General features: G+C 42.8%; 39 protein-coding genes and 1 CRISPR repeat array (2 of these 40 cut by a window edge). Of the genes, 22 read left to right on the top strand and 17 right to left on the bottom strand.

What is annotated here, in order from left to right:
- Both zds and V7L01_RS30385 read left to right on the top strand, forming a co-directional pair.
- On the top strand, positions 1–977 hold the 3' portion of the coding sequence (zds, locus tag V7L01_RS30390) for a 9,9'-di-cis-zeta-carotene desaturase (protein ID WP_335041528.1). Its footprint begins 463 nt before the window's first position; 977 of the gene's 1,440 nt are visible here — the last part of the coding sequence; the start codon falls outside the window, past its left edge; the stop codon is at positions 975–977.
- Positions 978–1,064: 87 nt separating this feature from the next.
- Positions 1,065–1,508, top strand: coding sequence for an SRPBCC family protein (locus V7L01_RS30385; RefSeq protein ID WP_335041526.1), 444 nt, complete (start codon positions 1,065–1,067; stop codon positions 1,506–1,508).
- 538 nt (positions 1,509–2,046) lie between these two features.
- On the opposite strand, the gene V7L01_RS30380 is transcribed toward V7L01_RS30385, so the two are convergent.
- Complete coding sequence (locus V7L01_RS30380; protein ID WP_335041582.1) at positions 2,047–2,451, bottom strand: response regulator; 405 nt, start codon at positions 2,449–2,451, stop codon at positions 2,047–2,049.
- Between the two features lie 774 nt (positions 2,452–3,225).
- A complete protein-coding gene (locus tag V7L01_RS30375) occupies positions 3,226–5,469 on the bottom strand; it encodes a glycoside hydrolase family 10 protein (RefSeq protein WP_335041523.1) in 2,244 nt (747 codons plus the stop codon).
- Positions 5,470–6,336: 867 nt separating this feature from the next.
- Here V7L01_RS30375 and V7L01_RS30370 point away from each other — a divergent pair.
- From V7L01_RS30370 to V7L01_RS30350, 5 genes are all read left to right on the top strand, one after another.
- Positions 6,337–7,305, top strand: a complete 969-nt coding sequence (locus V7L01_RS30370) for a phytanoyl-CoA dioxygenase family protein (RefSeq protein ID WP_335041521.1) — start codon at positions 6,337–6,339, stop codon at positions 7,303–7,305.
- A 726-nt stretch (positions 7,306–8,031) separates the two neighbouring features.
- Positions 8,032–9,649: a CRISPR direct-repeat array (repeat unit 37 nt; unit sequence ATTGCAATTAACCAAAATCCCTATTAGGGATTGAAAC).
- Between the two features lie 298 nt (positions 9,650–9,947).
- The gene (locus V7L01_RS30365; RefSeq protein ID WP_335041518.1) at positions 9,948–10,571 is read left to right on the top strand and encodes a (2Fe-2S)-binding protein; all 624 of its coding nucleotides are present in this window, start codon (positions 9,948–9,950) and stop codon (positions 10,569–10,571) included.
- Positions 10,558–11,541 carry an FAD binding domain-containing protein gene (locus tag V7L01_RS30360; protein ID WP_335041516.1) on the top strand — a complete coding sequence of 328 codons (984 nt, stop codon included), beginning with the start codon at positions 10,558–10,560 and terminating at the stop codon, positions 11,539–11,541. The genes V7L01_RS30365 and V7L01_RS30360 overlap by 14 nt, the downstream gene beginning before the upstream one ends.
- A complete protein-coding gene (locus V7L01_RS30355) occupies positions 11,538–13,751 on the top strand; it encodes a xanthine dehydrogenase family protein molybdopterin-binding subunit (RefSeq protein WP_335041514.1) in 2,214 nt (737 codons plus the stop codon). The genes V7L01_RS30360 and V7L01_RS30355 overlap by 4 nt, the downstream gene beginning before the upstream one ends.
- A 68-nt stretch (positions 13,752–13,819) precedes the next feature.
- A complete protein-coding gene (locus V7L01_RS30350) occupies positions 13,820–14,515 on the top strand; it encodes a DUF4142 domain-containing protein (protein WP_335041511.1) in 696 nt (231 codons plus the stop codon).
- A gap of 37 nt (positions 14,516–14,552) precedes the next feature.
- Here the strand turns inward: V7L01_RS30350 and V7L01_RS30345 are convergent, their stop codons facing one another.
- On the bottom strand, positions 14,553–15,608 hold the full coding sequence (locus V7L01_RS30345) for a DUF2278 family protein (RefSeq protein ID WP_335041509.1): 1,056 nt from the start codon (positions 15,606–15,608) through the stop codon (positions 14,553–14,555).
- Positions 15,609–16,445: 837 nt separating this feature from the next.
- On the opposite strand from V7L01_RS30345, the gene V7L01_RS30340 reads away from it, so the two are divergent.
- Both V7L01_RS30340 and V7L01_RS30335 read left to right on the top strand, forming a co-directional pair.
- Positions 16,446–16,982, top strand: a complete 537-nt coding sequence (locus V7L01_RS30340; protein WP_335041506.1) for a hypothetical protein — start codon at positions 16,446–16,448, stop codon at positions 16,980–16,982.
- Between the two features lie 36 nt (positions 16,983–17,018).
- The gene (locus V7L01_RS30335; protein ID WP_335041504.1) at positions 17,019–17,156 is read left to right on the top strand and encodes a hypothetical protein; all 138 of its coding nucleotides are present in this window, start codon (positions 17,019–17,021) and stop codon (positions 17,154–17,156) included.
- Positions 17,157–17,214: 58 nt separating this feature from the next.
- Here V7L01_RS30335 and V7L01_RS30330 read toward each other — a convergent pair whose 3' ends face one another.
- The 7 genes from V7L01_RS30330 to V7L01_RS30300 all read right to left on the bottom strand — a co-directional run bounded on the left by V7L01_RS30330 (position 17,215) and on the right by V7L01_RS30300 (position 24,003).
- Positions 17,215–19,305: a vWA domain-containing protein gene (locus V7L01_RS30330; RefSeq protein ID WP_335041502.1), complete on the bottom strand. Its 2,091-nt coding sequence runs from the start codon at positions 19,303–19,305 to the stop codon at positions 17,215–17,217.
- Between the two features lie 438 nt (positions 19,306–19,743).
- Positions 19,744–20,199 (bottom strand): DUF1392 family protein, encoded by a 456-nt coding sequence (locus tag V7L01_RS30325; protein ID WP_335041501.1) that lies wholly within the window; start codon positions 20,197–20,199, stop codon positions 19,744–19,746.
- Positions 20,200–20,485: 286 nt separating this feature from the next.
- On the bottom strand, positions 20,486–20,626 hold the full coding sequence (locus tag V7L01_RS30320; protein WP_335041498.1) for a hypothetical protein: 141 nt from the start codon (positions 20,624–20,626) through the stop codon (positions 20,486–20,488).
- A 119-nt stretch (positions 20,627–20,745) separates the two neighbouring features.
- Positions 20,746–22,806 carry a ribonuclease catalytic domain-containing protein gene (locus tag V7L01_RS30315; protein ID WP_335041496.1) on the bottom strand — a complete coding sequence of 687 codons (2,061 nt, stop codon included), beginning with the start codon at positions 22,804–22,806 and terminating at the stop codon, positions 20,746–20,748.
- A 183-nt stretch (positions 22,807–22,989) separates the two neighbouring features.
- Positions 22,990–23,205 carry a 30S ribosomal protein S18 gene (gene rpsR / locus V7L01_RS30310; protein ID WP_012411240.1) on the bottom strand — a complete coding sequence of 72 codons (216 nt, stop codon included), beginning with the start codon at positions 23,203–23,205 and terminating at the stop codon, positions 22,990–22,992.
- Between the two features lie 2 nt (positions 23,206–23,207).
- Positions 23,208–23,402 (bottom strand): 50S ribosomal protein L33, encoded by a 195-nt coding sequence (rpmG, locus tag V7L01_RS30305; protein ID WP_012411241.1) that lies wholly within the window; start codon positions 23,400–23,402, stop codon positions 23,208–23,210.
- A 43-nt stretch (positions 23,403–23,445) separates the two neighbouring features.
- Entirely contained in the window at positions 23,446–24,003 is a 558-nt protein-coding gene (locus tag V7L01_RS30300) for an RDD family protein (RefSeq protein ID WP_335041493.1), read from the bottom strand.
- 548 nt (positions 24,004–24,551) lie between these two features.
- Between V7L01_RS30300 and V7L01_RS30295 the strand changes: the two genes are divergently transcribed.
- From V7L01_RS30295 to V7L01_RS30285, 3 genes are all read left to right on the top strand, one after another.
- Positions 24,552–27,011, top strand: a complete 2,460-nt coding sequence (locus V7L01_RS30295; RefSeq protein WP_335041491.1) for a diguanylate cyclase domain-containing protein — start codon at positions 24,552–24,554, stop codon at positions 27,009–27,011.
- A gap of 158 nt (positions 27,012–27,169) precedes the next feature.
- Entirely contained in the window at positions 27,170–27,796 is a 627-nt protein-coding gene (locus V7L01_RS30290; RefSeq protein WP_335041488.1) for a PEP-CTERM sorting domain-containing protein, read from the top strand.
- Positions 27,797–27,845: 49 nt separating this feature from the next.
- The gene (locus V7L01_RS30285; RefSeq protein WP_335041485.1) at positions 27,846–29,129 is read left to right on the top strand and encodes a molybdopterin molybdotransferase MoeA; all 1,284 of its coding nucleotides are present in this window, start codon (positions 27,846–27,848) and stop codon (positions 29,127–29,129) included.
- A 426-nt stretch (positions 29,130–29,555) separates the two neighbouring features.
- On the opposite strand, the gene V7L01_RS30280 is transcribed toward V7L01_RS30285, so the two are convergent.
- Complete coding sequence (locus V7L01_RS30280; RefSeq protein ID WP_335041482.1) at positions 29,556–30,788, bottom strand: cysteine desulfurase-like protein; 1,233 nt, start codon at positions 30,786–30,788, stop codon at positions 29,556–29,558.
- A gap of 275 nt (positions 30,789–31,063) precedes the next feature.
- On the opposite strand from V7L01_RS30280, the gene V7L01_RS30275 reads away from it, so the two are divergent.
- The 8 genes from V7L01_RS30275 to V7L01_RS30240 all read left to right on the top strand — a co-directional run bounded on the left by V7L01_RS30275 (position 31,064) and on the right by V7L01_RS30240 (position 47,744).
- Entirely contained in the window at positions 31,064–31,291 is a 228-nt protein-coding gene (locus V7L01_RS30275) for a DUF4327 family protein (RefSeq protein ID WP_335041480.1), read from the top strand.
- 1,826 nt (positions 31,292–33,117) lie between these two features.
- Positions 33,118–37,026: a PAS domain S-box protein gene (locus V7L01_RS30270; RefSeq protein WP_335041478.1), complete on the top strand. Its 3,909-nt coding sequence runs from the start codon at positions 33,118–33,120 to the stop codon at positions 37,024–37,026.
- 178 nt (positions 37,027–37,204) lie between these two features.
- A complete protein-coding gene (locus V7L01_RS30265; RefSeq protein WP_335041580.1) occupies positions 37,205–37,588 on the top strand; it encodes a beta-lactamase hydrolase domain-containing protein in 384 nt (127 codons plus the stop codon).
- Between the two features lie 236 nt (positions 37,589–37,824).
- Positions 37,825–40,236 carry a sucrose synthase gene (locus V7L01_RS30260; RefSeq protein WP_335041476.1) on the top strand — a complete coding sequence of 804 codons (2,412 nt, stop codon included), beginning with the start codon at positions 37,825–37,827 and terminating at the stop codon, positions 40,234–40,236.
- A 222-nt stretch (positions 40,237–40,458) separates the two neighbouring features.
- Positions 40,459–43,503, top strand: coding sequence for a beta-phosphoglucomutase (gene pgmB / locus V7L01_RS30255; protein WP_335041474.1), 3,045 nt, complete (start codon positions 40,459–40,461; stop codon positions 43,501–43,503).
- 737 nt (positions 43,504–44,240) lie between these two features.
- A complete protein-coding gene (locus V7L01_RS30250; RefSeq protein ID WP_335041473.1) occupies positions 44,241–45,533 on the top strand; it encodes an ATP-binding protein in 1,293 nt (430 codons plus the stop codon).
- Positions 45,523–47,352 carry a tetratricopeptide repeat protein gene (locus tag V7L01_RS30245; RefSeq protein ID WP_335041471.1) on the top strand — a complete coding sequence of 610 codons (1,830 nt, stop codon included), beginning with the start codon at positions 45,523–45,525 and terminating at the stop codon, positions 47,350–47,352. The genes V7L01_RS30250 and V7L01_RS30245 overlap by 11 nt, the downstream gene beginning before the upstream one ends.
- Positions 47,353–47,567: 215 nt before the next feature.
- On the top strand, positions 47,568–47,744 hold the full coding sequence (locus V7L01_RS30240) for an element excision factor XisH family protein (protein ID WP_442937040.1): 177 nt from the start codon (positions 47,568–47,570) through the stop codon (positions 47,742–47,744).
- Positions 47,745–47,960: 216 nt separating this feature from the next.
- On the opposite strand, the gene V7L01_RS30235 is transcribed toward V7L01_RS30240, so the two are convergent.
- From V7L01_RS30235 to V7L01_RS30210, 6 genes are all read right to left on the bottom strand, one after another.
- Entirely contained in the window at positions 47,961–49,034 is a 1,074-nt protein-coding gene (locus V7L01_RS30235; protein ID WP_335041469.1) for a PstS family phosphate ABC transporter substrate-binding protein, read from the bottom strand.
- A gap of 137 nt (positions 49,035–49,171) precedes the next feature.
- Positions 49,172–50,455 carry a serine/threonine-protein kinase gene (locus V7L01_RS30230; protein ID WP_335041467.1) on the bottom strand — a complete coding sequence of 428 codons (1,284 nt, stop codon included), beginning with the start codon at positions 50,453–50,455 and terminating at the stop codon, positions 49,172–49,174.
- A gap of 1,225 nt (positions 50,456–51,680) precedes the next feature.
- On the bottom strand, positions 51,681–52,307 hold the full coding sequence (locus V7L01_RS30225) for a cytochrome c oxidase subunit 3 (protein WP_334924380.1): 627 nt from the start codon (positions 52,305–52,307) through the stop codon (positions 51,681–51,683).
- 166 nt (positions 52,308–52,473) lie between these two features.
- The gene (gene ctaD / locus V7L01_RS30220) at positions 52,474–54,210 is read right to left on the bottom strand and encodes a cytochrome c oxidase subunit I (protein ID WP_335041465.1); all 1,737 of its coding nucleotides are present in this window, start codon (positions 54,208–54,210) and stop codon (positions 52,474–52,476) included.
- 129 nt (positions 54,211–54,339) lie between these two features.
- Positions 54,340–55,446, bottom strand: coding sequence for a cytochrome c oxidase subunit II (locus V7L01_RS30215; protein ID WP_335041464.1), 1,107 nt, complete (start codon positions 55,444–55,446; stop codon positions 54,340–54,342).
- Between the two features lie 111 nt (positions 55,447–55,557).
- Positions 55,558–55,710 (bottom strand): hypothetical protein, encoded by a 153-nt coding sequence (locus tag V7L01_RS30210; protein WP_335041463.1) that lies wholly within the window; start codon positions 55,708–55,710, stop codon positions 55,558–55,560.
- A gap of 262 nt (positions 55,711–55,972) precedes the next feature.
- Here V7L01_RS30210 and V7L01_RS30205 point away from each other — a divergent pair, with 262 nt between their 5' ends.
- Positions 55,973–56,914: a COX15/CtaA family protein gene (locus V7L01_RS30205; protein ID WP_335041461.1), complete on the top strand. Its 942-nt coding sequence runs from the start codon at positions 55,973–55,975 to the stop codon at positions 56,912–56,914.
- Positions 56,915–57,145: 231 nt separating this feature from the next.
- Positions 57,146–57,671 carry the 5' portion of a heme o synthase gene (locus V7L01_RS30200; protein ID WP_335041458.1) on the top strand. 428 nt of this gene lie beyond the right edge of the window, so the window shows 526 of its 954 coding nt (coding positions 1–526); the start codon lies at positions 57,146–57,148; the stop codon falls past the right edge of the window.

Raw genomic sequence — 57,671 nt, 5'->3', positions numbered from 1 at the left:
TAAGCTTTGCCGACTGGTTTCGCAGTCATGGTGGGAGTAATGGCAGCATCAAGCGCATGTGGAACCCCATCGCCTACGCATTGGGATTTATTGATTGCGAAAATATGTCTGCCCGTTGTATGTTGACCATATTCCAGTTATTTGCAGTCAGAACTGAAGCTTCAGTTTTGCGAATGCTGGAAGGTTCTCCATCTGAGTATTTACACAAGCCGATTCTGGAATATCTGGAAGCTAGAGGCACCAAAGTTTACACGCGTCGGCAAGTTCGGGAAATTCAGTTTACTGAGTTAGAGGAACAAACCCGCGTCACTGGTATAGTAGTTGCCCAAGGTGATGCGGTAGAAACGATCGCCGCTGATGCTTACGTTTTTGCCTGTGATGTTCCAGGAATTCAACGCATCCTACCCCACGAGTGGCGTAAGTGGTCAGAATTTGACAATATTTACAAACTGGATGCAGTGCCAGTGGCAACTGTGCAGTTACGCTTCGATGGTTGGGTAACGGAACTGAACGATGGAGAGCAACGTAAACAGCTAAACCATGCCGCTGGAATCGATAATTTACTGTACACAGCCGATGCTGACTTTTCTTGTTTTGCCGATTTAGCGTTGACTAGCCCTGCTGATTATTATCGCCCAGGACAGGGGTCATTGTTACAGCTAGTGCTGACACCAGGAGATCCGTTTATTGCCCAAAGTAATGAAGCGATCGCGCAGCATGTCCTCAAGCAAGTCCACGAACTGTTTCCTTCCTCGCGAGAACTAAATATGACTTGGTACAGTGTGGTAAAACTTGCTCAGTCTCTCTACCGAGAAGCGCCAGGAATGGATGCGTACCGTCCCAACCAAAAAACACCAGTAGATAATTTCTTTCTTGCCGGGAGTTATACTCAGCAAGATTACATCGACAGTATGGAAGGTGCTACTATTTCTGGACGGCGGGCGGCAAAAGTGATTTTGGAGAGTTTGAAGAGATAAGGAACTGCTAAAGCCGCAAAGAATGCGTACTCCTGCAAAGAAGCAAGCTCCGCAAAGCATTTCGTCGTAGAGAAGGAAGAAGAGAGAATGTCAGATTGGTTAGAGCATACTGTACAGGTAGAAGTAGAGGCTCCCATAGATTTAGTATGGAGCCTCTGGTCTGATTTAGAGCAAATGCCCCGGTGGATGAAGTGGATTGATTCGGTGAAAATTCCGCCAGAGAATCCAGACATATCTCTGTGGAAATTAAAGACGGGCAGTCTAGAATTTAATTGGAAATCTCGAATTCTCAAAGTTATTCCCAACCAAATTATCCAATGGGAATCGATTGATGGTTTGCCAAATCAGGGAGCGATTCGCTTTTACGATCGCCACAATAGTAGCATTGTTAAAATGACCATTTCCTACGCCATCCCTGGCATTATTGGCAAAATTATGGATAATTTATTTTTGGGACGAATAGTTGAATCGACAATTCAAGCTGATTTGGAAAGGTTTAAAGAATACGCGTTGAATGTTAAAGCTAATTGATATATATGACTCATATCTAATTTTTGAAAAAGATTGTCAGAACGAACCCCGATCAAACTGTATTCTCAGTCTCAGTATGTTTTCAAAAATCAAATTTGAGTCTTATCGATAGCAAAACAGACAGTAGGAAACAAGGGGTAATTTTTTCAATAACTTATTGCAGGCAATATTTATGGTGGGTTACGCCTACAGGTAATTGCTGAAGTGTTCAGGACTTACGCAAGAACTCTCTGAAACTTTTATTCCTTTGTGTCCTTTGCGTCCTTTGTGCTTCGTTTTATCATGGTTTTGCGTAAGTCTTAGTGTTGTAAAAACCTCTCCAGTAAACTGCTGTTTGATAAATTGCTAAACGCGCTCAATTAAATTAAGTTCTGGACTAGGGAACTCCAAAAAATAAATTATCCAATTTTTGGAATCAAAACCACTTTTCTTCCCCCAGCTAAGTGCCCCCTGCCCCCTGCTCTAAAAACGATGGGATATTTTTTTACTTGGAAGTCCCCTATATGCAGGTTGACAAATCGGAATTAAATTTTCATAATTACCAATTACAAGAAGCAACCAAACAAGCCACTATTTCAACTAGTTCTTCTGGATCGGTCGGTTTAGATACATGAGTATCAAAGCCAGCTTCCAAGGCACGGATACGAGCCTCACTATCAGCATAAGCTGTTAAAGCAATAGCTGGGACTCGTCCACCATTCTTTGGGTTGAGCGCACGAATTTTGTAGATGAAACTGTAGCCATCCTCTCCAGGCAACCCAATATCACAAATTAAAATGTCAGGTTGCAATTCGGACAATGCTTGGTGTGCTGCCGCTGCTGATGGCACTGCGATAACTTTTGCTCCATCCATTTCCAACACAGTAGTAATGAAAAAGCGAGTATCATCATCATCCTCAACTACTAGGATATCTAAACCAGCAAGAGTTCCAGAAGATTGCATAATAAATAAAATTTTATCCTTACTTGCTGTGACTTTTCCCCCATTTAGAGCTTCTTTTAAAGCAGATTTTGGGTTCACAAAAGTAGATCGATGTACTTTGAGCGTTAATCAGATACCGAAGCAGACTCTTGTAACAAAAAATGATTTAACAGCATAATTCCAAAAATGTAGCTTAGTGGTCACTACCGCTTTATCTATTTTCCTACTGCAAGACCACTTTGCACAAATGGAATTCAAGCGCGATCGGGAAGTCCCCAATCATCTCTATTATCCCACTAGTCAACATCAGCACGACTTTTTATGTTGAAAATGAGCGTTGATGGTTTGAGCGATCGCTGATATAAATATTTCTAACAGAGCAAGAAAATCCACCAGTCAATTGTGAAGCTGCTAGTTAGCTATTGTTGACCACTTCGGAGGTTATCAACATAACAAATAACCTCCAATATCTAACTTTATATACAGGGAGAATGCAGAAAAAAATACTAGCCGTCTTCTTAGCTACTCATTGTCTGACGTGGATTTTTTTCAGGACAAGGGTCTACTCACAGACAGGGCTATTTCATTCTCATCTAGCCCGCCTCAGAATGAATTCTGAGTCTAATAGCGAAAGTCATCTAAAGATGACTGAGAAAAGGTTCTAGTCCGTTTTAACGGACTTTAGCTATTAGCCTAGAACTTTAGTTCTGGGCGGTTTATGTATAGAATGAAATAGCCCTAACTCACAGATGGTTAATTGAACGCCATCTGAGTGAGCAAGCCTTTACTTTTCTCTTACCGCCGACTGCGAAAACCCTGTTTTCCATTAACTTGGTCAAACAGTACATCGTATTTATCAAAAAATGCGATTCCAGGGTTTACCAATATAGTCAGTTCTGCCTGTGGGGAGATGCTCAAATTCCAGCGATTAAATCCGTCGCGGGTTCCTGGCCGCAGACTGTAATCAAAAATGCCATTCATTGCTACTTTCACAGCATTTGCTGAACCTAATCCTCCTGGTTTGAGTTTACCTGCTGTAGAAGCTGACTTGAATTCAGTCAAACCATTAATAGTTGCAGTATCAGCAATCATTCTGCTATTACAAGAGTTTTTAGCAGAACTCCCAGCAAGAGTTAAACAAACTTTGTCCAGTCGAGAGTCCCATCTATTACCGGGAACACCATTAATTTCGGGTTGTTGACTCCAAGAAGCCATTTTGAAACCAGCTTGATTTTCAACAGTTAAACCGAGAATTAGGCTGCCATTCTTGTTACTACCACCATTTCCCATCACAATAAATCCGTTACTCAGATTGCCTGGTAATTTTCTCAACGGGTTATAGGGAAGTGATTTTTCAAAATAGTTGACACCGACAATCCCAGAAAATGGCACACCACTATTTGCGGAACATTTCGGTTTTTGGGCAGTACATTGGCGACTAGTAACAATCTGTACGGGAACAGGTTCTGCGGTGGGAATCAAACCAAACCGGACATTCGTATAAACTAATTCTCCTTCCAGGATAGTACCATCGCTTAAAACTTCCTTGATATTTTGACCTGTTCTTTGGATCGGAGAATTACCTAAAAACTCTTTGGGAACTCTTAGCCCTGCTGACCCTGTATCTAATAAAATACGTTTTGGTTGACCATTTGCGATCGCTACTTCCAAAAAATAGCCGCGAACGCGTTGTCCGAGGGAAGGTTTTGGATATAAAGGTAAAGATACGGTATTAAAAGTTGCCTTGCGGGGTGTATTTTGAGAGATGTCGCGCAACATGGGGTTTGGAAAAAGAGCCGCAAATGCTGACTGGCGTTGCGCTGCTGGTTCGGGTGCAATATCCCAAAGGCTTTCGTAGTAGAAAAAGCCGATACCTAAACCGCGTTGTTGCACTGCTTCTACCTGGGATTTGATTTGTGGTATGGAAACTGGGCGATTTCGTAACCCCGCTATAATACCGATACCAGTTGGGATAATTTGTTGGGTTTCTAAAATTTCTGGGCGGGTAATTTGAGCAATAAAACTTGCTAAATCATTACGGTATACCTGCATGACCAACTCATCGACAATACCCAACCGTACCCAGTTTAGCCAGTCTTGCAGTTGCAGCTTGTAAGCGAAATCATAGTAATTGGGAGCAACTGAGAAGATGGCATTCGGTTTTTTGGCTTTCACAGTTTGGTAGAGGTCTACCATGAATGCAGTAATTTTATCTGCTCGCCATTTTATCCATGCTTGGGCTTGGGGATTGGGTGGAGGAGGATTGCCAGTTTCTTGAGTATATAGACTAATTGTGTACTTATCGTAACCAAAATCCACAGGTAAACTCATGTGGTCGTCAAATTGAACGCCATCAGCATTGTATTGCCCGATAACTTCCATGACGAGTTCGCGGATAAAGTTTTGCACTTCGGGGTGAAAGGGATTTAACCACGCCACTTCACCCGCAGCACTAATTGAAGTTTGAGTCCCATCCCGCTGTTGTGTTAGCCAATCTGGATGCTGTGATGCGAGTTCCGAAGTTAGAGGAACCATGAAACCAAATTCAAACCAGGGTATTGCTAGTAGCCCTTCTCTGCGGGCTTGAGTGATAATGTCTGCAATTACATCTTGTCCATCTGTTCCCTTGAAGAAAAAGGGTATCCCCATTTTTTGCATTATGGCGCTGGGGTATTGCGTATAACCATCATTCCAGACTACGGGATAAACAGTATTAAAGTTTAACTGCCGCAGTTGGCTCATACCTGCAAGCACCTGCGAGCGATTTCTAAAAACGCTAAAATCGTTCCCACTTAGCCACACTCCCCGAATTTCCTGACGAGGTTGAGGAGGTAGTTGGGCAACGGCTGGGGCAAAGCTGTTGAGTAGCAATACTGCAAAGAATGATATCAGACATAATAATGGCAGCAGACGCTTTCTTAAAAACCACCAACCTTGATGAATCACTTGAGTCACCGCTTCTCTATGAAACCCTACGCGTAGCTTGCTTATCCATGTACGCACAAACTTAAATATTTTTTCCCAAAACTGAGTTGTCATTACTTCTGCTTACTAAATGAGGTTAATTAGTTATATTTCATTCAATATAGTTAAATTGCTACACCAGAAAAACTGATACAGTAATTTAGCTGCTAGATAGTTGACGCAGTTATAAGGTTAGTAGTGCCAAATTGAAATATTACAAATGTTAGATCGCGATTATAAAGTAGAAGGCTACACTACGTAGATTATCGTGCGATCGCTATCTCATTCAAGCAGTTAGCAGAGAATCACCCAGATGCTGACTTGCGAATTATCGGGAAGGATAAATGTGGGCATTGGTTTCAACTGCAATAGTTTTCAGTAATATCTGCGGTTGAAAACTTACATTACTATCGGCAGCAGATATTCTCAAACTGTCTGGAATTCAGCTTTTCCAGCTTCTCTATCCATTTTATAACTGCGATCGCAATACTCTGAGGTTAATTTGAGCAACAGTGCGCTCTGATTCTTTATACGCATTATCTTCATCCCACTTTGGCTACAATCGCTAACTGTTGGCGATTGAGATAAACTAATGAGCTATGCGGCTGTAGCCCTGCTCTCCTTTGGCTATAGTTTTACAACACGCTATAGAATGATTCGTTTTATACCTAAAGATTGTTTTTGCTAATCATAAAAACATTTAGGCTAAAGCCTATCTGATGAACTTGACGATGGTAATTTTGAAAACCAAAAATAGCAACTAAACAACAAAAAAGGAGAACGAACATTTAGTACAACAACTAAAGTTTAGCTATCTAGACAAATTGACTCCACAGGTGATAGTTGCATCCCTCAAACGAAATATAAATGTCGGTTGATTTAAAGATATTTGGTTTAGTCAATTATTCATCGCAGATAAAAATTAATTAGGAGTTCTTCAAAATGACAGATACAACTACTGTTCAAAGAAGAGATATTGATACTATTCCCAAAAAGTCTCTTTCTTTAGAGAAAAATTTGATTCCAAAAGCAGAAGATATTGAGTTTTGGCGTAATCTCAATCCCAATTTGACAATTTCTGACAAAGCCCTTCAATGGGAATCAAAGGATTCTACAATAGAGCCTAGCTATTTAGATGAATACGCGCTTCAACTTCAGGAAGAAGGTTATTTTCAAACCCCTCCAGTCATTCCTCCTGCTACCATTCAACAAATGCTTCAATGTATAGAAAATGTCAAAAAAGCAGGGTTTCCCCCAATATTTGCTTTAGTTTACGATATTTTCTATGAAGGGTTTGCTTATTTTGATTCAGTTTTGACAAGGATTTTAGGATCGGGTTACAAATTAATCCCCAATTTTTGGATCTACTACATAGAGGCGCTCGATACTGGGAAAGGATTTGAACCTCATCGCGATACAGAGTATTCAAATACCATAGGTTCAGATGGTATGCCTAACGTCCTTACTCTCTGGATAAGCATCACAGATGCTACACCTGTTAACTCATGTATGTATTTAGTTCCTGCTAATCGCGATCCTCAGTATACTAATGCCATTCACGATTTAAACACAGGAGGAACTCAATTTGCTTTAGAGGATATTCGGGCTTTACCGACTCCACCAGGCGCACTTTTATCTTGGAATCAATATATTTTTCACTGGGGAAGTCGTAGTAGCAAACGTGCTAAGTTTCCACGAGTCAGCTATGCTGTTTACTGTCAACGAGGTGATATCGCACCAGTGGATGATGTACTCATTGACATTCCATCTGTACTCGACTTTGAGACTAGACTAGCTATAGCTTGCAGAGCTATTTACCATTATTCTCCTGTGAGCCTTCAACAATCATCAAAAGAAGATGAGTTGTTGGAGTTTGTGAAAAGGAACAAAGCAAAGTTGCAAAGATTTTAGTAAAATCTACTTTTCGATCTCAAGGTTAAGAGGATGTTTGAAAAGTCATGATTGATGTATCAAATATTTTTACCCCACCCTAACCCTCCCCTTATAAAGGGGAGCCACTGCGTTGGGCGGGCAACGCCCGACTTGAAGCATGTGGCGTGAGGGAACCGGATTTTCTTATTTCCCCCCAATATATCGAGGGGATTAAGGGGGGTAAGAATTCGATTAAAATCACAACATACCACTTTTCAAACAACCTCTAAAAAAGTTTTACTTACTTTGAAACGCAGCGATCGCAAAATGAAGTAATCGCAGAGTCAGAAGTGATTGCTACGTTCCACTCTATTTCACTCGTAATGATATATCGTCAGTAATTTAGTGCAGTTATAGCGGGGGTATAAGAATTGTTTGACCGAGTTTAGTGAAGAGTGACTGTGAACGAGAGGGAGTCCGGGTGTGAGCTAAACTTATTTAAATAAACTACTTGCAATCAGACTAGTTTTTTACCAAATGCGCGGATGGGTAGGTGTACAAAATAACAATCAGAAAAAAATGCCTGTATTGCCTTATATGTAAGCACTTCAAAGCAAATGCATTTCTCAACCATCCGCGCACCTTATGGATACTAGTTTTCAGCGATTTACATCTAGCCAAGTTACAAACCGTTGTGTTATAATTTCTGCATTCGCGCTATTGAACCTTGAAAACCAAATAATACAAAGCTTCCAGACGCTTGCCATTGCAATTAACCAAAATCCCTATTAGGGATTGAAACGCCAGACGTTTCCCTCATCAATGCGTACCATGCTATTGCAATTAACCAAAATCCCTATTAGGGATTGAAACGTATTCCTCTGTCCACCCTGATACTGGATTTATTAATTGCAATTAACCAAAATCCCTATTAGGGATTGAAACGCAAAGTCTGACTTACCTTTGTTCATCAGGCGAAAATTGCAATTAACCAAAATCCCTATTAGGGATTGAAACCTTGCAGTAAACAAAGGTGTACTTGCTCTCGTGGATTGCAATTAACCAAAATCCCTATTAGGGATTGAAACACCTTCTACTACTGCGATGATGTACCAGCAGTAAGATTGCAATTAACCAAAATCCCTATTAGGGATTGAAACGCAGAACTGCTTGGCAGTACCCCAATTTACGACATTGCAATTAACCAAAATCCCTATTAGGGATTGAAACAGGCTATTACAGTGAATCCAGTATTGAGTAAGAATTGCAATTAACCAAAATCCCTATTAGGGATTGAAACCCAAAACTTCTGGGGAAAAAGTGAGAATGGTTTGATTGCAATTAACCAAAATCCCTATTAGGGATTGAAACGAATCAGGAAATTGACTTGGAAGCTTGGGGAGGAATTGCAATTAACCAAAATCCCTATTAGGGATTGAAACAAAACCCCACCTTTATTAGCCATATTACGATAGCATTGCAATTAACCAAAATCCCTATTAGGGATTGAAACTCTTCATGCACCTACATACAGTTTTGTGATAACATTGCAATTAACCAAAATCCCTATTAGGGATTGAAACAGAGCAATTGCCTTTAGTAAGAAGCTATGGAAGATTGAATTGCAATTAACCAAAATCCCTATTAGGGATTGAAACAGATGCTTCTATATCTAGTTCCCCTTCTGGGGATAATATTGCAATTAACCAAAATCCCTATTAGGGATTGAAACTCAGATAATTGATGCTGAATATCAAATAGCTGCTTATTGCAATTAACCAAAATCCCTATTAGGGATTGAAACCCACTATTACTTTACGATAATTCAGCAGTAGCTGGGTATGATTGCAATTAACCAAAATCCCTATTAGGGATTGAAACCAAACAGAAGCGCTACTTCCTCGCTAAATGCAAATTGCAATTAACCAAAATCCCTATTAGGGATTGAAACAGTACTTTAGCAATATCTACTTTTGCTTTTAAAATATTGCAATTAACCAAAATCCCTATTAGGGATTGAAACGCTGTGATTGGTAATGCCCTGCGTCAATGGGGTGAGATTGCAATTAACCAAAATCCCTATTAGGGATTGAAACGCCGATAACGTAGATGCCGATGGTAACGTAGACATATTGCAATTAACCAAAATCCCTATTAGGGATTGAAACCACAATGACACTTCAGGAAACATATATACATGTAATTGCAATTAACCAAAATCCCTATTAGGGATTGAAACAGCGATCGCAATTACTCCCCGATAAAGACCGTAACATTGCAATTAACCAAAATCCCTATTAGGGATTGAAACGGCTAACCAATTCCCCTTCTATGAAAAAATCGTGGATTGCAATTAACCAAAATCCCTATTAGGTATTAAAACTCTTGCTTATTGCTCCATTATCTGAATGTAAAATTTGCAATTGACACCCCCAAGAACTAGACCGGAAACAAAGCTGATTAAGGGTTGAAGAAATCCAATAATGCTTAATCTGCGATCGCAGATGATACTTATGGCATAAATCTTCTGATAGAGAGACGAGAGCAAGATGAAATTGTATTCTATTAGCAATGTCATTTTTAGGAACAGGCTTGTAAGAAAGAGTCGTTTTATTTAAAGAATTGAAGTCAAGAAAATTACTCAATATTATTACTTAACAAAAACAGAACGGAGTAAACAGATGAAGTTTGGCCTAAGACGCCGCAGGTTGGGTCAATTGATGATTGTCAGCACAGTAGCGGCTACAATCGGTAATTTTGGAAAGAAAACTGTAGCAGAAACTAAAGTTAAAAAAAGTACTTCAATGCAGGAAACTTCGACACCTGAGACTATGAAGGTGACGCTGCAAGTGAACGGAACAGCACATAATTTGCAGATTGACCCCCGTGTTACCTTACTTGATGCACTTCGAGAATATATAGGGCTAATTGGTACTAAAAAAGGTTGCGATCATGGTCAGTGCGGTGCTTGCACAGTGCTGGTTGATGGGCAGCGAATTAATTCCTGCCTGACATTTGCTGTTATGCACACCGATGCAAAAATCACAACTATTGAAGGGCTGGAACAAGGAAACAAACTGCACCCGATGCAAGCTGCATTTGTTGCCCACGATGCTTTTCAGTGCGGCTACTGCACACCGGGACAGATTTGTTCGGCAGTGGGTTTGGTAAACGAGGGACACGCCAAGTCAGATGCTGACATTCGCGAACTGATGAGTGGGAATATCTGCCGTTGTGGTGCTTATCCAAATATCGTGGCTGCCGTCCGCGATGTCTTAGAGGGAAAAAAAGATGCAGCCGTTTAGCTATAAGAAAGTTGGACAAGCGGATAATGCCGTGGCGTTGGTTACTCCAGATGCCCAAGCCTCGTACTTGGCTGGCGGTACTAGTCTCATCGATTTGATGAAGCTGAATGTCCAAACGCCAAAACAGTTAGTTGATATCAACCCACTACCGCTAACTCAAGTGGAAGTGCAGGGCAACAGCGTGCGGATTGGGGCAATGGCACGCAATAGCGATGTTGCATATAATCCGATAATTCAGGAGCGTTACCCTGTACTGTCGGAGGCGTTGCTGTCTGGGGCATCGCCGCAACTGCGAAACATGGCAACAGTAGGCGGAAATTTGCTGCAACGTACCCGGTGTTACTACTTCCGCGACACTTCGATGCCTTGTAACAAGCGGGTTCCCGGTTCAGGTTGTGCGGCAATGGAGGGTTATAACCGCATTCACGCGATTCTTGGCGGAAGCGATCGCTGTATTGCCACCCATCCCTCTGATATGGCGGTGGCAATGGTGGCACTCGATGCAGTTGTGCAAACACGCGGGCCGAGGGGAGAGCGCAGTATTCCCCTTGTAGATTTTCATCTTCTACCTGGTGAAACGCCAGAAAAGGAGACGGTTTTACAACACGGAGAGTTAATTGTTGCCGTTGATTTACCTGCTTTAAACTTTGGGAAGCGATCGCATTATTTAAAAGTCCGCGATCGCGCCTCTTATGCCTTTGCTGTGGTATCGGTTGCGGCGGCATTAGATATTCAAAATGGCATCATTCGCTCGGCACGCATTGGCCTGGGTGGGGTGGGAACAAAGCCCTGGCGTGCCTCCGAAGCTGAACAAGCACTTTTGAACAAGCCCGCAAACGAGGCAACATTTCAAGCAGCAGCCTCCGCAGCTGTGGCCGGAGCTAAACCTCAAAAATACAACGGCTTTAAGGTCGAACTGGCTAAACGCACAATTGTTAAGGCGCTGACAACGGTGGGAGGGATAGCATGAATACAGGGGATACAAATACAGTTGTCGGCAAACCGCTAAATCGAGTCGATGGATACCTGAAGGTGACTGGTGGCGCACGCTACGCGGCTGAGTTTCCGATCGCCAAAATGACTTATGGCGTGACAATTCAAAGTGCGATCGCTAAAGGTAAGATAGCCCAAATCGATACAAAGGCGGCGGAGCAAGTACCGGGTGTATTAGCAGTTATTACCCACCTCAACGCGCCCAAAGCCTCTGGAGAAAAGGGCGGCGGTCATAAGGTGCAAATGTTACAAGATAACATTGTGCTGTATAGCGGTCAGCATATTGGTGTCGTCGTTGCCGATACCTTGGAACGAGCGATGTATGCTGCCTCCCTCGTGCAAGTTCGCTATGACGAAGAGAAGCCAACCATTAATATGCGGGACAATCTCGCTAAGGCATACTTGCCTAAAGGTAAAATCCCTGGAGACGAACCGCCCGATTTAACGCATGGCAATATCAACCAGGGACTAGCGGCGGCGGCTGTCCGCGTCGAGCAAACCTATACCACCCCAGTAGAAAATCACAATCCGATGGAGCCTCATGCCACAACAGCAGTTTGGCAGGGCGATGAACTGCTGCTGTATGACGCAACTCAGGGAATTTTTTCGACTCAACAAAAAGTTGCGGAGGTATTGGGAATTGAGCCTGAGAAAGTCCGCATTATGTCTTACTTTGTGGGCGGTGGCTTCGGTTGCAAAGGGTCGGCTTGGTCGCACGTACCGCTAGCAGCGATCGCAGCCCGGCAGGTTAATCGCCCAGTAAAATTAGTTCTGGGACGGACACAAATGTATGGGCCTGTCGGCTTTCGACCAGAGACAATTCAACAGGTTTCTCTTGGTGCAACCCGCGATGGCAAATTGACTGCTTTGCGACACACCGGCACTTCTCAAACTTCAACTTTCGATGAATTTATCGAACCTGTTGGTAAAAGCGCTCGGATGCTTTACGCTAGCCCGAATATCGAAACTAGCCACCGTCTGGTTGAACTCGATCAAGGAACACCAACCTATATGCGGGCCCCAGGCGAAGCTTCTGGGTCGTTTGCCCTAGAATCGGCAATGGACGAACTGGCTTATGCGCTCAACATCGATCCGGTGGAACTGCGTCTGCGTAACTATGCTGAAGTCGATCCTAGTAAAAAACTCCCTTGGTCGAGCAAGTCACTGAGAGAGTGTTACAAATTGGGGGCAGAAAAGTTTGGCTGGCAAAAGCGCAATCCCAAGCCCCGTTCGATGCGAGACGGTAATTATTTGATTGGTTGGGGTATGGCGACAGCTACTTATCCTACCTACCGTTCTCCAGCATCAGCGATCGCTCAAATTATGGCAGACGGTACAGCTGTTGTACTGAGCGGTTCCCAAGATATTGGCACGGGAACTTATACTGTCATGACTCAAGTTGCGGCTGAAGCACTCGGTTTACCAGTTAACAAAGTCCGCTTTGAACTAGGCGATACCAAGATGCCAAAAACCCCCATTTCCGGTGGTTCGCAAACCGCCGCCAGTGTGAGTTCAGCCGTGCATTTAGCGGGAAATCAAGCACGCAGTCAGCTTTTGCAACTAGCACTTGCCGATCGAGAATCGCCCCTTTATAGTTCAAAGGCTGAGGATGTAATTGCCGAAAATGGCAGCTTTTTCTTAAAAAATAAATCGTCCGCAACCGAAACATATCAGGCAATTTTGGCACGGCACGGAATGAAAATGCTCGAAGCGCGTGCAGATGCCAAGCCTGGAGAGGAACAAAAGAAGTTTTCAATGCACTCATTTGGAGCGCAGTTTGCGGAAGTGCGCGTTGAGCCTGATTTGGGTGAAGTGCGAGTATCGCGTTGGGTGGGAACTTTTGGGGTTGGACGTATCCTCAATGCTAAAACAGCCAACAGTCAACTGATTGGTGGGATTATTTATGGCATCGGCATGGCGTTAATGGAAGAAACGTTAATAGACCCGAATCTAGGACGCGTTGTCAACCATGATTTAGCTGAATATCACGTACCAGTGAATGCAGACGTTCCCGATATTCAGGTGTTGTTTGTCGATGAACGCGATCCACATATCAACCCGCTTGGCGTCAAAGGAATTGGCGAAATTGGCATTACCGGCACTGCTGCTGCGATCGCTAACGCTGTCTATCATGCCACAGGTAAACGCATCCGCGATTTGCCAATTACCCTAGACAAACTTTTGTAGAGATAGCGTTGGCGCTTGTTTTCATTCAACGTTTCAAGATATAGCTTTATCCAAGGAGAACATTAATTATGTCCAACTTCAAAATCTTCTCTACTGGTATAGTAGCGATCGCCTTATCTCTGGCGACTGGTTGCACACCAACTACTCCCCATGACCAAACTACATCTGAAGCTCCATCTGCTGTTCCTGTACAAGGAACTGAGAGTCCATCCCCAACCGACTCACCAACTCCATCCCCAACCGACTCACCAACGCCATCCCCAACTCCATCAGCAACTCCATCAGGGCGAAATAACCTCAGTTCTTCAGACAGACAGTTCATAACTCAAGCCGCTCAAGATGGTTTAGCAGAAGTCCAACTAGGACAACTGGCATCGCAACGTGGAGTTAGCGATGCGGTAAAACAGTTTGGACAGCATATGGTTGAAGATCATACCCAGGTAAACAATCAACTCAAATCGCTGGCAGTTCAAAAAGGTGTGACGCTGCCAACTAGTATTGGCAACAAAAATCAGCAAGCAAAGCAAAGCTTATCCAAACTTTCTGGTGCTAAGTTCGATCGCCAATATCTGAATCAGATGCTTCAAGCTCATGAAAAGGATGTCTCCGCATTCCAAACTGAAGCTCAACAGGGACAAGATGCAGATGTGAAAGCATTTGCGGCTCAATCGCTGCCAACCCTCGAAGAACACCTGCAACAGGTTCGTGCCATTGTTAATCCTGGAACTTCAACTAGCACCCCAGCTCCAACCACCACCCCGTAAGGGACTTTAAACGAAGCTAGGGTTGCCAGTCGTTAACTCACGAGAAGGCGATCGGCTTACCCTCAGTTTTCGCGGCAGCCTTGGTGTATGCAACACCATCAACCTTCAGTCCTTGGGAGTCTATAAGTGTTATTGTCCCCCCCTTATTCGACAGTTGTGCTCCGCTTCCACTGAGTCGGAAGAGGGTTGCTTCTCCTGGCTTAATCGAGCCAGAAATCGTATCAGCCTTGTCCTGTTGGTCGAGAATCTTCCAGTTAGTTAGGTCTAAAGTCTGGTCAGAAGTGTTAAGAATCGTCACGAATTCGCGGCCGGGGTCATCGTCACGAGGATTTACCATCGCGGCAATGATGCGTGCGAGGTGATACGGCGAATCCGACGCGACTACGGGCCAAGGATCGATAGTTCCGGTGTCTGGGATTGGGACTACAGGAACCGTTGGAGCATCATCGATTGGTTTAGCGTCTTGCTCATCAGTGTGCCAGACTTGATTCTGGAACTTCAGAAACAGCGCTGATGCTGTGCCCGATTTAGGAAAATCGATAATGAGAGCGCCATCACGGTAAGTGCCATTCCCATCACCAGCACCACCCTGGTTCATATGAATCAAGTGGACTCCGTTACCAGGCAGAAAGTCAAAGTATTCGTCTTTCTTGTCTTCTTCAGGGCCCCACCGTTCGCCAAATGCGTACACGACAGCACCATTCTCGTTAATCGCACGCTGGAGAAGATCCTCTACCTGCTCGAATAGGTCGTTGTTTGGGCCTGGTGCAAAATGTGCGATCGGTTTCATGTCCGTCGCACGGAAGATGTTACTGCGGATATAGTCGATTGCGGCACCATCGTTTACACCATCTTTCAGGTTATTCCAACCTTCGGGCAGTTCACGCGCCCGGTCAACAATCGGATGCTTAATGTCATGTATAATCAAGTATTCGATCAGCCTCTTCTGAACAGGGCCGCGACTCGATCGCACGTTGATTGCAATCCGAAAACTAACTCCTTGGATGTTCATTAGGAGTTCCGAGTGAGGATCGTCGTCGTTATCTCGCTTGTACTGGACGGCTGTTCCTTTCAAGACACCATAATTCTTCATAGGTTACTCCTTATAAAGGTTGGCTTATTATGGCTGGTTCTTTTATATGGCTGATTATGGTTTGTTAGACTCTCACGAGTTAGGATATCTTTGTTTTTAAATTGTTTTTCTATAAATATGCTTAAACCTATAGAGCTGACTGCTCAATACAACATAGAGATTTAAATTTAAAAGAAATGTCTGTAAATACTAAAAACTAAAGATGCTCACCAAATTAACTCTCGTTTTCTAGGATGACATAATTACTAATTTTCTGCATTTATTAATGTCATATTAGGTAGTTTTGCCTAATTACGTTTAATCCATAATCGCATGTGTCAATTACACGTTTTAGCCTTCATGTGTAGCGCGACTATATATATTATATATTGATGATGTCACTTGGGCTAAATTGAGGCGATCGCATAGATTTTAACCAATACCGATCAAGTAATAATGATGAGATTAACTATAGAATTGGGCGCTTTTGCGTAGGCGTAGCCAGCCGTAGGCATCGCTATAACCAAAATGCTGCAATCTTGAGAAAATAAGCATTAAAAGCAGATTATGCTCGTCACACTAAACCACAACCAATTCCCAGAATATTCAGCGTTTAATTAAATCTTAATCTCCTCTTTACTTAGATTTATTCGGAAAATTTTCCACCATTACTCTCAGCTGTATTTTTCTTTCATTAAATAAAAATATCTGCTTACAAATGGCTTAAATTAGCATTTGCGAGCATTAAATAACAGATGCTTATTCTCATCACATAGATATTACACTTTGTCACTACAATCGGATAATTTCTTGGGATAATTGTATAGAAAGAATTTTACTTTCTGGCATTTCGCAATTATGAAGCCTAACCTTCAAGATATCTCTCAAAATTCGCCCCGCCGTCAAATTCTCAAAACTGCTCTCACCTTTGTGGCTGGCTTAACTACGACATCACTGGTATCATTTTTGATTCCCAAATCAACAAAGCCAGCACAAGCAATTGTTGTGCAACGACCAAATGAGTTTGAACTTAAGGGCGGAGGTGCTGACATCAAGTATTCAATTCTTAATGGAGTTTCACAGCTTGATTACAAAACTCAAAATATTTCCCGTCATTTCAGTGGTGATGAAATTCAGACATTAGCTACTGATATTGGTACATTAGTCACGGTAATTATTAGCAGACCACCAAACCCCGATTTGGGAGGAAAGATGGTCAAACTGAGCTTACTCTTACCAATTATCAACTTAGCGATCGGTAATCGCGAATCTCCTGTCCAAACTCAAGCCATTTTAACTACTGAAAGAAGAGCAGGATTTATCCGTACTCCCCTGTTTGGACAATTACAGTCATATCAGAGTCTAGCACTCAAAGGAACTGCTAGATACCTCTAGATACGGCAAGTCAAAAGATATCGCTCCTTAAAAAAGGTGTTGTTGCCTTTAATAGCAACCGACTCAATCATCAGTATTTTCAACTTAGTTACAGTCAGCAGTCGCGGCTCTTTTATCAATATAGTGGAGAGCGAGCGATCGCCTGCGGTAGACTGTTCGCGATCGCTCTTTTGATATGGGTTGTAAATATCTCTAAGTTAAAATCCCTTTTCGTACCCTATTGCAATCCAAATTATTTCTTTGTAATCAATCCTCTAGAACTCTCCACCAGGCGGATAAACTCACCCCGATAGCCTTCCCGATCTTCCCCCATCGCCTGGGTTGCCAATTTCATCACCAAATCATAATTAGCATTCCCCTTATACTCTGAGTCACGCAGCACCATCCCAAAGGTAGCTACCGCAGCAGCAAATCTCAGGTTAGTGGAGGGTATCTGGTCGGCTCTCAAATCATCATCTTGGATGGTTTGAGTAATTAGTTGACTGGTGCTGTCCTGGGGCAATTTATAGCGCAGTTTCACCTGCATCAACTCATTACCAGCAGTATCGGGGGCAGTTTTACCAGAACGCTGATACCGTAAGGGGTCTATCTCCGGCAGTTTCACATCACTCTTTGTGCCAGTGGGAATTATTTCATAAAGCGCAGTGACAGAATGACCAGCGCCAATATCCCCTGCATCTTTCTTATCATCATTGAAATCCTGATTTTGCAGCAGGCGGTTTTCGTAGCCAATCAAACGGTATGCCTGAACTTTCGCCGGATTAAACTCCACCTGAATTTTCACATCCTTGGCAATGGTAAACAGAGTTCCCCTGAGATCGTTAACTAAAACCTTTTTGGCTTCCAATAGGGTATCGATGTAAGCGTAGTTGCCATTACCCTTATCAGCCAATTGCTCCATTTTTCCGTCCTTATAATTGCCGGTGCCAAATCCCAACACCGTCAGAAAAATTCCCTCATCTCGCTTCTGTTCAATTAATCGCGTCAGGTCGCCATCACTAGAAACCCCGACGTTAAAATCTCCATCGGTAGCTAAAATTACTCTGTTATTACCAGACTTGAGGAAGCTTTGTTTGGCTATCTTGTAGGCGAGTTCAATGCCCTGACCGCCAGCAGTGGAGCCTCCAGCCTCTAAGCGGTCAATCGCCGCCAGAATTGTCGATTTCTGACTACCAGGAGTAGCAGGTAACACCAATCCAGCATTCCCAGCATAGACTACCAAACTTACCCGGTCTTCAGGACGCAGTTTATTCACCAGCAATTTCAGGGACTGTTGCACCAAGGGTAATTTGTTGGGGTCATCCATAGAACCGGAGACATCAATCAAAAACACTAGGTTGCTGGGTGGTAAGGTTTCGCTCTCTAGGCGTTTACCTTGCAAACCCACCAGTACCAACTTGTGTTGAGGATTCCAGGGAGCGGCAGCAACTTCAGTGGTGACAGAAAAAGGGCGTTGGCTTTGCCCGCCGTAGGCATCGCCTTTTGGTTGGGGATAATTGTAGGTAAAATAGTTGATCATTTCCTCAATTCGCACTGCATCCTTGGGTGGTAATTCCCCTTGAGTAATAAACCGTCGCACGTTGCTGTAGGATGCTGTATCGACATCAATGGAAAAGGTGGAAAGGGGGTCATTACCGACGCGATGAAAGGGATTATCTTCAATCCGGTTATAGTTTTCTGTATTGAATCTGCTATCTGTTTGTGGTTCCGGGGCAACCCTTCCAATACTGCCACGAGTTTGCAGTTTAGGCATATTCGCACGGTTAACAACCCGATCCTGCACAGATGAGCCAGACGGAACACTAAGGGGTGGGAGTGCGGGTATAGGTTGAGTCTTTCGGGCAGACTCGGCTTGAGTACGTTCTCTGAGAGTCTGAGTCGGAGTGACGGCACTAGGAGCTTCCAATTCATCTATCGGACTTTTTAGGGTTACTAACTCCGGTGCGAATTCGGACTGCAACCGTTGCAGGGTTATCATATCCGCTTGGGTAACTATTTTGGGGTCAGTCGCTATTAGCTCATTGCTCCGATTCAGACAGGCATTCAAGACTGTGGCAAACTCAGTCCTGGTTATCGCAAGAGTGCCAAAGTTTTGAACGGAGACGACACAACTATACTTTTGTACCAATGCCTGGAGTGCTTGATAGTCGGGGTGATTGGGTAGAATCGAGGTTGTTGGGCTAGATATGGGAGGAGTCTGATTGGCTGGAACTGCAACCGTAGCAGACTGACGTAGAATTGCAATTCCTACTGACGGTATTAATAAGAATAATGTTAAAATCCCAACACGCCGCCACATTTTGGACTGAATCGGGTAAGACATGACTAAATCCTCACACTAAATTTTTTTGTCACATTTAAAGTTTCTGCTTACCTAGAATAGTCCTGAGCAGCGTGGGATTTCATCACCGTTGCAGTTTTGGTAACTGTAACTTATACAACATTAACTATTCCGGTTTAGTATCAGGGAATATAACAGTGTTTGTTGGTATCGAGTTAATAATTTAGGTTAAGCAATTACTCAGCCGCTCAACTCCAGAACCCTCAACAGTTTTTCTGACAAAGCAGTTAAAATTTAGGCGAGTTAGCTTTTCCAAGGTTTGACTGTCTCCAAAGAGTTAAGGAAACTCCAAAAAATAAATTATCTAATTTTTGGAATCAAAACGACTTTTCCTCCCCCTGCCCCTAAAAGCGATGGGAATTTTTTACTTGGAAGTCCCTAATCAGAATATACTTTAATCCATCTCTTAGGGACTGCAAGTCATACACTGACATTGATTAAATCAACATCAGCAAGCCATATTGTTCTGCTTTGGGCAAACCCAACTTCACCTAAAATTGGGGAGCGCCACTCTACCCCATAAAGCCAATTACCTTTGAGACTAAAAATTCCTTGAATAATACGGTGTGTCGGCTGCTCGCCGAAATCAACCTGAACTATATCCCCCAATTTAAAAGCCGGAGTCGAAACAGTGTCCTTTTCTAGTACATATGTTGGATGAAATTCTTGCTCAGGTAAGTAGAGAATTTCACTCTGGCAAACAATTGCATAAACCCATTCCTGTTTTTCCCACTGAACACCACAGCAGTAGCCTGACAAGCCTGACATTGGCAACAAAACTTTTTCTAACATTTGAACTGCTAGCACAGGCATAGTCTCACCCCACCCAGGAGAAATATGCCAACAGGATTCTAGGGCGGTAATTTGGTTAATCATCTTGGAATATAGTTCTCTTTTTTATACATACACTGCCTTGCATCAGTGCAATCCGGAATAATAATTTAAATACTTCAGATCACTAAAGTTAATACCCAATAAATACAGGTTTTAGAGGCATTAGATCCGAACGCTTCGGGAGATTTAACCTCTACTGTTTTAGGTGCAAACCTATCTCAGCAAGTCGAGTCTATGAACGAAGAATCTCCGCACTTATAGGGCGGAGACTGTCAAACCAGGCATCAATTCTCCATCACGCATGGTGGTGTCGAAAATAATTACTTTGTTATGATTTGTTGACATATTGGTTAGAGAAAGCGATCGCTTTTGTCAAATCCAGTTTTAAGAAAACTGTCTCTAAATCCCGATAACCGCTGACAAAACGTACAACTTCCACACCGCCATCAATGAGACGATAAAATATCAAGTAATTTTATAACGGCAAACTCTGTAAACTGCCGTCAAAATTATCACAACTTTGCCCCATCTTAGGAAAATCAGCATTCCTTTTACTCTATATCCCAACCGGAAGGGGTTGGAGTAAGGTTAATTCGCCGCTGTTTGAGCTTCTTGATAAATTATTTCTTGAAACTGGATTATATCTTTTTGTGGATCGGCGTGGCTAACTTTCACTAATATCTGTTCGCCCAAGTTCACAGAACGTTTGAAAGCCATTGGCAACTGCAAGCCTAAGTCTTCTAACAAAATTAGTGCCAAGTTGCTGTCTTCCCGCAGCCACATCAACACTGTCACATCCCAGGTTTCCTCTGGATGACGGCGTAAATACTCTAGAGCATAATATCTATTAGTTTGCCGTTCCACCATCGTCACCTCTTGGGTGGTGCTGGTGACAGTCATCATCACTTCTTTAAGTTGTTCTGCGGTAAATGGCAAAACTTCACCCCGTAAATGGGCTTTTAGCTGGAAGTGAGTAAGCAAGTCACTGTAGCGGCGGATGGGAGAGGTTGCTTGAGTGTAAGTATCCAAGCCCAAACCAGCATGACGCAAAGGCGTAATGCTCATTTCGCTCTTGGGCATACAACGACGCATAGCGCAAGCGCGAACGAATCCGGCAGGAAGCAGGAGCAATTCCTCTTCTGGGGGTAATTCTGGTTGGGGCTGACCGCGAAAGGGCAAAGGTATGTTATGAGCTTTACCATAACGAGCGGCAACTTCACCGGCAAGAATCATCATTTCTGCTACTACTTGCCGTGATGGGGAATCGTCCAAAATGTCAATGTCGATCTCGTCACCTTTGACTTTGATCGTCGCTTCCGGCATGGTGATGCTAATTGCCCCTTGAGCGTAACGCCAAGCTTTACGCCGTTGCGCCCAAGTAGCGATCGCGGCAATTTCTGGTTCTGCCTGTACTCCTAATTGCAGCATTTCATCTACATCTTCGTAGGTGAGGCGATAAGTCGGCTTAATTAAGCTGGTATGAATGCTGTAATCTTCTACCGCCCCAGTTGTACCTAGAACAATCCCGAAACTGAGGGCGCAACAAATCCTTCCCTGTATCAGACTCATTGGCCCAGTTGCCAATACTTCTGGGAACATGGGAATCATCCCCGTGGGTAAATAGACTGTACTACCCCGCTTTCTGGCTTCTAAATCTAATTCATCTTCGGGCACTAACCATCTAGTGGGATCGGCAATATGCACCCACAGGCGTTCCCGTCCATCGGGGAGTACTTCCCAACTTAGACCATCGTCGATCTCTGTGGTAGTTTCATCATCAATGGTATACACCTTCAGGTGAGTCAGATCCAGGCGGTTTGTATCTGAGTCAATCGGCGGGAAATCCAAACGCTGTTGCGCCACTTCTAATACCTTATTAGGAAACTGAATCGGAATTGAAGAACGACGCAGGAACAAGTTTTCATAAGGAGTCCAGCAACCCAAATCCACCAACAGTTGAAAGGCTCCTTGGGGTGTTGTGGGTCGTCCCAGCATGGTCATAGTTTCTAATACTGGAGCACTTGGCGGATAAGCGCGAGCTAAGGAGTCATAATTTACTCCCGTCCGCACGGTGTCAGCAAGCAGTGCTGCGTATTTTTCTAGTCCTTCTAAGCGCTGGCGATCGTGGCGCTGCCACTCTACTGCCTCACCTTTAAGCGCCTGCTCTACACGAGTTAAAAATTCCTGCTGTCCCTTAGCTTTTAGTGCCTCTACTTCTAGTTGGTGCTTGCGTTCTGCCACCTGAGCAGCAGTTCGCGGCTCGTAAGCGTCTCCTTTTTGCTTGAAATAAAGTTTGTCGTCTGATAACAAGCAATGGGCGGCGTAACAAGGAGGGGCAGTTGATTCAGAAAATAGCAAATTTGCCATTTGATCTGGAGTGACTGTTTCTCCATCTTCAACCAGTAATTCCCAAGCTACTTCCAAGCTAGATGGATCTAAATAAGGCCTGACTTGCTCCAAAAAGCTGGCAATCTCAGAGGGCTTGTACGTCTGTCCGGTAACTGTATAACTTATTTGTCTAGGCGCGAGGCTGTGGGATTGACCACGTTCGTCTACCACAAACCAGCGGGTTTTACCGTCTGGACGTTCTACGATGCCCAGACGGCGATCGCCTTGAACCCTAAATTCAACTAGCGTCCCCTTCTCCACAACTCTCGCACTTTAATTTGGTGAACAGTTTAAATAGTTTTAAGTTAGGAGTTAGGAGTTTTGATTCTTAACTCCTGTATAGACGCGATTAATCGCGTCTCTCCTGTACAGACGCGATTAATGAGCCAGCGCGTTGCGGGGGTTCCCCCCGTTGTAGCGACTGGCGTCGCGTCTCTCCTCTTTTTAGCCTTCCGCATTGATGAATGGCAACAAAGCCACAATCCGCGAACGTTTAATTGCTAATGTCAACTCTCGCTGTTGCTGAGATGTCAGACCAGTAATCCGACGTGGCAGTATTTTACCCCGTTCGGTGACAAACTTACGCAATAAATCAACATCTTTATAATCGATTGGTTCTCCTGGCTTGATCGGAGAAAGGCGACGACGGAAATAACTCATCTCTACTTAATTTCCTTGTGAACGGTATGTTTGTTGCAGTGGGTGCAGAACTTTTTCAGTTCTAGCCGGTTAGTGGTGTTGCGGCGATTCTTGGTGCTGGTATAACGTGAAACACCAGCAGAACGCTTATCTGAATTTGTCCGGCACTCAGTACACTCTAGTGTGATAATAATGCGGGCACCTTTACTCTTAGCCATAATCTTACAAACAGTGAAGCCTGAAGAGAATTAACACAAATGACTATCTTCTCACATTCCGCCGCATATTTTCAACTAATCTTTTGACTTTTATATCGAGCGAGTAGCCACGACGCGACGAGACTATGAAAGTTCCGCAATAGCGATCGTGTAAAGCCTGCCGCATCTGGGCATCAGAGAAGGCAGTCCCACAATCAATTGCTAGCGGAATTACTAGCAGTATAGCAGTGGGATTGGCTCTAATATTGCTCAGGGCAATTGAGACTAAAAGGGCACCCAAACCAACGATCGCCTCTCGCTTCACTAGTGAGAGTAAATCTGGAATTCTGCCCACTACTTCCCCATCTTCGACTTCCAACACCTTTAAATCGAAAGCCCAACGCCCTAAACTTTGGCCTTGATTGTTGTATACCACCACTACTCGCAAAAATAACCAAAGTATTACAAAAACTAAGATTTCAACAAATTGAATCCCGATATCGCTGCCTCCCAGTAGGGAACTGACTAACCAGACACCAAGAAAATCAAGTCCCAATGCCATACCTCGCCGCCCAATCTCAGCCTTGGGATAGTGTTTTTGCGGAAGTCGTTCGATAGTCATACAAAATATGTATTTTTATTTAGGGGTTGGGAAATAACGATCGCTCCTGTTTTTTAATATATTAGGACTTACGCACTATACAAATTTATTATCTTGTGAATCATCGAAAATACGTATTTTCAGCCTTTGAGCGATTATCTTTTGATAAATAGCCCTGCCTAAAAAGTGTAGAAATGCAAAAAACTACGGTATTCATCCAAGCTTTGGCTGTATTATGCTCCGCTAAGATACCTTGTAAAACTACTTAGAATTCTCAAAAATAATTTACAAATTATATAGTAATATTGGTGAGATTCTGAGAGATTTTCTAAATATAAAGTCTTGTTTTAATCCTTCAAAAAAAGACTTTATATATATTTTATAGACTATTTAAATCGATTTTCAAACGCCATATTTTGAAGTTACTGCAAACCTTAAAATATTTGCTCATATTTTATTTATTATTTGAGTATATTAAAATTAGATAATCAGTTACATAAAGAATTTTAAATATTTTTTTATAATTAAAAACGTATTTAACTATTATATGTTAATACTTTCATACTGCCATGTCCTTCAATCGTCTATCGGGTCATGAAATTAGTTTAGAGCAGATTATTCATCAAATTAGAAAACTGACTGTGCGAATACATCAGTCATTTGAATTGACTGAAATTCTCAAGGTAGTCGTCACGGAAGTTAGAAAAACTTTAGATAGCGATCGCACTCTTATCTATCGCTTCTTACCTAATGGAGATGGAGTAGTCGCTGAAGAATCTGTCAACCCAGAATGGATGCCAATTCAGGGACAATTAATTTACGATCCTTGCTTTAATGCCCAATGGGTAAAGCAATATCAACAGGGACGAGTAGGTGTGATTGAAGATATTGATAGTAAACCACTCGATCCTTGTTACAAACAGCTATTAACCAAGTTACAGATTCGAGCGAATTTAGTAGTACCAATTTTAGTAAATAATCAGGATCTGTATGGAATTTCTGCCTCATCTCCGCAATTGTGGGGTTTACTAATTACTCATCAGTGCAGTAGTCCCCGCCAATGGAGTTGTTTAGAAATTGAATTTCTCCAACTGGTAGCAACACAACTGGGAATCGCCCTCCAGCAATCTGCTATCAAAGAACGCCTGCGTGGGGAAGACGAGTTGCGCTGGCAGCAAGCTTTGCTGCGCTCCATGACAGACACTTCTTTGTTGGGATTCTATGTTGTTGACAATCGTACAGATAAAATTCTTTATTTTAACGATCGCTTCTGTGAAATTTGGGGTATTGAGCATTTGAAAACCCAGATGCAAATTGGCGAGTTGAAAAACAATGACATAATTCCCGATTGTCTACCGTTAATTGCAGATTTAACAGCATTTGCTGAATCCTGCAAACCGTTACAGTCTGAGGATAATCGTTCCACAGTTGAGGATGAAATTTTATTTGTAGATGGGCGCACGATTCGGCGTTTCTCCAGCCAGATTCGGGATATTCGAGATCGGTACTTTGGCAGGTTATATATTTTTGAAGACATCAGCGAGCGCTTACGTACAGAAATCGCACTCAGAGAAAGCGAAGAACGTTATCGTTCTGTCATTACAGCAATGGCAGAAGGTATTGTACTGCAACAAGTTGATGGACGCATTACTGCTTGTAACGAAAGAGCAGAAAAAATTTTGGGGCTAAATACTGAGCAAATGATGGGGCTAACTTCTATCGATCCGCGATGGAGAGCCATTCATGAAGATGGTACTCCTTTTCCAGGAGAAACCCATCCCGCCATCGTTACGTTACACACCGGACAACCACAATCTAGTGTTGTCATGGGGGTTTACAAACCTGATGGCAGCTTAACTTGGATTTCCATTAATTCTCAACCATTGTTTCGACTCAATGAATTAAAACCCTATGCAGTGGTTGCCTCATTTACAGATATCACAGCACGGAAACAGATTGAACTTGCACTGCAAAACCAGGCAGAACGAGAACGTATGGTTTTTGCGATCGCTCAACACATCCGCCAGTCGTTAGATTTAGATGAAATTTTGAATACAACCGTTGCCGATGTGCGACATTTTCTGCAAACCGATCGCGTGATTATTTACCGCCTAAATGCCAATTGGAGTGGTACCGTCGTCATGGAGTCTGTGGCAGAAGGCTGGAAGCCAATCCTGAATATGGAAATTACAGACACCTATTTTATCGAGACACAGGGACAGTCCTATCAACAGGGTACGATCAAGGTGACTCCAGACATCTACATCGGCGGATTAACTGCTTGTCATCTAGAGTTATTGGAACAGTTGCAAGTAAGAGCCAAGCTGGTTGTACCAATTTTACAAGGCGATGGTCTTTGGGGTTTGTTAATTGCACATCATTGCCGCGCTCCTCGTGAGTGGCAACTTTGGGAAAGTGAACTACTTAAGCAATTAGCAACACAAGTAGCAATTGCCATCCAGCAATCACAACTTTGTCAACAGTTACAACTTGCCAATCAGCAGTTAGAAAATCTCGCTATGGTCGATCAATTAACTCAGATTGCCAATCGACGAGTTTTTGATATCAAGCTGAATCACATCTGGCACGATCTCCTACAAAAGAAATCTTTTCTCTCATTACTCCTATGTGACATTGATTATTTCAAGCAATATAACGATACCTATGGTCATGCTGCTGGAGACACTTGTTTAACCCTCGTTGCCCAAACTCTCAAACGAACTGTTAAACGTTCTACAGATTTGGTTGCTCGTTATGGAGGAGAAGAATTTGCTGTCATCTTACCAGACTCTGACAGCGATGGGGCTATCCATGTTGCCAAACAAATTCATGAAGCTATCCAACAAATGAATATTTCGCATACTGCATCGCCTGTAAAGCAATGTATCACTCTGAGTATAGGAATTGCGACAGTAATACCTGTTACTGATTTGGTTACTCTCGATCTAATCAATGCAGCCGATCGATCTCTCTACCAAGCAAAAGCACAAGGGCGCAATCGTTCATTTATAAATAGGCTTTCCTTTTAGTATAACTCACCATAAATAAGGTAGAGAATTCACTTTTTGAATGAAACTTGTCTAGTAGGATTGCAGTTTTTATTTCCGATCCCTTTTCGCGGTAATGTGTACTAAGAAAAGGTAAAATATTTGCTTGGACTATTTTAATTAATTTGGAAGTTGTATCTATGACACATCTGTTTACTAAAACAGCTATTAGTCTGGTGACGACTACTACTTTAGCGTTAGCGATCGCCATAAACACCAACAACTTAGCTGATGCTGCTGAGTTCAACTTTAACTGGAAAGGAGACACTGGTTATTTAGCTACAGGTTCATTTAACTACGATACAACAACTGCTCCAAGTGTCATTTCGGAAGCAGGTTTGGGAGCTACGAAGAACTTGCAGTCCCTCTCAATTTCCTTCTTCGATCCATTGAGTACTCTAATAAATAGTTTCACTCCAGTGGTAAGTGGGGTATCTAATTACAGCTTTTTGAGATTCAACTTTGATAGCACTAAAGAGCAAATCTTTGGCCCCTTTGATGTTGGCAAGGATGATAACTTTCCTGGTGACTCATGGCTCAATAATAATCTCGCACTCATCGACGAAGGTTTTAGTGATGAGGTTCTAGCTAAAGAATTTGGTTTCAACAATAGAGATGCAGCAGGCACAAAGCAAATACTAGATTTAAGTAACAATTCAGTTAAGGTATCCAAAGTCCCCGAAGGGAGCATAATTATAGGTTTACTCGCAGTATGTAGTTTGGGATTTACCGCTCATAGAAATCTGGACAAAGCTACCCAAAAGTAGACTCAGTGTTACTTTACAGGGATAAAGAAAAAAGTCGGAGGCGATCGCTATGTTATCAGTCAGCGATGCAGAAGCAATTATTTTAAATTTGGTACAACCGTTGGATCGTCAACGGGATACAGAAGTTGTAGATTTATTGACAGCCGATAGTCGGATTTTAGCAACGCCTGTCACCAGTCCGCTAGATTTTCCCCATTGGGATAATTCGGCAATGGATGGTTACGCAGTTCGCTACGAAGATGTACAGCACTCTAGCACCGAACAACCAACCGTTTTAGAAATTGTTGAAGATATTCCGGCTGGGTATCAGCCCAAGTCTACGATTCAACCAGGGCAAGCCGCACGAATTTTCACGGGTGCGGTAATCCCAGCAGGTGCGGATACTGTAGTCATGCAAGAGAAGACACGCCGCGAGGAAAACTGCGTATTTATCCTAGATGCGCCAAAACCGCAAGAATTTGTCAGACACAAAGCATCTTTTTATCAAGCTGGAACACAACTACTACCAGCAGGAATTAAGTTAAATGCCTCAGAAATTGCCGTATTGGCAGCAGCACAATGTCCGCAATTAAGTGTTTATCGTCGTCCACGTGTGGCTATTTTTTCTACTGGTGATGAGTTAGTACCACTCGATAAACCGCTACAACCGGGGCAGATTGTGGATTCTAATCAGTATGCGCTGGCTGCTTTGGTGAGAGAAAGCGGGGCAGAACCATTAATTTTAGGTATTGTTAAGGACGATCCAGTTGCTTTGGAGAAAGTCATTGCCCACGCCGTTGCGATCGCTGATATAGTTCTCTCTTCTGGTGGTGTCTCAGTGGGAGATTATGACTATGTTGACAAAATTATCGAGTCGCTAGGAGCTAAAATCCATATTCGTGCTGTGGAAATGAGGCCTGGAAAACCCCTCACTGTCGCTACTTTCCCCAGTAGAGACGCGATTAATCCTACAGACGCGATTAATCGCGTCTCTACAAACTCCCCACTCTATTTTGGTTTACCAGGGAACCCTGGTGCTGTGTTGGTGACATTTTGGCGGTTTGTGTTACCAGCAATCAAGAAACTTTCGGGAATTACTGAAGGTTGGGAACCAGTATTTTTGAAAGTGCGATCGCATGATGAGTTGCGATCGGATGGCAAGCGTGAAACTTACTTTTGGGGTAAATTGCATTTAATTGATGGAATTTATGAATTCCACAAAGCTGGTGGTAGTCACAGTTCCGGCAATTTAATTAATTTAGCTCAAACCAATGCCTTAGCTGTTTTACCGATGGGTAAAACATTTATTTCCCCACAAGAAGAGGTGCAAGTTTTGCAGCTTAGTAATGAGTAATGGAGGGTAGGAAGTGGGCAGGGCTATTTCATTCTCATCTAGCCCGCCTCAGAATTTATTCTGAGGCTAATAGCAAAAGTCGTCTCAAGACGACTAATAAAGGCTCTTATACCAATTTAATGTGAAGTTGCACATATCTTGATCCCCCTAAATCCCCCGATAAATTGGGGGACTTTGAATTCCCCCCTTTTTAAGGGGAGCCAGCGCGGTCTTGGGGTCTCCCCAAGTGGAGCGACTGGCGTGGGCTAGGGGGGATCGAATTCTATGCAGCTTCAGAAAAAATTGGTATTAGTCCACTAAGCGTGGAGTTGGGCTATTAGCCCGGAACTTTAGTTCTGGGCGGTTTATGTCTAGAACGAAATAGCCCTGGGAAGTAGGAGATATAGGGAAGATGGGGGAGAAATAACCAATCCCCAATCCCCAGTTTTAAAATACCTGTTCAAAAGCCTCAATCAAACTGTTAACTTCCTCAAGAGTGTTGTAATGTACCATACTCACCCGAACTATTCCACCTTGTGATGCTAACCCCAGGTATTCAATAAGCCGTTTAGCATAAAAGTCTCCGTAGCGAATCCCAATCTTATATTGGTCAATTTTTGCCGGAATGGTTGAGCTATTCATTCCATCTACCACAAAAGATATAGTTGGTACACGGGATTGGCGGTCAGCCTTTGATTGACCAATCACTCGCACATTCGGCTTACTGTTGAGGTAATTTAGGAGGCGATCGCTAATCTTTTCTTCATGTATGCTAATTAAATCAAACGCTTGTACCATTTGATTTCTCAAATCAGGTGCAGTTTCATTGCCGTAGTGCAGTTGTGCTAGTTCACTTAAATAATCACATAAACCTAACATTCCATAACTTAATTCAAAATTGACATTCCCTAACTGGAATTTATAAGGTATATCTGTCTGCTCAATAAAATAATGGTTCAGACCAGGCAATCTTAATAAATGTTCTTCTTTGCCATAAAGTAAAGCATGATGTGACCCATAGACTTTATAAAAACTTAAAGCATAAAAATCCACATCCAAATCTTGGACATCAACTAGTCTGTGTGGTGCATAAGCTACACCATCTACACAAATCATCGCGTTGCGATCGTGTACAAATGCAGCAATTTCTTTGATTGGGTTGATAGTTCCCAGAACATTAGAAGCATGAGTCAACGCTACTAGTTTTGTCCGCTGACTCATCAATGGTTCTAAATCGGCTAAATGGAGTTCCAAGGTATCTGGGCGAATTTGCCATACTTTTACCTTAATTCCTTGTTTTTCAAGAGCAACCCAAGCACCAATATTGGCCTCATGGTCGCAATTAGTAACAATAACTTCATCACCAGGCGTGAAAGTTTGACCCAGACAAATTGAGAGAACTTTCAACATCATTGTAGTAGATGGCCCCATGACCACTTCTTTAGAAGAATTCGCATTAATGAAAGTTGCTATTCCCCTAGTTGCTAGAGCCAATCGTTCTCCTGCAAGTTGAGAAACCGCATAAGAAGCTCCCAACTGGACATCAGAACTCAGGAGAAATTCGCTAATTCTATCTGCTACTTTTTTCAGGGTTTGTGACCCGCCAGCGTTATCAAAAAAAGTCCACTCACCAGCTAGAGCAGGAAAATATTGGCGAACTTTATCAAGATTCAGGAGCATAGGATAAGTTTTTTAGAGAATTGGCAAGTCGCCCACAGAGCATCTTTTAGTGTTTACAGCTTGTTGTGCCAGCCTTCTTGCTCTGCAAGAATATTTCTAAAGGGGGTATATGTGGCGACCCAAAGAGTATCTTACTGACATATATAACTTCCAGCAAGGGTTAATGTCTTGATTCTTCACAATTTTCGCCAATTTTATTTGATAAGTTTAAGGAAGAGTCAAAGCAACTATTCTTTTGATTCTTAATTCCTTGATTGAAAATAAAGGAACTACCTATGAACACTACGGTTAAAGTTAAATACGATATTGAGGCTATCAAGCAAGAAGCACTTCAACTTGTTAAAAAAAGACTTGCTAACCGTCAGCAGCCAATTTATACCCTCTGTAAATATATTCCTCATCGTGACTGGATAAATTTTGAACTTGAGTTAGAAAAAAACGAATTTCTACTCAGAGATAGAATTATCGACTTACTGAATCATGAATCGTGGGAAGACGATTGAGGCTGCATTTAGAAGCTGAACCCCATTAGCAGCATTCCAATAAAATCAAAATTACAAATTAATTTTTCAGCATTGAAAACCCTCCAATTAAGTTGGGGGTTATAAACAAGAGATTATTAAAGTAAGCAATAAATCTTAATGAATAGGTTAGGTGCTTGAGAAGAGGAAAGAAGCACGGCTAGCATAGCAATGCAAGCAAATTCACCAAAATCCTTAAAAGGCAATTGCGAATGAAGCCAACCAGAATAAAGCAATCGCAAAGTACAGATGTTGCGATTGCTTTGCTTCACTGCGTTCCGCTCGCAATGACAAATTAGTACAGAACCTAAATTTGAGGACTTTGAGAAGTTTTTGCCCTACTTTTTTAAGGGCAGGGCTATTTCGTTCTAGACATAAACCGCCCAGAACTAAAGTTCCGCGGCTCATAGCCCAAGTCCACGCTTAGTGGACTAAAAGCCTTTCTAGTCGTCTAGAGACGAATGAGTGCTATTAGCCTCAGAATTTATTCTGAGGTGGGCTAGATGAGAATGAAATAGCCCTGTTTTAAGGGGGGTTGGAAGGATCAAAAGCCTGTGGGGTAACCTAGAAGACTTGTGTGTACGCTGTACTCTAAGCTCACAGGAAACCTCACCTCTTTGCTGTGGGTTTTAGGAAATTCGCTGTTTTATCTTTCTAGCTGCCTCAGATAATACTTCATGGGTGGGCTACAGCCTCGCATCTTATGACAATTAATTACTGAGATAAATCAAAAATAAATTATACAAAACTACCTTCAGCAACTTAGTATTATTAGGCAGACAATTCTTGTTCCCCTATCCATTCCGTGATAGGTTGCCATTGGCTTGCGTAAACAGTACTATTTCTACGTTTTTCTTTTTGAGGTTTTCTAGGTAGTTTTACTATGACAGCCTCGGTAAATGAACTGGATTGGTTCAAATTATAAACAGGCATTTCTTGCCAGCAGCGGCGACAAAACCAGTAACTCTCTGCATGGCGTATATGTTCTAAAAGTAAACTCGAACAGCAAGGACAGTAATTCATATTTTTCTCAAATCCGGTTAATAAAAGTGTTATTGCAAATCAGGGTAGCCAGTTGACAAGCCCGTAGATATTTAAAAGTAGGTGTCTATATTTTGACTATATTGTGAAAATATGAGGAACTTGTGAGGAAATTTAAAACACTTAATAATTTAGTATGATTTATACATATTCCTTAAGTAATGCCATCAGGATTATTTAACTATTTCTTAACAAGTTTCTCAATTCAACAATGTATAAATTTATACAACTATATTAGGAGCGACTATCGATCGTTCGATTCTTCCTCCCCTGCAATGCCAGCTCGCTAAAGCGATGGGATATTTTTTAGTTGGAAGTCCCTTACCTCCTGCCTTGTTTCTTGAAAATCTTGCTGGAGGTTTATCAAGAAAGCCCAAATCACAACCTTTTTAGCAACGTTCGGGAGCGAAGGTTTAATGTTTGCACTCATCATCAATTCATTCTAAATATTTCACACTAACAACACTACCAAGACCATCAATTAAGTTAATCTCTTGAGATATCAGATCATCTGTCTTTAATTTGACAATAGAATGAGTTTGACGGCTCAAAAATTCTATCTACTTCGTGGTTTAGTTGCTAACTTGCATCGTGTCCCCTGTATTAAGTCTTCTAATATTTACAAGGTGTATATATCAATATAGTTGATTAATCCTCAATTAACCAGAATAATTCCCGATTATCAACAGTTTTCTTCCTCTAGCTTTCGCTAGCTGTTGCTAGTTCGTTTTAATAACAAAAAGATCATTAGAATTGACAAATTAACCATGCGATTCAACGATCGACTGATTGACTTACCTAGCTTAAATCATGTTATTAATCGCTCTCCCTTAACGATTAACCCCGATAGTTTTGTAGTTGAAGCTATTGTCTTGATGAGTCAGGAAAGATGTAGTAATTATCTACCTACCAGTTTCAATTCGTCATTAGATTTAGGCTCCATAAGTCAACCATTAACTAGTTGTGTCTTGGTTTTGGAGGGATCGGATTTATTAGGCATTTTTACCGAAAAAGATGTAGTTAGGCTTATAGCTTCTGGAATAGACTTATCGACGGTGACAATGGCTGAAGTCATGAGGCAGCCAGTAGTTACCCTTAGACAATCAGATTCTCAGGATATTTTTATCGCCTTATCGTTATTGCGTCAGCATCAAATTTGCCATCTGCCCGTTTTGGACGATCGCGGGCAATTGCAAGGAATCATCACTGAGAGTAGCTTACTACAAGCTTTTGACCTAATCAAAATGGCCGGAGTCGTTGAAGGTTTACAGCAATATTTACAAAAACCCACAGATGAATTCAGGCAGGTTAATCAGTCAATTGAGGTAGAGCAAGTCCGCTGCCAAACTCAAAATAACTTAAAACTATGGGTTAAGGCACAATCGGCTGAAATCATGCAAGTGAATCGGGAACTTCAGGTAGCCCTCGAAGAACTCCAGGTTGTGGAAGAAGAACTGCGCGAACAAAATGAAGAGTTGGCCATTGCCCGCGAGCTAGTAGAATTGGAGCGCCAACGTTACCAGGATTTGTTTGAGTTTGCTCCAGATGGCTACTTAGTAACGAATGCAGCAGGTATTATCCAAGAGGCTAACCGAGCAGCAGCAATCTTGCTGGCTGTAAGCCAAAAACATTTAGTTAACAAACCATTAGTTTTATTTATTGCTCACCAAGATCGCCAGACTTTTAACACCCGACTAAATAATCCGCAGCAGGAACAGGAGTGGGAAGTTTATCTAAAACCACGGGGAGGTAAAGCTTTTCCGGCTAGCATCAGAGCGGCTGCCATGTACGATTCAGAGGGTAAGCAAGTTGGTTGGCGCTGGTTACTCTGCGATATTAGCGAACGCCAACAGGCAAAAGAATCACTGCGCCAAGCTAACGAAGAGTTAGAACAACGAGTGGCGGAACGGACAGCAGAACTTGTCATGTCCAACGTCCTGTTGCAACAAGAAATTACCGAACGCCAACGCACCGAGGCAGCATTACGACAGAGCGAAAACCTCTATCGCCAACTTGTGGAAAGCCAAACTGACATAATTATCCGCATTGATTTGCAAGGGCAGATTACCTTTGCCAATGCCAATGCGGTTGCTTGTCAAACCTTCGGTTGGAAAGAAGATGAGTTTCGCGATCGCTCATTTTTCCAGTTTCTTCATCCAGATGATTTGCCCGAAGTGATGGAAGATATGACAGCTTTAGGATCTTCATTACATCCCTTGACTAATCGCGAACGACGTGCATTTACAGTCAATGGTATCCGCTGGTTTCAATGGAATGCGATCGCAATTCGTAATGACAAAGGAGAGGTTGTTGAACTCCAAGGGGTAGGCAGAGATATTACCGAACAGCAAGCAGCGCAGCGCGATGTCTACAACGAGCTTCGCTTACGCCAACTTGCAGAAGTTGCACTGCACCAAAGCGAGGAGAAATTTCGCACTTTTGCCGAAAATACCCACGCAGTCATCTGGATTGCCAGCCCAGATTCATTCCGAACCTTGTACGTTAGTCCTGCTTATGAAAAAATTTGGGGTCGCTCTTGCCAAAGTTTATTGGAGCAACCTGAGTCCTGGATAAGTAACGTTCATCCAGACGATCGCGATCGAACAATCATTGCAGCAAAGCAACAGCTTAGTGGTGAGTCTGCTTCAGCAGAATATCGAATTTTGCGACCTGATGGATCGGTGCGCTGGATTTGGGATCGGAGTTTTACTGTCTATGACGATCGAGGAAAAGTTCAGTTCTATGGTGGCATCGCCGAAGATATCACCGAACGTAAACTGGCCGAAGAGTCACTCCAAGAAAGTGAAGCGCGATTGAGTTTAGCTCTGGAAGCCGGCCAAATGGGTATATGGGATCGTAACCTGACCGCCAATACTAGTATGTGGTCTGCCAATATGGGGCCACTTTATGGTCTACCGAGCGCTACCTTGTGTCCAACCATAGAAGATTATCTTAATTTAATCCATCCAGAAGACCGCGAATTGGTGGCGGCGAGTATACCTCGCATGATTGAGGAAGGAAGGGCAACTACAGATTATCGAGTTGTCTGGCCCGACGGCAGCCTCCACTGGTTAAACTGCAAAGCTCAGGTCTACCATAACGAAATCGGTCAGCCGATTCGGATGATCGGCACAAATAAAGATGTGACTGAGCGCAAGTTGGCAGAACAAAAAATCTCCGAACAAGCCGCTCTACTTGATATTGCCACCGACGCCATATTAGTTCGAGATTTTCAGTCTCAAATTTTATTCTGGAATAAAGGTGCAGAGCGGATTTACGGTTGGCTTTCTCCAGAAGTTATCGGAAAAGACACCCAGGAGATTTTGTACCCAGCAGGAACTCAGCAGCAGCTGGAAGTACCGCTAAAAAGCGTAATTGAAAGTGGCTCGTGGCAAGGTGAGTTATCTAAAGTTACGAAATCCGGTAAGAAAATAGTTGTGGAAAGCCGCTGGACATTGATGCGCGATCCTAAAGAAGAACCCAAATCTATCCTGACTGTTGACACTGACATCACCGAAAAGAAACAACTCGAAGAGCAGTTTTTTCGCACCCAGCGATTGGAAAGTCTTGGGACTCTTGCAGGTGGTATTGCCCACGACTTAAACAATATATTGACACCAATTTTGGCAGCGGCTCAATTAATGCAGGGAACATTTTTCCAAGACGAAGAGCGTTCTAAACAAATGCTGGCACTTGTAGAAAGCAACGCCAAACGCGGAGCAGCTTTAGTGAAGCAAGTCTTATCCTTTGCAAGAGGATTTAAAGGAGAGCGGACAATTATTCAAGTCCAGGACTTGATTTCAGAAATTACCCAAATTGCTAAACAGACATTTCCCAAATCTATTGAATTTTCCACAGTCATCCCAGAAGACATTTGGCCTATTACTGGAGACGCCACACAACTGCATCAAGTGCTGATGAATCTGGTAGTAAACGCCCGCGATGCTTTGCCAAATGGCGGCAATATCAAAATTTTTGCGGAAAATAAGTTGATTGATGAAGCTTATACCAGAATGAATATCGATGCCAAAGTTGGGCATTATATTGTGATTACCGTTACGGATAACGGAATTGGGATACCGCCAGAAATATTAGATAGAATTTTTGAGCCATTTTTTACCACAAAAGAGATCAATGCAGGTACAGGACTCGGACTTTCAACAGTGCTGGGCATCATTAGAAGCCACGACGGTTTTATCAAAGTGTCTAGTAATGTTGGTAAAGGCAGCCAATTTGACCTGTTTTTACCAGCTGTGGAAGCAACTCAACTATTCAAGATAGAAGAAGTGGATGTGCTCCCAGGACAGGGAGAATTGATTTTAGTTGTAGATGATGAAGCCCAAATTAGGGAGATTACCACAATCATTCTAGAAAACCATAACTATAAGATACTTGCTGCCAGTAATGGCATAGAGGCGATCGCACTCTACGCCCAATACAAGCATCAAATCAACGCCGTATTCATGGATATAATGATGCCGGAAATGGATGGAATCACTGCTATTCGCACCTTGCAAAAAATGAACGCGCAGGTTCAAATTATTGCCTGTAGCGGATTGAACTCAATGGAAGTCTTTGCTCAAGCTACTGATGCTAATGTGCAAGCAGTTTTATCAAAACCCTATACGGCCAGAGAATTATTGAAAAGTTTACACCACCTATTTAGAGGTCGGTAAAGACAAGGGGGCAGGGGGCAATGGGAGCAGAGGAGGCAGGGGGAGCAGAGGAGGCAGGGGAAGAATAACTAATGACTAATGACTAATGACTAATTGACTAGTCCCTCACAAGTTCCTCAAATTGTTTTCCTAAACTTAGAGTTTGGGTAAGGTCGGCAAAATGGGGTTAATTCGGTTGATGAATATTGTTAGAAAAATTAATGATGAGTTAGCGATCGCTGGACAAATTACACTAGATCAGCTAAAACAAATAGCTGATGAGGGTTATAAATCTGTACTTAACCTACGTTTTCTCGACGAAACAGGCTTGCTGGCTAACGAACAGGAGAAGACTGAGTTTTTGGGATTATACTACCTTAACTTCCCAACCAAAATTGAAGACATTAATTATCAAGGTACGCTCCATATATGTCAGACCATCACTACATTACCAAAACCGACTCTGATACATTGTGATAATTCAATTCGTTCAGCCGCAATAGTATTGTTGTATATCGCCATCAAGCAGGGCATAACATTTGAAAACGCTCTACAAAAAATTATTAGCTTAGGCTTGATATAGCCATATAACTCTTATTCCTCCCCTGCTTCCCCTGCTTCCCCTGCCTCCCGTGCTGCCTGCCCCTTGCCCCCTCCATCATCCCCTAGATTTGAAGTCATCCCAGCGTTTCATCCCAGAGCTAGACGCAAAGGTTTTTATAGTTATTTACCATTGTGGGGGAAACGTACCTCACAGAACCGGAGATTGGAAAGAAAAATGAGGTCGTGACCTAGCTAATAGTTCTGGGATTCGTCATCATGTATGAACTAGTTCAAGCTGTCTTCAACGGTGATGAAAAAACTGCTCTACACCAGTTGATTTATGCGTTGAGTGCTTCAGGTAAGCATTACTTTCTGAGAAATGAGATTTTGCAAGCTTTTGCCGATTACTGCGATCGCTCCCAAAAGCCAGCCTATTTTTATCACTCTTCTTCTGTTGGCAAACTAATACAATATACCCACGAAATAATTCTTGAAGAGGAAAGTACTTGGTTCGTGGTTCGACCGAGGATTGCTAACCAAGAAGTTTGGAAACTGACAGCCGATTTTAGTAGGTTCGAGCAGATGACGCCTCAAGCGCTGCTAGATGTGAGAGATCGGCTAGTCAACCGCTACCAACCCCACATCCTCGAAATCGACCTCCACCCCTTCTATGAGAGTTCGCCAAGAATCGACGACCCCAGAAATATTGGTCAAGGTTTAGCTTTCCTCAACCGTTATCTGTGCAGTCAATTGTTGACTGACCCCCAATATTGGGTAGAAATGTTATTTCAAGCATTACATGGGCTGCAATACGATGGTATTCGCCTGTTGTTGAGCGATCGCATTACTTCAGGGATTCACCTAGCCCAACAAATTAAGCTAGCGCTGAAATTGCTGAATGAGCTTGAGCCTGATGAACCTTATGAAAAATTCCGCTTCGCTCTCCAAGAACTCGGCTTTGAACCGGGTTGGGGTAACACTGCGGCGCGAGTCTGTGAAACACTTGAACTCCTCGACCGACTCATTTACTCTCCAGAACCGGGCATCTTAGAAACATTTGTGGCCCGCGTCCCCGCCATTTTTCGCGTCGTCCTCATTTCCATCCACGGTTGGGTGGGACAAGAAGATGTTTTGGGAAGAAATGAAACACTCGGTCAAGTGATATACGTCCTTGAACAAGCCCGCAGCTTAGAAAACGAACTGCGTGAACAAATCAAACTTGCTGGACTCGACGTGCTGGGTATGAAGCCACATGTGATTATTCTCACTCGGCTAATCCCTAACTGTGAAGGGACATTTTGCAACCTGCGCTTAGAAAAAATTCAAGATACTGAAAATGCTTGGATATTGCGCGTTCCTTTTGGTGAATTCAATCCTGAAATTACTAACAATTGGATTTCTAAATTTGAGATTTGGCCTTATTTAGAACAATTTGCTCTAGATGCAGAAAGAGAATTACTAGCTCAGTTCAAAGATAAACCTAATCTTTTTATTGGCAACTACAGCGACGGTAACTTAGTAGCTTTTCTCTTATCCCGCAGGATGAAAGTTACCCAGTGTAACATTGCCCATTCCCTGGAAAAACCTAAATATCTATTTAGTAATTTATATTGGCAAGATTTAGAAGATGAATATCATTTCTCGGTACAATTCACCGCCGATTTGATTAGCATGAATGCAGCCGAGTTTATCATCACATCATCCTATCAAGAAATTGTCGGCACACCTGACACCATAGGTCAATACGAATCGTACAAATGCTTTACAATGCCGCAGCTTTATCATGTGGTTGATGGCATTGATTTGTTTAGTCCTAAATTCAACTTAGTACCGCCGGGAGTAAATGAAAATATCTTCTTTCACTATAGCCAAAAACAAGATCGAGATTCTAACCTTAGTACACAAGTCCACGACCTACTTTTTACCCGCGAAGACCCCCAAATATTTGGTCATTTAGATCACCCTAATAAGCGACCAATCTTTGTTCTTGATACCATCACTTCAATCAACAATCTCACTGGTTTAGCTGAATGCTTTGGTCAAAGTCAGGCGTTGCAAGAGCGTTGTAACCTAATCCTCTTAAGTAGTAAACGCCATCTACATGAAGCTATAAACCGAGACGAAACAGAAGAAATTCAAAAACTCTACGACATTATTGATCAATATCATCTCAATGGCAAGATTCGCTGGGTGGGGATGCGTATCCCCAGCAATGAACTCGGCGAAGCCTACCGAGTAGTTGCAGATTCTGAGGGAATTTATGTCCATTTTGCCCGCTTTGAATCCTTCGCACGGAGTATTTTGGAAGCCATGATTTCCGGCTTGCCTACTTTTGCTACTCAATTTGGCGGTTCTTTAGAAATTATCGATAACCAAGAAAAAGAGTTTAATGTTAATCCTACCGAGTTAGAAGGCACGGCAAATAAAATTTTAGACTTCCTTGACAAATGCGATACTCATCCTGAACATTGGCACGAAGTCTCAGAATGGATGAGTCAGCGAATTCATAATAGATACAATTGGCATTTACATAGTAATCAATTATTACAGCTTGCTAAAATGTTTAGTTTTTGGAACTTTGTTGCTCCAGAAAATAACGAAGCCAGAGATCGCTATATGGAAACCTTATTTCATCTCATTTATAAACCTAGAGCTGAAAAGATGTTGGAGAAACATAAGGGGGGATGAGGGAGTGGGGAGTGGGGAGTGGGGAGTGGGGGAGCAGGGGAAGCAGGGGGAGTTTAGAAGTTAAAGCATTAAAGACTCATTCATCCACCTTAGATACTCATTCATCCACCTCAGAGACTCATTCATCCACCTCAGAGACTCATTCATCCACCTTAGATACTCATTCATCCACCTCAGAGACTCATTCATCCACCAAATTTCCCAATTCCCCACTCCCCACTCATGCAAACAAAAGGTCATTCTCGCAATTTTATCTACACAGACTGGATCTTAATCGAAACCCAGTTTGACCCCGATCAATTACACTCTAAAGAAACCGTCTTTACAATCGGCAATGGATATCTAGGAACAAAAGGCTGTTTTGAGGAAGGTTATCCTCATGCATTGCCAGCTACTTTCATCAATGGTGTCTACGACGATGTGCCGGTGGTGTACACTGAACTGGCAAATTGCCCTGACTGGTTACCTTTGGTAGTGATTGTAAATGGCGATCGCTTCCGTCTCGATCGAGGTGAGATATTGCGCTACGATCGGCAGCTTGATTTACGCTACGGGTTTCTGTGCCGTTACATGCGTTGGCGCTCTCCCAGTGGAAACACCATAGACATCAGCTTTGAACGCTTCGCTAGTTTTGCAGATCAGCATGTGTTGGCGCAACGCTGCCATTTAACGCCGATAGATTTTGACGGGTCAATTGAAGTTCAGGGAAGTATCAACGGCTATCCAGAAAATCAGGGTTTTAATCACTGGGAAGGACTAGACCAAGGCAAGACTGACCAAGGAATCTGGTTGCAACGCCGCACCCGCCAATCCCGAATTGAACTCGGTATGGGCGCAACTATGAAAATATCCGGCGCGGAAGCATCTTTGCAAGTCAGTACCGCACCTGGTTATCCAACCTTGAGCATGACCTACCAGGCTAAATCACAACAGACCGTAACGGTAGAAAAGCTCGTTACAATTTTTACCTCGCGGGAGACTGATACACCAGTTTCCGCAGCTACAGAAAAACTCGCGCAACTGCCAGACTACGCAACACTATTAAAAGCCAATCAGCAGGCATGGGATGAGGTGTGGCAGCAAAGTGACATCCTCATTGAAGGGGATAGCACAGCTGCTTTTGCTGTTCGCTACAATCTATTCCAGCTGCTGATTGCTGGGCCACGCCATGATGACAGGGTGAGCATTCCTGCTAAAACCCTTTCGGGGTTTGGGTATCGCGGTCATGTCTTTTGGGATACAGAAATTTTTATGCTGCCCTTTTTTCTGTTTACCCAACCAGCGATCGCTCGTAACTTACTCAGTTATCGCTGGCACACTTTGAATGGAGCGCGACGCAAGGCAGCCCATTACGGATATAAAGGGGCAATGTTTGCCTGGGAAAGTGCTGATACCGGAGATGAAGTGACACCGCGTTGGGGACTCAATAGTGATTATTATGGTGAAGATGTGCGGATTTGGTGCCGCGATCGCGAAATTCATATCAATGCAGATATTCCCTACGCCATTTGGAACTACTGGCAAACCACTGGTGACGATGAGTGGATGCAAAAGTGCGGCGCAGAGATTATCTTGGATGCCGCTATCTTTTGGAGTAGCCGAGTTGAATTCAATCCTGAGCGCGAAAAATATGAAATTCGGGGAGTAATCGGAGCGGATGAATATCATGAATTCGTCCACAACAACGCCTTTACAAACCGCATGGCGCAATGGCATCTAGAGAAAGCGATCGCAGTCTATGATTGGTTGGTTGATAAATTCCCCGAACGAGCTACCGAACTAGAACAGAAACTAAAACTCACCTCCCAAGAGCGAACGCACTGGCAAGATATCATCGCCAAATTATTGTTTCTCCACGATCCATCAACAGAATTAATTGAGCAGATCGAGGGATTTTTTCAATTAGAAGATATCAATTTAGCAGACTATGAAGGGCGCGATCGCTCCATGCAAGCCATCTTAGGTATTGAGAAAACTAATAAATATCAAGTACTCAAGCAGCCAGATGTCTTAATGCTCCTTTATTTAATGCGGGAATCAGCAGATTTTCCTTACAACGAAAAAGCATTGCAGACCAATTGGGACTATTATGCACCCCGCACTGACATTACCTATGGTTCGTCCCTTGGCCCAGCAGTTCACGCCATCTTAGCTTCCGATTTGGGCAAATCAACGGAAGCTAACCAAGTGTTTATGCAGGCGTTAATGGTGGATCTTGAAGATAACCGAGGTAACACCAGCGATGGAATTCACGGCGCTACTGCTGGTGGGGTTTGGCAAGCTGTAATTTTTGGATTCGGCGGCATTCAATTAACCGAAAATGGCCCCGTAGCCAACTCCCATCTGCCTGATGGCTGGACGCGCCTAAAGTTTAAACTGCAATGGCGCGATAAATGGCACGAGTTCGATCTACACAAAGCAGAAGTCGCCCAAGATATAATTCCTCAACTAGAATATCTCCAGCTTTCCCTCTCCTCAAACCCCCCAAATTTCGACTTACAAGCTTCTAAACAGCAGACTTCTCCCCCTGCCTCCCCTGCCTCCCCTGCTCCCGCTCCCTCACCCCCAGTCCCCAACCCCCAATTTCCCATGCCCAACCCCAACATCCAAGGATTCATCTTCGATTTAGATGGTGTGCTAACAGATACAGCAGAACTTCACTATCAAGCTTGGCAAAAGCTAGCAGATGAAGAGGGTATACCCTTTGATCGGCAAGCTAACGAAGCGCTACGGGGTGTATCCCGTCGTGCTTCCCTGATGCTGATTATTGGAGATAGACCGTATTCAGAAGCACAAATCGAGGAGATGATGGAGCGTAAGAATCGCTACTATATCGAATCGATCCAACACATGTCACCCAAGGATTTGCTACCAGGTGCAAGTGCCTTCTTGGATGAACTGCGGCAAGCTGGGATTAAAATCGGTATTGGTTCAGGTAGCAAAAATGCCGACACAGTAATCGAGCGATTGGGCATTGCTGACAAAATAGATGCGATCGCTGATGGTTATAGTGTAGAGAAACCCAAGCCAGCACCCGACTTATTTCTGTATGCAGCCAAGCAGCTAGGACTTGAACCAGAGCAATCTGTGGTTGTAGAAGATGCCGCAGCCGGCGTTGAAGCCGCTCTAGCCGGTGGTATGTGGGCAATAGGACTCGGCCCAGTTGAACGAGTTGGAGCCGCTCATATTGTTTTGCCCAGTCTAGCAGGCATCAAATGGGCAGATTTAAAAGCCAAATTAAGCAATATTGCTAAACAAAAACATTAAAGGACTTCCAACAATATTTGGAAGTCCCTAACTCAGTTAGCAAAGAGGTGGGAGGCAGGGCAGTAGTTCTCGGTTATATCATGTCTGCTTGATTACTTATTAAACTCGAAGAACCCCACCCCGCCAAAGCTACGCTTTGTCTCCCCTCCCGAAGAGCGGGGAGGGGTGCAATGACTGTGGGTAATCATAACTATTTATCCGGACATGATATTAAGGGGAAAAGAGGAGAGGGAAAGGGGAAAGAAAAAACCTTTAACCCTCACCCTTTACCCAAAACCCGATTCCGAGTTAATAATGCACAAAGCCAGAAATATTAGGGCCACGAAGAAAAAATTTTAACAAAAAAATAACTTTTTTGAACTGGATTGAGAAAAATCTGCTCTCTCAAGAGTATGAACAGGAGGCAGAAGCAAAGCAGGCTAAAAATAAAATTTTCAATTATAAAATTTTATTTTATTTATTTGTTAGGTAGCTTTCACTATCTTAAATGTATAATCTATCATTTGTTTTTATTTTTCAAATGTATAATCTATCATTCATGATGATTTATATTGACCTCTATTACTTGTTTCTTGGTTAGGCTTATCGAACGTAGAGTATCTTCTTTGAAACAATAAGACAGTATCCACTTAGTAGTCATTTATTGACAGAGCTAGGGAAGTTGCGATTGCCTGAAGTTTTACTTCAAAAATGATGAGCCATTATATGGATAGTTAGCACCTTTATCGCACTATCCAATGTCTCAAGACTTATTAAACTCCTTTCAAGAAGCATACAGTAATCTCGAACTGTTTCCGTTGATGGAACAGAACGAAATGGAAAAATTTAGAGTCGAGTATGGTGATGATTTGATTGCAGACCTGAACCAATTAGTGGAAGATAGTCCTAATGGAGATGGCAAAATTGTCTTTACAGGACATCGGGGATGTGGTAAGTCTACCTTGTTAGCTGAGTTTAGCAGACAAATTCAAGATAAATATTTTGTAGTTCTCTTTTCTATTGCTGACAAAATTGAAATGTCGGCCGTTAATCATATTAATATACTGTTTGCGATCGCAGTTAATTTAATGACAGAGGCAGAAGCACGCAAAGTTGATATTCCTCACTCTACAAAAGAAGCTCTTTATAAGTGGTTTGCCACGCGCACCCGCACTGAAGAATTAAATTTGCAAGCAGAAGCTAGTATAGGTTTTGACCTTTTAAAATTGATTAGTTCTAAATTAAAAGCTGATGCTAGCGTTCGGGATGAAATTAAGCAAGAATTTGAACGCAAGTTATCAGATTTAGTTGCCAGAATTAATGAAATTGCTGCTCTAATTCAAGCTGCAACTAAACAAAACGTTTTAGTAATTATTGATGATTTAGATAAACTTGACTTAGGCAGAGTTAACGAAATTTATCGAGATAATATTAAAGCTCTTTGTCAACCTAACTTTCAAATTATCTACACTATCCCGATCGCAGTCCTTCGGGAAACATTTATCAGCACAATAATTACTACTGAAACCAACGATCAAGTTGTGGCAATGCCTGTCTTAAAAATTTTCGATAAAGGTAAAAATCGCTTCCCTAATGCTCAACCTCGCCCGGAAGCAACAAAGATTCTTGGTGAAGTTTTACAAAAGCGAATTTCCAGTGAATTAATCGCAGCAGAGACGGCTGAGAAAATTGTGATTTACAGCGGTGGAGTATTGCGAGAGTTAATTCGTATTTCTAAGGAATGCTGCCGCATTTGTTTGCGATCGATCCGCCGAAATCCCTCAGCCAAAGTTATCATTGATGATAAAATTCTTCTTCAAGCAATTAATAAAATCCGCAATGATTTTTCCATCCGTTTGGGAAAAGCCGATACAGATATTTTGCAGAGTGTTTATGAACAATTTATGCCCAATGACCCCAAACAAGCAGAGTTTTTGGATTTGCTACATGGGCTATATGTTCTAGAATATCGCACCGATGAAACTTGGTATGATGTTCATCCAATTATTATCGAAAGCTTGAGAAGACAGGGAGCTATTAATGTTAAGTGAAGACTTCTTAGATGATGAGGGAGAAAATCAAGATGCGTATGATGATTTAATTGTTTCTATTGAAGCTCAAAAGCGGGGATTGAATTTACTGATTGCGGTTTGCGATGATGCTAATTTTCGCGATCAGATTATTGCCCAATATGAAGCTGAACTACAATCTACCTTCCGTACATATCGAGTAACTTTAGCACGTCAGGAACCGAGCCTAAAAGCTGCTCTTAACCAACTAGTACAACAAGAAGAATATCTTCGTCAGCAGAACCCAGCGGCGATAACTGTGATGGGTGCCGAACAACTTTATTTTCTCAGATTGGGAAATGAGCAATCGGAACAGGAGAAATTTTTTGGTTACTTACAGTGGACAAGGGAAGGATTGCGCGAGTTTCCGTTTGCGATCGTGCTGTGGGTAACTAACCAAATTTTAGTCAACCTGATTAAAAAAGCTCCTGATTTTTGGAGTTGGCGCAACGGTGTATTTCGGTTTGAATCTAAAAAGACGAATGCTATTGCTGGTAAAGAACTAGAACATATACGTTTTGTTTTTAGAGACACAGAATTAGCCAGCACAGATACTAATGAAGATAACTCCTTTTTCTTACCCATCCAAGATTTACAAGGGTTAATCGAGAAAGTAGAACAGGAACAGGGAAATAAAGACCGCAGTTTGGCTACTTTATACTCAAGATTAGGTGATATTTACCGCAGCAGATTAGAGCGGGGTGAGTCTCAGAATTATCAAGAAGAACAAGAACTAGCAATAAAGTACTGGCGTAAGGCGATTGAGCTACAAAATGAATCAGGTTCGCAGATAGACTTAGCTACTAGCCTCGACAATTTAGCAGGAATATATCGTGCAACAGGACACTACAGCGAAGCCGAACCATTATATAAACAAGCCTTAGAACTGAGGAAACGCCTGCTAGGAGAGAACCATTCTTCTTTTGCTAATAGCCTGAATAATTTGGCGGGACTCTACAAATCTACTGGACAATATACTAAAGCGGAACTTTTGTATCAAGAAGCTTTAGAACTGAGGAAACGCCTGTTAGGAGAAAACCATGCCGATGTTGTCGCCAGTCTCAACAATTTGGCATTACTATACGATGAACAAGGACGTTATGAAGAAGCAGAACCTCTGTATCTGCAATCATTAGAACTCGAAAAACATTTGGTTGGCGAAAATCATCTTTCTTTCACTTTTATACTGAATAATTTAGCGCTACTTTATTATCATCAAGGACGATATACTGAAGCTGAACCGTTGTCGCTACAAGCAATAGAACTAGATAAACGATTTTTGGGAGAAGATAATCCTGATGTTGCAACAGATTTGCACAATTTGGGATTGATATACCGCGCTCAAGGACGCTACGATCGAGCGGAATCTTTGTTTTTGGAATCATTGGAACTCAAGCAACGTCTATTACAAAAGGCGCATCCGCTTTTAGCAGATACTATCTATGCTCTTGGTTATATGTACAGGGAGCAGGGGCGTTACAATGAAGCGGAACCCTTATGTATAAAAGCCTTAGAACTTGATAAGCACCTATTGGGAGAAAATCATCCCAATGTTGCCGAAAGTCTCAATAATCTGGCAGAAATTTATCGTGAAACTGGACGTTACGCTGAAGCAGAACCGCTTTATTTGCAAGCTTTAGATATTTGTGAACGAGTCTGGGGTGTAAATCATTTGCGTAGTGTCACTGTTCGTCAAAATCTAGAAAAACTTGCCGCAGCAATGCAGAATAATGGAGAGCGCGATGTCTTGTCTACGACACGCTGCGCGAACGACAACCCCTTTGGGGAAAGCATTACATAGAGCAAAAATCTAATTAATATCATGTCCGCTTGATTACTTATTAAACCCGAAGAACCCCACCCCTAACCCCTCCCCTCCCGAAGAGCGGGGAGGGGTTAGGGGTGGGGTGCAATGACTGTGGGAATCATAACTATTTATCCGGACATGATATAACGCTAAAATATCATATAAAATGGGATATTTTCATTTTGAGACTCTAATCTAGAGATAGCAAAATGGCTAAAGATGTTTTCCATCAACAAGTAAAAAAAGCGTTAATAAAAGATGAGTGGATAATTACTCACGATCCTTTTACAATTCGGATTAGTGAAGCAATTAAACTCCAAATAGATTTAGCTGCTGAAAATGCCATTGCCGCAGAACGGAATACAGAGAAAATAGCTGTTGAATGAGAGTGTGTTGCAAAAACCTTGCAGAGTGACAAACTTTTAAAGCTTTACTAAAAAATCATTTTGCCGTAACTATATGTATCGCGCGATCGCACTCAACAATAACTAACAACTTGAGCTACTAGTTCAGTATGGCGAAAGTTACCTACCTTTAACCAGTTGCTCAAGCCCCTTAAGTCTTGTTAATTGAGACGGTAGCTAGATTAACACCGTGGTATACTAGCGAACCCCGACGAAACCAGCTTGCTCAATTGCCCTTTGCCCTTGGTCAGTTAACAAAAGTTTGGCATAGGCATCCCCAATCTGCTGTTCCCGACCTTTATTCTGCTTAATAATCACAAACAAATTAGCGATCGCGGGATAACTCCCATTTTTGATCGCCTGAGTATTTAGCTGGTTGCGCTGACGCGGACATTGCTCAGACGACACCATAGGTTCGCGATAAGGGGGAATTAGCTGACCAGAAGTGCTACCCAATGGCAAAGCCTTCACACTACATTGAGGTACTACTGAACGGGCAGAAGCGTAATATACACCGCCAGGTGTTTTGCTGAGTTGGCGCACTGCCTCTGTAGTAGAGTAGACATATTGCACATTAGAGCTAAGTACTTGCTCTTTCAAGTCGCTGTTGCTAGGAAATATTACTGTATCTGCATCCTCTGGTCGTTGAGACAAAGGTGTGATGGGTAAGTTTGGCCCACCTACTTGATTCCAGTTAGTGATTTGCCCTAAATAAATTTTCTGCAATTGATCGACAGTTAAACCTGACACATTCAGTGATGGGTTGACTACCACTGCTATCCCATCCATACCCACCTGACGTTGCTCAAGGGTGAAGCCTCGCTTTCTTGCAATAGCTTGTTCTTCATCTGTAAGGGGACGGGAGGACTGAGCAAAGTCCAGTTTCCCATCAAGCAACATCCGAATGCCTGAGCTAGAACCAGGGCTACCATTAACAGGGTCTACGTAATGTAGTTGTAGTTCAGGGCGAGCGCTCTGGATCTGAGAATCTACAAATTGCCGGATAGATGCCCAAGCTGTACTGCCTCCGTAGTTAAATGAAGCAGTGGGGACATCAGCAACTGTCTGAAAAGTTGATGCAGTACTAGAGACAGTATTGGAACTTTGATTAGAGGAATTAACGCTGTTACGAGACAATAAATTCGGCTTCAGTAACCACCAAAGCAATCCGCCAATAACCATCAGTGTCAGCACTTTCCCAATAATCAAACCTCTAAGGAAGAGGGCAATTTCACCGTTAATTAAAGCTTTTTTTTGATTTGTATTGTCCATATCTTTAAATGTTGTTAATTGTGTTTATCTTACAGGAATTTATAGGTATTTATCTTACAAGAATATCGAGATATTTAAATTAAAATAAATCTGGAATGAGCCAGTTAATAAGCTGTTTTATGAATACTGGTAGATGATTAAATTTTTCTAATGTAGTGAAATTCAATTTGCTCTTCGCTAGCCTTTGCAATGGTGGAATTGCTTTTATAGACTCTTTTGTTAGCTGCTAATTTGGCTAATAGGCTATTCACATTAACACTAGCAACCCGTGGCTCATCCAATTTTTCTCTAAAATTATTTAATTGAGTTGGTTGGTTTGGAGGCGATGTACCTGTATTAATGAATGTATAGATTAAAACTATTACTATCAAACTAGTGGTAGCACCAAGTCCTATTCCCAGCAGCAAAAGAAAGTTTTTATAAGTTAGCGAATAGCTATCATCAGTATTTTGGTTTATGCCAGCAGATTGTGAGGGCTGTGATAATGACAGATCGGAATTAAGGGCTTGCAAAGCTTCTGCGGCAGATTGGTAACGCTGGCTGGCGCGATCGCAAACCATTGTGTCTAAAATATCTGCAACAGCGTCGCTTACCTCTGCGCGATCGCGCCAGAGAATTTCTCCAGTATTGGGATTTTCTGGTAGTTGCTCAGGTATTAAACCTGTCAAAGCTTGAATGCCAATCATCCCTACTGCATAGATATCGCTGCAAAGTTTTGGCTTTCCCTTTGCCTGTTCGCTTGGCATATAGCCAGGAGTCCCAACAGCTATTGTTAAGCCTGCTCCCAAAGCACCAATTTTCTTAATACTCCCAAAGTCAATTAGTACAATCTTCCCATCGGAATGCCGCCGCATTAAGTTTTGAGGCTTAATATCTCGGTGAATAATATTGTGTTGGTGGACAAAAGACAGCACTTCTAGGATGTCTTTTAATAAATTTAAGACTGCATTTTCGCTAAGAGGCTTACCTGGTATAATTTCTTGAGTCAAGGCATGACCGTCAATAAATTCCTGGACTAAATAGAAATCTCCATCTTCATCAAAATGGGCAAACAGTCTAGGAATTTGATCGTGCTCGTTGCCTAGCTGGTATAAAACTTCTGCTTCCCGATCGAATAGGCTTTTAGCTATGGGTAGAACAGCAGGATTCGGATCTTTTGGGTGGAAATGTTTGACGACACAATGGGGTTGCCCTGGTAAATCTAGGTCTATAGCTAAGTAGGTATCACCAGATCCTCCGCTTCCTAAGTGTTTGACAATCTCAAAGCGATTCCGAAGTGTCTTTCTAGCGAGAGAGTATTGATATCTTTTACGTATAGCAGTTGTTAACAAGTAAGTATTACCCGATCCTCCGCTTTCCAGTAGTTTGACAGTCTCAAAGCGACTTCGGAGTGTTTTTCTGACTAGAGGGTTCTGGCTCATGTGGCGTATACTACTTGTTAATTTGTTAACCATTCAGAGCTTGGGTGAGATTATGAATACCTGCCGCTTGATTTGTTGGTATTTGAGGCAGCCAGTTTCTCAGGAGACCTATATTTTTGAGCAGTTTTATGATTAACCGCTTGATTGCTTCATTTAATACCTTTATAGATATCTTAATATAAAATTTATTTCTGGAATAGTTCAATAATTTTATCACTTAAGTAAATTCAACACTAGTCCACAGTATTTATAACTTTGGACAGAAGGCGATATTCAGCAGTTAGAAGTTTATTTATTTTAACTGTTGGGTCTGATTACTGAGAAAAACTTGAACAGGGGAATTTAAAGGCACAAATATTCTTACTGTGTCCACCACAGTTTTGTTACCTGATTTTAGCGATCGCGTCGTCATCTCAACGTGATTTTGACAAAACTAAAAAAGAGCAGGTCAGTCTTTAAGGTAAATAAAGCAATAAGTGTATTTGTTTGCACAAAACACCAAAATGAATATGCGAACGGTTCTACTGAGAAAGCAAAATGGCGAATTACAATGCTTGCGCTCTCTCCAAGAACTTTAAATTTCCACTTTTATTACTCGAAAAAATATCAGGACTACCTTTCCTTCAATCAAGTTCGCTTAAATAAATTTGCAAACTATATTTATTGGTTTAGTCTGCCCTTAACACATCAAGTTACAGCATATTAACTAGTTATTCAATAGTTTCTACAAAACATCCCACTTTTCCCACTTTTCCTACCTTTTACTCGCATCTGTATCAATTGCAATAGCTCTGTTGCATTTAGCAAAAATAATAGTGGGAATAGTCTACGCTTGTTTTGATATATTTTTTGTAACTTTTGCTAGGTAAAAGATAAAAATGTTTGATAACAAAAAAAGTGTTTAGCTCACTCCTTAGATATTTAATCTTCTAGAAACTGTCCTAATTTAGGTTTTGCTGCCAGCCAATAGATAAAATAATGTGACATTACATACAATCCGGTTCGGATAAGCTCTTGAAGCCGGGGGAGAGAGGAATTACTGAATAATACCTCTTTGCTCCCCTGCTTCGGCTGCCTGCCTCAACCAAGAAATTCCTTAACCCAACTGTATCGTGTGACAATCAGGGCAGGTAGCTGCAACAGCAGCATTCTGTTAATTAAAAAAGCCCCCTAGCGGAGGCTTATTAGGTTGTTCGCGTGGAATGAACAACTAAGTAATTAATTCTCACAGTAGATACAGTAATCCGAACAGAATAATCCAAATTACGTCAACGAAGTGCCAGTAGATTTCGGCTGCTTCAATGCCAAAGTGCTTTTCGTTACTGTAGTGACCCGGAACGCGCGATCGCCACAACACAGCAACAATTGCCAAAACGCCGATAGTAACGTGCAATCCGTGGAAACCAGTCAAAACGTAAAATGCACTAGCAAATAAATTGGTAGTTAAACCAAATTCTAAATGGGTATATTCATATACTTGACCCACTAAGAAAATAGCACCCATTGCAGCCGTAATTGCTAACCAAATCTGGGCACCCCGCGCATCATTCTTTTTGATAGCAGTGTCGGCATTGTGCATGACAAAACTACTAGAAATTAGATTGATGGTGTTGACTCCAGGTAACAGTAGTTCTAATTCTGGAGTACCTGCTGGCGGCCATGCAGGTAAGGTAGCACGGAAAGCCAAGTAGGCTCCGAACAACCCCATAAAAATCATCCCTTCAGCAATCAGGAAGACAATTAGCCCAAACAGACGATGGTCTGGATGTTCTTCGTGATGGCCGACGGACGCTTCCGCCGCGTGGTGATGATTTAGTTCGGTTTTAGCTGGGTCAATAGTTTGACTTTGCATGAATTTTTTAAAGGATAAATTGGGGAGTGGGGGGAGCAGGGAGGAGGGGGAGCAGGGGAGGCAGGGGGAGCAGGGGAGGCAGGGGGAGCAGGGGAGAATTTTCCCCTCTGCCCCCCGCACCCTGCCCCTCTGCCTCTTTATCAATGCCCAATTTCCCATACTTGTTTTATTTCTGGTCTTCGGGATTAGCGGCAACCGCTGGGTCGGGCTTTGCTCTTAACACTGAGTTGGGGCCAGCAGATAAGACTGGATTGGGATCGGATAAGGGTACGCCTTCGCCAGCCTTTTCCAAACCGTAATCGTAGGGGCCCGTAGCTAGTACTGGGGTTCGATCGAAATTTTCGATCGCAGGTGGTGAGGTTGTCATCCACTCTAAGGTAAGTGCCCTCCAGGGATTATTACCAGCTTTCTCGCCGTATAACCAACTCCAAATCGCATTGATGATGAAGGGGAATGTCGAAACTGCTAGTATGTAAGCGCCATAAGTGCAGATTTCGTTGAGAAAGGTAAATTTGGGGTCATACTGGGCGATACGACGGTTCATGCCCATTAATCCCAGCTTATGCATGGGTAAGAAGGTCATGTTTAGACCAACTATTGTTAAGGCAAAATGAACCTTACCCCAAAATTCGTTCACCATCCGTCCCGTCATTTTCGGGAACCAGTGGTAAATCGCCGCATAAATGCCGAGAACACTACCACCAAACAGCACGTAGTGCAAGTGTGCTACGACAAAATAGGTGTCGTGAACGTGAATGTCAAAGGGCACTGCTGCCAACATTACGCCACTGATCCCGCCAATCACAAAGGTGCCAACAAAACCCATTGCGAACAGCATGGCACTGTTTAGCTGGATTTTCCCACCCCACATGGTTCCTAACCAGCTGAAAATTTTAATTCCTGTGGGTACGGCAATGATCATGGTGGTGATCATAAAGAACATCCGCAACCAACCGGGAATACCGCTGGTAAACATGTGGTGCGCCCAAACAATTAGCCCCAGAAAGCTAATGGCAAGAGACGAATAAGCGATCGCTTTATAGCCAAAAATCGGCTTGCGGGAATGCACGGGAATAATTTCTGAAATTGCCCCAAAGAAAGGCAAAATCATAATGTAAACCGCTGGGTGGGAGTAAAACCAGAACATGTGCTGATACACAACTGGATCGCCACCGCCAGTTGGGTTAAAAAATGTTGTCCCAGCAATTAGGTCAAAGGCAAGCAGAATTAGACCTGCTGCTAACACTGGCGTAGATACCAAAGTTAGTGCCGAGGTAGCAAACATCGCCCAGCAGAACAAGGGCATTTGATGAACTCCCATACCAGGGATACGCATCTTGAGCAATGTCACCAAGAAATTGATTGCCCCTAAAATCGATGACGTACCTAGTAGGAGGACGCTCATAATCCAGATTCCCTCACCTACTTGACCTGTTACCAAGCTCAGGGGAGGGTAGGAAGTCCAACCTGCATCCGGTGCATCGCCTACCACTAAACTAGCGATCAACAATAAACCCGCAGGGGGAATCATCCAAAAGGCAACAGCATTCAAGCGTGGAAATGCCATATCCTTTGCCCCAATCATCAAGGGAATGAGGAAGTTAGCAAAACCTGCACCAGCTGGCACGATCCACAAGAAAATCATGATTGTGGCGTGCAGCGTAAATAAGCTGTTGTAGACTTCAGGGGTGACAAAATCGACTTCTGGGGTTCGCAGTTCTGTACGAACCAAGTCAGCCATCACCCCACCAATGCAGTAAAAAATGAATGTAGTGACTAGGTATTGAATCCCAATCACCTTATGGTCGGTGTTGAAACTAAAGTAGTCTTGCCATTTTCTGATCCCTGGCTCCTCAACAAGAGCAGGGGCGTTGGCAGTTTCTTGCACTTGAGCTTGGGTCATAGTCGTTAGTTATCTTTTGTCATTTGTCCTTTGTCAGTTGTCCTACCCTGCGGGAAGCCGCTAAGGCGTCTATGTCATTTGTCATTTATTTAGACCAATGACTAATGGCTAATGACCAATGACCAATGACTAATGGTGAACTTGATGGAGGATTTCTGGCTGAATTCCCATATCCTTGGTGTAAGGGGCGAGAAATTCATTTGGGGATAGATCGGCAGGGTTAACAGCAACGGCTTGATTTAGCGTTTCTTTGCTAGCAACTAGCTGTTCTTGCACCCATTTATCAAAGGCTTCTTCTGGCTCAACGACTACTGTTGCTCTCATTGCACCATGGTAGGGGCCACAAAGTTCAGCACAGATTAGGGTATAATCGCCTGCTTTTTTGGGGGTGAAGCGAATCTCGCTTTGTCTACCAGGGATCGCATCTTGTTTCAGGCGGAACTCTGGCACCCAAAAGGCATGGATGACATCGTTGGCTGTCATATTGATTTGCACTTCTCGCCCGATGGGGACGTGCATTTCACCTGTAGTTATACCAGTTTCAGGATAAGTGAAAAGCCAGGCATATTGTAGACCTGTGACGTTGACCTGTAATCCTGCTGGTTTGCCTGCTTTATCAGGAGTTCCCCCAATTGTGGGAGCAACACTACCTACACCTGGGGCATTCCGCAGTTGGGGAATTTGGTCAGCATTGCGGACTTCTGCGGTAGCTGGGTCTTGCATTGCCTCATCAGATTTTTCTTGATTGAGGTTGGGTTCGGTGCTGGGAGGAGTATCGCTTAAAGTTGCTGCGAGAGCGGTTCCCGCACGCTGCGCGAACGCACTTCCAGGCATTGCCATTGACTCCTGACTCATCGGCGCTTGATGGATAGCATGGGGATCAAACCCACCGATTTCGTTGTAGACATCAAAGCTGTAAACAGAAATACCGATAACGATAATTGCTGGGATCGCCGTCCAGAGAATTTCTAGAGGTACATTGCCTTCAACTGGTGGGCCGTCTTCATTATCACCTGCACGCCGACGGTATTTAAATGCAGAGTAAATTAAAATACCTTCTACGAGCAGGAATATACCTGTAGAAATGATCATCATCGCGTTGAACAGACCATCAACTAATTCGGCTTCATCCGTGGCTGCTGCTGGCAACAGACCGTGATTTTGACCGTACCAAAGGCTGACTAGCGTTAGCACGATGCCAATCAGTAATGTCCAGATTGAACTTGGAATCTTCACGGCTTACTTAATTGAATTTACTACGTTATCTTAAAGCTGCTCACTTACTAAGGTAGTCTAGGCTGGAAGGCATGGAGTACAAAGGTCTGAAATTTTTATTAATTTTTTTAACTATTTTACTAATTTTGGGTACAAGGTGACTATCGGGAGGCGGGAGGCAGAAGGTAGGAGGTAGGGGGCAGAAGCTAGGAGTAACCCAGATGCATTTAAAAGTATGGGATTTAACGACTGGGTTTTATACCCAAAACTCAAGTTTTCATTCATAATTATTTCCTCCTGCCTTCTCTTAAAATCAGTGGAAAAATTTAAGGAAAAATTTATAATGCTTAAATTAATTGTGATTAATCAATTTTTCACATCTTGAAAAATACCTAAAGCTTCAGCTAAAACCTTCCTGAAGTGATTCAAAGTATAAGTGAGTGCTAATCTATAAACCCCTAACCTATACGCTAGGGTGGAGATGAGACGCTAAAAGAAAATTGAAAATTTTAAGAGATCCACCAAGAGCGGGCAGAAGGTATCGTTAATGAGCGAATTTGTCCTACAACAACAAAATGAAGCGGCGCTTCAGCAGCAAAAGCCCAAGGAAATGATTCGTCGCTTGGTGTGGAAAATGTGCATAGCCACCTTAATTTTGATGGCAATAGGCAGCGCCACCCGCGTAATGAATGCTGGACTTGCTTGCCCAGACTGGCCCTTATGCTATGGCGAATTGGTGCCAGCCAAGCAAATGAATCTCCAGGTGTTCCTGGAGTGGTTTCACAGATTGGATGCAGCTTTAATTGGTGTAAGCGCGATCGCACTCTTCGGCTTGTCCTGGTGGCATCGTCGTTTCTTACCCTCTTGGCTGCCTTGGGCATCCACATTCGCCCTGTTTTTAATTGTCTTCCAAGGCATCTTGGGCGGACTCACCGTCACCGAACTGTTGCGGTTTGATATCGTTACCGCTCATTTAGGAACGGCGCTGTTGTTTTTTACCACCCTCCTGATTGTCGGCACGGCACTCACTCCCTATCAGGGGACTGGAACCGTTGGTAAGTTGCCTTGGATAGGTTTAACTGCTGCTGTTCTGGTTTACCTGCAAAGTCTGCTAGGTGCTTTGGTAGGCTCTCGTTGGGCGCTACACCAATGCCTCGGCGGTTCTCAACTTTGTACTGTAATGTACAGCCATATTGCTGGTTTGGTGCCGCCAACAGTAGCAACCTTGGTAATGGTATTTATCTGTTGGCGGACACCAGCACTACATCCAGCCTTGCGGCGACTGGCAAATATGGCTGGTGGGTTATTGACCTTACAAATCTTGTTGGGATTCGCTACTTTCAAATTACATCTCCAAGTCGAGCCTCTCACCGTCTCTCACCAAGCTATAGGAGCTGCTTTACTAGGTACTTTGGTGGCTTTCACAGTTCTTGCACTACGTGACTGGACTACTAGCCGTGAGATTACAGTGTTGAGCAATGAGTGTTGAGTATGGAGTGAGGGAACAGAGCGAGTAGCGGAAGGAAGAATTCCTAACTTCTAACTCCTGTACAGACGCGATTAATCGCGTCTCTCCTAACTCAGCACTCAATCGATGGCCGCAACAGCGAGTATTGCGACCCACGCAGGTGCAAAAAATCTGTGTTTTCATTTGCCTGAAAGAGCCAGCTTGAACGGGGGCTGCATATAAGTTGTTGAAAAATAAGGAACCAGAGTCAAAATGATTGAGACTAATGTCTCTCGCCACCACGAAACATTTTTACAGGTAATTCAAAGTTACTACCAGCTAACGAAGCCTCGGATTATTCCGTTGCTTTTGATTACCACCGCTGGGAGTATGTGGATTGCTGCTAAGGGAGAAGTAGACCCATTGCTGTTGCTAGTAACTCTCACTGGTGGCACTTTGGCAGCTGCAAGCGCCCAGACGATTAACTGTGTCTACGATCGCGATATTGATTATGATATGGAGCGGACGCGCCATCGTCCGATGCCATCCGGTAAGGTGCAGCCGCGCGATGCTCTAATTTTTGCGATCGCACTAGCAACCCTTTCCTTTACACTCTTAGCAGTATTTGCCAACCTGTTAGCCGCGCTGCTAGCCTTCTCTGGCATCGTCTTTTATATTTTGGTCTATACCCACTGGCTAAAACGCCACACCCCTCAGAATATTGTTGTTGGTGGTGCGGCTGGGGCAATTCCGGCTTTAGTGGGTTGGGCTGCTGTCACAGGCACATTAAGCTGGTCAG

Source organism: Nostoc sp., from assembly GCF_036917095.1.
Classification (GTDB): Bacteria; Cyanobacteriota; Cyanobacteriia; order Cyanobacteriales; family Nostocaceae; genus Nostoc.
This window is presented reverse-complemented; position numbering and strand designations above follow the sequence as displayed.

Excerpts from the sequence above, each read along its gene's own strand:
- V7L01_RS30385 (WP_335041526.1), top strand. The coding sequence starts at position 1,065 with ATGTCAGATTGGTTAGAGCATACTGTACAGGTAGAAGTAGAGGCTCCC.
- V7L01_RS30380 (WP_335041582.1), bottom strand. The coding sequence starts at position 2,451 with ATGCAATCTTCTGGAACTCTTGCTGGTTTAGATATCCTAGTAGTTGAG.
- V7L01_RS30375 (WP_335041523.1), bottom strand. The coding sequence starts at position 5,469 with ATGACAACTCAGTTTTGGGAAAAAATATTTAAGTTTGTGCGTACATGG.
- V7L01_RS30370 (WP_335041521.1), top strand. The coding sequence starts at position 6,337 with ATGACAGATACAACTACTGTTCAAAGAAGAGATATTGATACTATTCCC.
- V7L01_RS30365 (WP_335041518.1), top strand. The coding sequence starts at position 9,948 with ATGAAGTTTGGCCTAAGACGCCGCAGGTTGGGTCAATTGATGATTGTC.
- V7L01_RS30360 (WP_335041516.1), top strand. The coding sequence starts at position 10,558 with ATGCAGCCGTTTAGCTATAAGAAAGTTGGACAAGCGGATAATGCCGTG.
- V7L01_RS30355 (WP_335041514.1), top strand. The coding sequence starts at position 11,538 with ATGAATACAGGGGATACAAATACAGTTGTCGGCAAACCGCTAAATCGA.
- V7L01_RS30350 (WP_335041511.1), top strand. The coding sequence starts at position 13,820 with ATGTCCAACTTCAAAATCTTCTCTACTGGTATAGTAGCGATCGCCTTA.
- V7L01_RS30345 (WP_335041509.1), bottom strand. The coding sequence starts at position 15,608 with ATGAAGAATTATGGTGTCTTGAAAGGAACAGCCGTCCAGTACAAGCGA.
- V7L01_RS30340 (WP_335041506.1), top strand. The coding sequence starts at position 16,446 with ATGAAGCCTAACCTTCAAGATATCTCTCAAAATTCGCCCCGCCGTCAA.
- V7L01_RS30330 (WP_335041502.1), bottom strand. The coding sequence starts at position 19,305 with ATGTCTTACCCGATTCAGTCCAAAATGTGGCGGCGTGTTGGGATTTTA.
- V7L01_RS30325 (WP_335041501.1), bottom strand. The coding sequence starts at position 20,199 with ATGATTAACCAAATTACCGCCCTAGAATCCTGTTGGCATATTTCTCCT.
- rpsR (WP_012411240.1), bottom strand. The coding sequence starts at position 23,205 with ATGAGTTATTTCCGTCGTCGCCTTTCTCCGATCAAGCCAGGAGAACCA.
- rpmG (WP_012411241.1), bottom strand. The coding sequence starts at position 23,402 with ATGGCTAAGAGTAAAGGTGCCCGCATTATTATCACACTAGAGTGTACT.
- V7L01_RS30300 (WP_335041493.1), bottom strand. The coding sequence starts at position 24,003 with ATGACTATCGAACGACTTCCGCAAAAACACTATCCCAAGGCTGAGATT.
- V7L01_RS30295 (WP_335041491.1), top strand. The coding sequence starts at position 24,552 with ATGTCCTTCAATCGTCTATCGGGTCATGAAATTAGTTTAGAGCAGATT.
- V7L01_RS30290 (WP_335041488.1), top strand. The coding sequence starts at position 27,170 with ATGACACATCTGTTTACTAAAACAGCTATTAGTCTGGTGACGACTACT.
- V7L01_RS30285 (WP_335041485.1), top strand. The coding sequence starts at position 27,846 with ATGTTATCAGTCAGCGATGCAGAAGCAATTATTTTAAATTTGGTACAA.
- V7L01_RS30280 (WP_335041482.1), bottom strand. The coding sequence starts at position 30,788 with ATGCTCCTGAATCTTGATAAAGTTCGCCAATATTTTCCTGCTCTAGCT.
- V7L01_RS30275 (WP_335041480.1), top strand. The coding sequence starts at position 31,064 with ATGAACACTACGGTTAAAGTTAAATACGATATTGAGGCTATCAAGCAA.
- V7L01_RS30270 (WP_335041478.1), top strand. The coding sequence starts at position 33,118 with ATGCGATTCAACGATCGACTGATTGACTTACCTAGCTTAAATCATGTT.
- V7L01_RS30265 (WP_335041580.1), top strand. The coding sequence starts at position 37,205 with ATGAATATTGTTAGAAAAATTAATGATGAGTTAGCGATCGCTGGACAA.
- V7L01_RS30260 (WP_335041476.1), top strand. The coding sequence starts at position 37,825 with ATGTATGAACTAGTTCAAGCTGTCTTCAACGGTGATGAAAAAACTGCT.
- pgmB (WP_335041474.1), top strand. The coding sequence starts at position 40,459 with ATGCAAACAAAAGGTCATTCTCGCAATTTTATCTACACAGACTGGATC.
- V7L01_RS30250 (WP_335041473.1), top strand. The coding sequence starts at position 44,241 with ATGTCTCAAGACTTATTAAACTCCTTTCAAGAAGCATACAGTAATCTC.
- V7L01_RS30245 (WP_335041471.1), top strand. The coding sequence starts at position 45,523 with ATGTTAAGTGAAGACTTCTTAGATGATGAGGGAGAAAATCAAGATGCG.
- V7L01_RS30240 (WP_442937040.1), top strand. The coding sequence starts at position 47,568 with ATGGCTAAAGATGTTTTCCATCAACAAGTAAAAAAAGCGTTAATAAAA.
- V7L01_RS30235 (WP_335041469.1), bottom strand. The coding sequence starts at position 49,034 with ATGGACAATACAAATCAAAAAAAAGCTTTAATTAACGGTGAAATTGCC.
- V7L01_RS30230 (WP_335041467.1), bottom strand. The coding sequence starts at position 50,455 with ATGAGCCAGAACCCTCTAGTCAGAAAAACACTCCGAAGTCGCTTTGAG.
- V7L01_RS30225 (WP_334924380.1), bottom strand. The coding sequence starts at position 52,307 with ATGCAAAGTCAAACTATTGACCCAGCTAAAACCGAACTAAATCATCAC.
- ctaD (WP_335041465.1), bottom strand. The coding sequence starts at position 54,210 with ATGACCCAAGCTCAAGTGCAAGAAACTGCCAACGCCCCTGCTCTTGTT.
- V7L01_RS30210 (WP_335041463.1), bottom strand. The coding sequence starts at position 55,710 with ATGAATGAAAACTTGAGTTTTGGGTATAAAACCCAGTCGTTAAATCCC.
- V7L01_RS30205 (WP_335041461.1), top strand. The coding sequence starts at position 55,973 with ATGAGCGAATTTGTCCTACAACAACAAAATGAAGCGGCGCTTCAGCAG.